The 55,272-nt window shown below is 68.6% G+C and carries 53 protein-coding genes, 2 tRNA genes, 2 pseudogenes and 1 riboswitch (2 of these 58 running past the window's edge); of the genes and pseudogenes, 30 read left to right on the forward strand and 27 right to left on the reverse strand.

Going from position 1 to position 55,272, the window contains the following annotated elements; translation table 11 throughout:
• Positions 1–1,592: the 3' portion of a hypothetical protein gene (locus QAA18_RS00275; RefSeq protein ID WP_279410114.1), read on the forward strand. 340 nt of this gene lie to the left of the window's left edge; 1,592 of the gene's 1,932 nt are visible here — the last part of the coding sequence; the start codon falls outside the window, past its left edge; its stop codon occupies positions 1,590–1,592.
• A 7-nt stretch (positions 1,593–1,599) separates the two neighbouring features.
• On the opposite strand, the gene QAA18_RS00280 is transcribed toward QAA18_RS00275, so the two are convergent.
• The 3 genes from QAA18_RS00280 to gcvP all read right to left on the reverse strand — a co-directional run bounded on the left by QAA18_RS00280 (position 1,600) and on the right by gcvP (position 7,911).
• A complete protein-coding gene (locus tag QAA18_RS00280; protein WP_279410116.1) occupies positions 1,600–1,935 on the reverse strand; it encodes a thioredoxin family protein in 336 nt (111 codons plus the stop codon).
• Positions 1,936–2,010: 75 nt separating this feature from the next.
• Positions 2,011–4,884, reverse strand: a complete 2,874-nt coding sequence (locus QAA18_RS00285; protein ID WP_279410118.1) for a TonB-dependent receptor — start codon at positions 4,882–4,884, stop codon at positions 2,011–2,013.
• A 75-nt stretch (positions 4,885–4,959) separates the two neighbouring features.
• Entirely contained in the window at positions 4,960–7,911 is a 2,952-nt protein-coding gene (gene gcvP, locus QAA18_RS00290) for an aminomethyl-transferring glycine dehydrogenase (RefSeq protein WP_279410120.1), read from the reverse strand.
• Positions 7,912–7,920: 9 nt separating this feature from the next.
• Positions 7,921–8,053, reverse strand: a riboswitch (glycine riboswitch).
• Positions 8,054–8,209: 156 nt separating this feature from the next.
• On the opposite strand from gcvP, the gene QAA18_RS00295 reads away from it, so the two are divergent.
• Positions 8,210–9,463 carry a multidrug effflux MFS transporter gene (locus tag QAA18_RS00295; protein WP_279410122.1) on the forward strand — a complete coding sequence of 418 codons (1,254 nt, stop codon included), beginning with the start codon at positions 8,210–8,212 and terminating at the stop codon, positions 9,461–9,463.
• On the opposite strand, the gene QAA18_RS00300 is transcribed toward QAA18_RS00295, so the two are convergent.
• Genes QAA18_RS00300 through QAA18_RS00330 form a run of 7 tightly spaced genes read right to left on the reverse strand, consistent with a single transcriptional unit; the run spans position 9,447 to position 15,572 of the window.
• Positions 9,447–10,484: an SRPBCC family protein gene (locus QAA18_RS00300; RefSeq protein ID WP_279410208.1), complete on the reverse strand. Its 1,038-nt coding sequence runs from the start codon at positions 10,482–10,484 to the stop codon at positions 9,447–9,449. The two genes, QAA18_RS00295 and QAA18_RS00300, sit on opposite strands and share 17 nt — an antisense overlap.
• A gap of 13 nt (positions 10,485–10,497) precedes the next feature.
• Entirely contained in the window at positions 10,498–12,510 is a 2,013-nt protein-coding gene (locus QAA18_RS00305; RefSeq protein WP_279410123.1) for a M2 family metallopeptidase, read from the reverse strand.
• A 50-nt stretch (positions 12,511–12,560) separates the two neighbouring features.
• Complete coding sequence (locus tag QAA18_RS00310) at positions 12,561–13,028, reverse strand: hypothetical protein (protein WP_279410124.1); 468 nt, start codon at positions 13,026–13,028, stop codon at positions 12,561–12,563.
• Positions 13,029–13,050: 22 nt separating this feature from the next.
• On the reverse strand, positions 13,051–13,314 hold the full coding sequence (gene minE, locus QAA18_RS00315) for a cell division topological specificity factor MinE (protein WP_279410125.1): 264 nt from the start codon (positions 13,312–13,314) through the stop codon (positions 13,051–13,053).
• 2 nt (positions 13,315–13,316) lie between these two features.
• A complete protein-coding gene (gene minD / locus QAA18_RS00320) occupies positions 13,317–14,126 on the reverse strand; it encodes a septum site-determining protein MinD (protein ID WP_279410126.1) in 810 nt (269 codons plus the stop codon).
• 38 nt (positions 14,127–14,164) lie between these two features.
• Entirely contained in the window at positions 14,165–14,962 is a 798-nt protein-coding gene (gene minC, locus QAA18_RS00325; protein WP_279410128.1) for a septum site-determining protein MinC, read from the reverse strand.
• Between the two features lies 1 nt (position 14,963).
• Positions 14,964–15,572 (reverse strand): GNAT family N-acetyltransferase, encoded by a 609-nt coding sequence (locus QAA18_RS00330; RefSeq protein ID WP_279410129.1) that lies wholly within the window; start codon positions 15,570–15,572, stop codon positions 14,964–14,966.
• A gap of 120 nt (positions 15,573–15,692) precedes the next feature.
• Between QAA18_RS00330 and QAA18_RS00335 the strand changes: the two genes are divergently transcribed.
• The 9 genes from QAA18_RS00335 to rlmB all read left to right on the forward strand — a co-directional run bounded on the left by QAA18_RS00335 (position 15,693) and on the right by rlmB (position 24,486).
• Complete coding sequence (locus QAA18_RS00335) at positions 15,693–16,904, forward strand: sensor histidine kinase (protein ID WP_279410131.1); 1,212 nt, start codon at positions 15,693–15,695, stop codon at positions 16,902–16,904.
• Positions 16,901–17,542, forward strand: a complete 642-nt coding sequence (locus tag QAA18_RS00340) for a response regulator transcription factor (protein ID WP_279410133.1) — start codon at positions 16,901–16,903, stop codon at positions 17,540–17,542. Before QAA18_RS00335 ends, QAA18_RS00340 begins: the two co-directional genes overlap by 4 nt.
• A 109-nt stretch (positions 17,543–17,651) precedes the next feature.
• Entirely contained in the window at positions 17,652–18,872 is a 1,221-nt protein-coding gene (locus QAA18_RS00345) for a polyketide cyclase (protein WP_279410134.1), read from the forward strand.
• Positions 18,873–18,887: 15 nt separating this feature from the next.
• The gene (locus QAA18_RS00350) at positions 18,888–19,562 is read left to right on the forward strand and encodes a DNA-3-methyladenine glycosylase 2 family protein (protein WP_279410136.1); all 675 of its coding nucleotides are present in this window, start codon (positions 18,888–18,890) and stop codon (positions 19,560–19,562) included.
• 49 nt (positions 19,563–19,611) lie between these two features.
• A tRNA-Leu gene (locus tag QAA18_RS00355) sits at positions 19,612–19,696 on the forward strand.
• A gap of 59 nt (positions 19,697–19,755) precedes the next feature.
• Positions 19,756–20,346 carry a DNA-3-methyladenine glycosylase gene (locus tag QAA18_RS00360; protein WP_279410138.1) on the forward strand — a complete coding sequence of 197 codons (591 nt, stop codon included), beginning with the start codon at positions 19,756–19,758 and terminating at the stop codon, positions 20,344–20,346.
• Between the two features lie 90 nt (positions 20,347–20,436).
• Positions 20,437–21,129 carry a hypothetical protein gene (locus QAA18_RS00365; protein WP_279410140.1) on the forward strand — a complete coding sequence of 231 codons (693 nt, stop codon included), beginning with the start codon at positions 20,437–20,439 and terminating at the stop codon, positions 21,127–21,129.
• A 31-nt stretch (positions 21,130–21,160) separates the two neighbouring features.
• Positions 21,161–23,575, forward strand: a complete 2,415-nt coding sequence (gene rnr, locus QAA18_RS00370) for a ribonuclease R (RefSeq protein ID WP_279410142.1) — start codon at positions 21,161–21,163, stop codon at positions 23,573–23,575.
• A gap of 167 nt (positions 23,576–23,742) precedes the next feature.
• Entirely contained in the window at positions 23,743–24,486 is a 744-nt protein-coding gene (gene rlmB / locus QAA18_RS00375; RefSeq protein ID WP_279410144.1) for a 23S rRNA (guanosine(2251)-2'-O)-methyltransferase RlmB, read from the forward strand.
• Positions 24,487–24,529: 43 nt separating this feature from the next.
• Here the strand turns inward: rlmB and rnt are convergent, their stop codons facing one another.
• From rnt to pstS (QAA18_RS00410), 7 genes and pseudogenes are all read right to left on the reverse strand, one after another.
• On the reverse strand, positions 24,530–25,168 hold the full coding sequence (gene rnt / locus QAA18_RS00380) for a ribonuclease T (protein ID WP_279410146.1): 639 nt from the start codon (positions 25,166–25,168) through the stop codon (positions 24,530–24,532).
• 32 nt (positions 25,169–25,200) lie between these two features.
• A complete protein-coding gene (gene phoU / locus QAA18_RS00385; protein WP_279410147.1) occupies positions 25,201–25,902 on the reverse strand; it encodes a phosphate signaling complex protein PhoU in 702 nt (233 codons plus the stop codon).
• Complete coding sequence (pstB, locus tag QAA18_RS00390; RefSeq protein ID WP_279410149.1) at positions 25,899–26,681, reverse strand: phosphate ABC transporter ATP-binding protein PstB; 783 nt, start codon at positions 26,679–26,681, stop codon at positions 25,899–25,901. The genes phoU and pstB overlap by 4 nt, the downstream gene beginning before the upstream one ends.
• The gene (gene pstA / locus QAA18_RS00395) at positions 26,674–27,537 is read right to left on the reverse strand and encodes a phosphate ABC transporter permease PstA (RefSeq protein ID WP_279410150.1); all 864 of its coding nucleotides are present in this window, start codon (positions 27,535–27,537) and stop codon (positions 26,674–26,676) included. The genes pstB and pstA overlap by 8 nt, the downstream gene beginning before the upstream one ends.
• A gap of 1 nt (position 27,538) precedes the next feature.
• Positions 27,539–28,474 carry a phosphate ABC transporter permease subunit PstC gene (gene pstC, locus QAA18_RS00400; RefSeq protein ID WP_279410151.1) on the reverse strand — a complete coding sequence of 312 codons (936 nt, stop codon included), beginning with the start codon at positions 28,472–28,474 and terminating at the stop codon, positions 27,539–27,541.
• Positions 28,471–29,580, reverse strand: coding sequence for a phosphate ABC transporter substrate-binding protein PstS (gene pstS, locus QAA18_RS00405; RefSeq protein ID WP_279410152.1), 1,110 nt, complete (start codon positions 29,578–29,580; stop codon positions 28,471–28,473). Before pstS (QAA18_RS00405) ends, pstC begins: the two co-directional genes overlap by 4 nt.
• A 145-nt stretch (positions 29,581–29,725) precedes the next feature.
• A pseudogene (pstS, locus tag QAA18_RS00410) lies at positions 29,726–30,721 on the reverse strand (phosphate ABC transporter substrate-binding protein PstS); the annotation flags it as partial.
• Between the two features lie 152 nt (positions 30,722–30,873).
• Here pstS (QAA18_RS00410) and QAA18_RS00415 point away from each other — a divergent pair.
• The gene (locus tag QAA18_RS00415; RefSeq protein ID WP_279410156.1) at positions 30,874–31,446 is read left to right on the forward strand and encodes an NAD(P)H-dependent oxidoreductase; all 573 of its coding nucleotides are present in this window, start codon (positions 30,874–30,876) and stop codon (positions 31,444–31,446) included.
• 4 nt (positions 31,447–31,450) lie between these two features.
• Here QAA18_RS00415 and QAA18_RS00420 read toward each other — a convergent pair whose 3' ends face one another.
• The 4 genes from QAA18_RS00420 to QAA18_RS00435 are packed head-to-tail and all read right to left on the reverse strand — an operon-like array spanning position 31,451 to position 34,467.
• A complete protein-coding gene (locus tag QAA18_RS00420; protein WP_279410157.1) occupies positions 31,451–32,602 on the reverse strand; it encodes an OprO/OprP family phosphate-selective porin in 1,152 nt (383 codons plus the stop codon).
• 51 nt (positions 32,603–32,653) lie between these two features.
• Entirely contained in the window at positions 32,654–33,304 is a 651-nt protein-coding gene (gene nth, locus QAA18_RS00425; protein ID WP_279410158.1) for an endonuclease III, read from the reverse strand.
• The gene (locus QAA18_RS00430) at positions 33,301–33,675 is read right to left on the reverse strand and encodes a hypothetical protein (protein WP_279410160.1); all 375 of its coding nucleotides are present in this window, start codon (positions 33,673–33,675) and stop codon (positions 33,301–33,303) included. The genes nth and QAA18_RS00430 overlap by 4 nt, the downstream gene beginning before the upstream one ends.
• 9 nt (positions 33,676–33,684) lie before the next feature.
• The gene (locus tag QAA18_RS00435) at positions 33,685–34,467 is read right to left on the reverse strand and encodes an enoyl-CoA hydratase-related protein (RefSeq protein ID WP_279410162.1); all 783 of its coding nucleotides are present in this window, start codon (positions 34,465–34,467) and stop codon (positions 33,685–33,687) included.
• A gap of 138 nt (positions 34,468–34,605) precedes the next feature.
• Between QAA18_RS00435 and QAA18_RS00440 the strand changes: the two genes are divergently transcribed.
• The 4 genes from QAA18_RS00440 to QAA18_RS00455 all read left to right on the forward strand — a co-directional run bounded on the left by QAA18_RS00440 (position 34,606) and on the right by QAA18_RS00455 (position 37,071).
• Positions 34,606–35,295 carry an FKBP-type peptidyl-prolyl cis-trans isomerase N-terminal domain-containing protein gene (locus QAA18_RS00440; protein WP_279410164.1) on the forward strand — a complete coding sequence of 230 codons (690 nt, stop codon included), beginning with the start codon at positions 34,606–34,608 and terminating at the stop codon, positions 35,293–35,295.
• Between the two features lie 101 nt (positions 35,296–35,396).
• Positions 35,397–35,588, forward strand: coding sequence for a DUF1289 domain-containing protein (locus QAA18_RS00445; protein ID WP_279410210.1), 192 nt, complete (start codon positions 35,397–35,399; stop codon positions 35,586–35,588).
• The gene (locus QAA18_RS00450) at positions 35,585–36,211 is read left to right on the forward strand and encodes a CoA pyrophosphatase (protein ID WP_279410166.1); all 627 of its coding nucleotides are present in this window, start codon (positions 35,585–35,587) and stop codon (positions 36,209–36,211) included. The genes QAA18_RS00445 and QAA18_RS00450 overlap by 4 nt, the downstream gene beginning before the upstream one ends.
• Positions 36,208–37,071 (forward strand): sulfurtransferase, encoded by an 864-nt coding sequence (locus QAA18_RS00455; protein ID WP_279410167.1) that lies wholly within the window; start codon positions 36,208–36,210, stop codon positions 37,069–37,071. The genes QAA18_RS00450 and QAA18_RS00455 overlap by 4 nt, the downstream gene beginning before the upstream one ends.
• On the opposite strand, the gene QAA18_RS00460 is transcribed toward QAA18_RS00455, so the two are convergent.
• Positions 37,055–37,822, reverse strand: coding sequence for an enoyl-CoA hydratase/isomerase family protein (locus QAA18_RS00460; protein ID WP_279410169.1), 768 nt, complete (start codon positions 37,820–37,822; stop codon positions 37,055–37,057). The two genes, QAA18_RS00455 and QAA18_RS00460, sit on opposite strands and share 17 nt — an antisense overlap.
• Before the next feature lie 43 nt (positions 37,823–37,865).
• Between QAA18_RS00460 and QAA18_RS00465 the strand changes: the two genes are divergently transcribed.
• On the forward strand, positions 37,866–38,300 hold the full coding sequence (locus tag QAA18_RS00465; RefSeq protein ID WP_279410171.1) for a copper chaperone PCu(A)C: 435 nt from the start codon (positions 37,866–37,868) through the stop codon (positions 38,298–38,300).
• Between the two features lie 18 nt (positions 38,301–38,318).
• Here the strand turns inward: QAA18_RS00465 and QAA18_RS00470 are convergent, their stop codons facing one another.
• Entirely contained in the window at positions 38,319–38,669 is a 351-nt protein-coding gene (locus QAA18_RS00470; RefSeq protein WP_343226727.1) for a thioesterase family protein, read from the reverse strand.
• A pseudogene (gene uvrA / locus QAA18_RS00475) lies at positions 38,573–41,602 on the reverse strand (excinuclease ABC subunit UvrA). The gene QAA18_RS00470 and the pseudogene uvrA overlap by 97 nt, the downstream one beginning before the upstream one ends.
• A 311-nt stretch (positions 41,603–41,913) precedes the next feature.
• Between uvrA and rplU the strand changes: the two are divergent.
• From rplU to obgE, 3 genes are all read left to right on the forward strand, one after another.
• On the forward strand, positions 41,914–42,240 hold the full coding sequence (rplU, locus tag QAA18_RS00480) for a 50S ribosomal protein L21 (protein ID WP_279410174.1): 327 nt from the start codon (positions 41,914–41,916) through the stop codon (positions 42,238–42,240).
• A 12-nt stretch (positions 42,241–42,252) separates the two neighbouring features.
• Positions 42,253–42,513: a 50S ribosomal protein L27 gene (rpmA, locus tag QAA18_RS00485; protein ID WP_279410176.1), complete on the forward strand. Its 261-nt coding sequence runs from the start codon at positions 42,253–42,255 to the stop codon at positions 42,511–42,513.
• 169 nt (positions 42,514–42,682) lie between these two features.
• Complete coding sequence (gene obgE, locus QAA18_RS00490) at positions 42,683–43,750, forward strand: GTPase ObgE (RefSeq protein ID WP_279410177.1); 1,068 nt, start codon at positions 42,683–42,685, stop codon at positions 43,748–43,750.
• Positions 43,751–43,821: 71 nt separating this feature from the next.
• Here obgE and rpsT read toward each other — a convergent pair whose 3' ends face one another.
• Positions 43,822–44,091, reverse strand: a complete 270-nt coding sequence (gene rpsT, locus QAA18_RS00495; RefSeq protein ID WP_279410178.1) for a 30S ribosomal protein S20 — start codon at positions 44,089–44,091, stop codon at positions 43,822–43,824.
• A gap of 116 nt (positions 44,092–44,207) precedes the next feature.
• On the opposite strand from rpsT, the gene murJ reads away from it, so the two are divergent.
• Genes murJ through ispH form a run of 5 tightly spaced genes read left to right on the forward strand, consistent with a single transcriptional unit; the run spans position 44,208 to position 51,180 of the window.
• Positions 44,208–45,827 (forward strand): murein biosynthesis integral membrane protein MurJ, encoded by a 1,620-nt coding sequence (gene murJ, locus QAA18_RS00500; RefSeq protein WP_279410180.1) that lies wholly within the window; start codon positions 44,208–44,210, stop codon positions 45,825–45,827.
• Between the two features lie 51 nt (positions 45,828–45,878).
• Positions 45,879–46,838, forward strand: coding sequence for a bifunctional riboflavin kinase/FAD synthetase (locus tag QAA18_RS00505; RefSeq protein WP_279410182.1), 960 nt, complete (start codon positions 45,879–45,881; stop codon positions 46,836–46,838).
• A gap of 59 nt (positions 46,839–46,897) precedes the next feature.
• Positions 46,898–49,720: an isoleucine--tRNA ligase gene (ileS, locus tag QAA18_RS00510; RefSeq protein WP_279410211.1), complete on the forward strand. Its 2,823-nt coding sequence runs from the start codon at positions 46,898–46,900 to the stop codon at positions 49,718–49,720.
• On the forward strand, positions 49,720–50,214 hold the full coding sequence (gene lspA / locus QAA18_RS00515; RefSeq protein ID WP_279410184.1) for a signal peptidase II: 495 nt from the start codon (positions 49,720–49,722) through the stop codon (positions 50,212–50,214). Before ileS ends, lspA begins: the two co-directional genes overlap by 1 nt.
• A gap of 15 nt (positions 50,215–50,229) precedes the next feature.
• A complete protein-coding gene (gene ispH / locus QAA18_RS00520) occupies positions 50,230–51,180 on the forward strand; it encodes a 4-hydroxy-3-methylbut-2-enyl diphosphate reductase (protein ID WP_279410185.1) in 951 nt (316 codons plus the stop codon).
• Between the two features lie 3 nt (positions 51,181–51,183).
• Here ispH and QAA18_RS00525 read toward each other — a convergent pair whose 3' ends face one another.
• Positions 51,184–51,417, reverse strand: a complete 234-nt coding sequence (locus tag QAA18_RS00525) for a hypothetical protein (protein ID WP_279410186.1) — start codon at positions 51,415–51,417, stop codon at positions 51,184–51,186.
• A 72-nt stretch (positions 51,418–51,489) separates the two neighbouring features.
• Between QAA18_RS00525 and QAA18_RS00530 the strand changes: the two genes are divergently transcribed.
• The 4 genes from QAA18_RS00530 (at position 51,490) to radA (ending at position 54,397) form a co-directional block, all read left to right on the forward strand.
• Positions 51,490–51,565: transfer RNA gene (locus QAA18_RS00530), tRNA-Thr, on the forward strand.
• Positions 51,566–51,701: 136 nt separating this feature from the next.
• The gene (locus tag QAA18_RS00535) at positions 51,702–52,052 is read left to right on the forward strand and encodes a PadR family transcriptional regulator (RefSeq protein ID WP_279410188.1); all 351 of its coding nucleotides are present in this window, start codon (positions 51,702–51,704) and stop codon (positions 52,050–52,052) included.
• Positions 52,049–52,990: a hypothetical protein gene (locus QAA18_RS00540; protein ID WP_279410189.1), complete on the forward strand. Its 942-nt coding sequence runs from the start codon at positions 52,049–52,051 to the stop codon at positions 52,988–52,990. The genes QAA18_RS00535 and QAA18_RS00540 overlap by 4 nt, the downstream gene beginning before the upstream one ends.
• 9 nt (positions 52,991–52,999) lie before the next feature.
• Positions 53,000–54,397 carry a DNA repair protein RadA gene (gene radA / locus QAA18_RS00545; RefSeq protein WP_279410191.1) on the forward strand — a complete coding sequence of 466 codons (1,398 nt, stop codon included), beginning with the start codon at positions 53,000–53,002 and terminating at the stop codon, positions 54,395–54,397.
• A 6-nt stretch (positions 54,398–54,403) separates the two neighbouring features.
• Here radA and ccsA read toward each other — a convergent pair whose 3' ends face one another.
• Positions 54,404–55,186 carry a cytochrome c biogenesis protein CcsA gene (gene ccsA, locus QAA18_RS00550; RefSeq protein ID WP_279410192.1) on the reverse strand — a complete coding sequence of 261 codons (783 nt, stop codon included), beginning with the start codon at positions 55,184–55,186 and terminating at the stop codon, positions 54,404–54,406.
• 78 nt (positions 55,187–55,264) lie between these two features.
• Here ccsA and ffh point away from each other — a divergent pair, with 78 nt between their 5' ends.
• Positions 55,265–55,272, forward strand: partial view of a signal recognition particle protein gene (gene ffh / locus QAA18_RS00555; protein ID WP_279410194.1) — the 5' portion only. Its footprint extends 1,354 nt past the window's final position; only the first 8 of its 1,362 coding nucleotides appear in the window; it begins with the start codon at positions 55,265–55,267; its stop codon lies beyond the right edge, outside the window.

Below are 55,272 nucleotides of genomic sequence, written 5' to 3' on the forward strand. Positions count from 1 at the left end.
CACGCCTGGAGGTTGCCGAATTCGCCCACATGCTCGCTTCCTTCGGCTGGGAGTTCCCCAATGCGAGGTCGCGAGGCGACGCGACGCAGCCGAACCCCGACATCGAGGACGGATACACGCAGGAACGACGTTCCGGACGGCAACGCGAGCGCATGCAGGCGCGCGAATCCGCGCGCAAGGCGGAGGAGGACGCGTACAAGGTCTGGCAGGCGTCGGTCACCGATGCGCCCAATGCACGCCATGATGCAGCACGCGCCCGGATCGATGCAGCCAACAAGGCGCTGCGCGCAGCATCCGGCGCCGACTCGAAAGCGGCTGCACGGGTGGAAGTCGAAGCGGCGCGGGTGGAACTGGCCGCAGCGCGGGACGCTGCAAGGGCCGCGCGGGAGACGCTGCGCGAGCGCCAGGAAGCCCGTGAACGGGAGCGCGATGCCGTGCGCGAGTCCCAGCGCATGGAGGATCTCTACGCACGCAAAATCGGTCCCGAATACGGCGCGGGCGAGGATTTCCAGGTGGCGCTCGAGCGTTGGGCACAGGCGGCGGCGAAAGACCCGGAGGCCGACGCCAGCTTCGTGCCGCTGTTCATCACCGGCATGGCGCGGCTGCAGGATCCGCCGGTCGATCTTGCCGATCCGCAGCGCCGCGCGCTGGGACGGTCGGGCTCGGACCTCCCGGTGAAGGGGGCCGGCCCTCGCTCCGGCCAGACCCGCCTGAGCCTGCTGGAAATGCAGTTGATCATCGCCGCATTCGATCGCAATGCCGGTACGGCGGCCGACAAGGCGCTGACGGCAGCTTTCCACGATGCCGTCGATGGCAAGGCGGAAGCGGTTTCTGCGGCGCTGGCGCAGGCCCACCGCGTCGTCACGATCGCATCGCTGCAACCGGCTGTTCCACTGGACCTGGACGTCGAACCGGTCAAGGTGCATCGGCCCGTCGGCGAGGAGTTGCGGGTCCGGTTCGCTGCCGACGCCGACGACAGCGTGCGTGGAAGCGCAAGCTTGCACTGGCGACTGCTTGCCGGCGCCCCGGCGCACGCCATCTGGTCGCTGGCCGACAACGACGGCTTCCGGCTCGAGGGCGGCAGCGGCCAATCCGCGGCGCCGGACAAAGGTTATGTCGTCGATGTCCGCCAGGAAGAAGCTCACCACGGCAGCCAGGCGCGCGGATACGTGACCGCGCGTACTGCTGCGGAAGACGAGGACGCCCCCTCGCTTGAACAGTGGAAGGAAGTCGCCCACCGCGGCTTCCAGCGCAGCGCCCAGGAGCTGATCGCGATGATGGACGCGCAGCCTCCGCCGCGCGGTTTCCAGCGGTCTCCCGAGGAACTGCTCGCCACTGCCGACGACCCGTCCCGCGGTTTCCAGCGTTCGGCCGAAGAGCTGGCGATCGAGGCCGGCTGGCTCAGGGAAATGTCGATGCCCAGGGCCTACGCCAGCATCGAGGTCGAATACCATTGCGCGAATCCGACCACGATCCATCTCTCTGTCACCGATCCGGTGGCGGACGGCCGCGGGGACGGAGGCGATGCCTGCACCTACACGTTCGAAACGCGCGAGGCCTTCGAGCAATGGCGGGAGGCGAACGCCTACTGAGGCGATGCTACGGGGCCGGTGGGTCGATACGCTCCAGCGCCGCGCGGATCGACCCTGTGCCCAGGGGGCGCACTACGCGCGCCAGTTCCTCGCCATCGCGAAGGAAGACCAGGGTGGGCCAGAACTTGACCCGGAACGAGCGGCCCAGCAGCCGTCCCTGGCCGTCCTCCACCTTGATGTGGCGCACGTCCGCATGCGCCCCGAGCGCCGATTCCACCAGCGGCCTCGCGGCTGCGCAGTGTCCGCACCAGTTGGTACCGAATTCCAGCAGCACCGGGCCGCGCATGGCCTCGATGGCGCTGCGTTCGGGCTGATCGGCGCTATAGGGATTGGGATCGCTCATGCACCCAGCTTCCACGCCCCCCCGTTCAGGGGGGCGTGAAGCCCGCGGGATCCGTTCAGGAAACCTGGTGCCGGATCAGAGGAAGTTGTATTCGAGCAGCAGCGTGTAGCTGCGCCCGCGCGGATCGGCGATGCGCGGTTCCCAGCCCGCACCCGCGGCGAAGTCGTTCATGTGCGCGGTGAACGGCGGATCCCTGTCGAGCAGGTTCTTGATGCCGAACCCGAGCTTGAGGCCGTCGATGCCGGTCCAGGTGATGCTGTAGTTGTACGTGGTGTACGCATCGACCTTGGGGTCCCACGCCGGCGGGATGTAGGTGCCGTTGGCGACGCTCACCGGCTCCTCGTCCAGGTAGCCATGGCGGTAGAGCTGCATCAGGCTGTGGGTGAAGTTGCCGCGGGTGTAGGTGAACCCCAGCGTGTGCTTCCAGCGGATGGGCAGGTTGAAGTAGCGCACGTAGGAGCCGACCAGGTTGTCGGTATACGGCAGGGTCTCCAGCGCCTTGGTCCTGAACAGGTTGGTGTAGCTGCCGTTGAGGTGCAGCAGCCAGCGCCCGCCGGCCAGTTCGCCGGACAGGTTGGAATCGACCTCGACGCCTCGGGTCAGGCTGCCGCCGGAGTTGATGTAGCGCCGGTCGATCGCGATCACCTGGTTGTTCGCGTCGCGGATCCAGTTCGCCTGGAACACGTCGTAGTACTCGATCAGCACTTCGCGCGGCGCGGGGCGGATGGTGTTCTCGCGCTCGATCTCCCACCAGTCCACGCTGATGTTGAAGTTGCCCATGGGCGCATACACGAAGCCGAAGCTCTTCTGCGTGGATTCCTCCGGCTTCAGGTCTTCCTTGCCGCCGAACAACTCGTCGGGGCGGATGCTCTCGCAACCGGGAGTCGTGGTGTCGGCGACGCCGCCGGGGCAGGTGGCCGGGTCGGCGAGGTCGAGGCCGGTGTACTGGACCTCGGACACGCCGTTGAACAGCTGGTTGAACGACGGCACCTTGAAGCCGGTGCTGTAGGCGCCGCGGAACAGCAGCGATTCGATCGGCTTGAACTTGAACGACACCTTCGGGTTGAAGGTGCTGCCGAAGCCGGTGTAGTCGTCGTAGCGGCCGGCCAGGGTGACGTCGAAACTGCGGGTCAGCGGCGCCAGCATCTCGACGTAGACCGCGCGGATGTCGCGGCTCACGTTCTCCAGTGCGTTCGCGTCGTCGAACGGTGCATTGAAGACCGGACGCCCGTTGACGCGGTTGTCGCCTTCGAACCGGAATTCCTCGCGACGCAGGTCGACGCCGGCGGCCATGGCCATCGTGCCGCCCGGCAGGTCCAGGCCGATGTCGCCCGACACGCTCGCGTCCAGCGCGGTGACGATCGATTCGCCGCCGTACATCCTCACCCCGCGCGCGGAAGCCGCCTCGAGCGCGGCCATCGCCTCCGGACTCTGCTCCTGGCCGGGCAACAGGAAGGGATTGAGCAGGCCGCTGCCCAGCACTTCCTGCAGGGCGTCGGTGTAATGGAAGCCGCTGCCGAGGACCGAATCCGACTTGCTGGAAGCCCGCGACAGGCCGACGTCGTAGCTCCAGTTGCCGATCAGGCCGCCGATGCCGACCAGGGCACGGTAGGCGGTGGTGGTGGTCTCGATCTGGCGGGGACCGCAGGCCATGCAGCGCCAGCGGTAGGCGATCCGTTCGCCGTAATTAAGCTGGCCGGCGCCGAAGTAGTCCGCCAGGGCGTCATAGACCATGTCGTAGGACTCGCCGGTGACCGGATACCAGGTATCCGGTCCGAAAGTGGAGCCGGGCGAGATCTGGTTGGGCTCGAAGGTCTTGGAGACCTCAACCCTGGAAGCGGACAGCTCGGCATAGGCTTCGTGCACCGAGCCGATCCGGAACGTCGCGCGGCCGACGAAATCGATGCTGTCCATGGGCTGCTGGATCACGGCCGCGGCCGGGTAGTCCCAGGCGCAGGCGTAGCGCGATGCCGGGACGTTCCAGATCTGGTATCCGTACGGCCCCATGTTGTCGCCGCCGCTCTCGCAACCTTCCGCACCGGGCAGGTTGAGGATGTTGATCGCGGTCATGGTGCCGTTGCCGGCCGGATCGGTCAGCCCGGCGCCGATCAGGTTGATGTCGGCCTGGGTGCCGGTGCGGTTGAACACCGTGGCGAACGGCGTGCCGCGGGTGTCGGGCGACAGGCCGCGGTCGGGCTGGAAGGCATTGGAGAAATCGCGGTCGTCGCCGCGCAGGATCGTGTTGCGCTTGACGCTCAGCGTGCCGAAGGCGTTCCAGCCGTCGCGGTCGAGGTCGCCGTGGCCGAACAGGATGCTGCCGCGATAGATGTTGCCGCCGCCGGCTTCGCTGACGTCGACGAAACCGGTCACCTGCGCGCCCTGGAAATCGCGCCGGGTGATGAAGTTGATTACGCCGCCGATGGCGTCGGTGCCGTAGACCGCCGAGGCGCCGTCGCGCAGCACCTCGACCCTGTCGATCGCCGCGAACGGGATCGCGTTGAGGTCGACCGCGCGGCCCTTCAGGCCATGGGTCGCGACGCGGCGGCCGTTGAGCAGCACCAGGGTGGCGTCGGCACCCTGGCCGCGCAGGTTGGCGCCGGAGACGCCGTTGTTGCCGCGCTGGTCCTCATGCACGATGCCGCTGTTGCTGGCCAGGTTGTCCGAGCCGTTGCCGGCGACGTTGAGCACCATCAGCAGCTGTTCGGCCGAGGTGATGCCCTGCTGGTCGATCTCCTCGCGCGTGACCGTGGTGATCGGCAGCGCCTGCTCGACCTCGATGCGGTTGATGCGCGAACCGGTGACCGTCAACCGGTCCAGGGTCTTGACCTGGTCGTCGGTCTCTTCGGTGTCGGAAGTGGTGCCGGCCTGCTGGGCCATCGCCGGCATCGCAAGGACGGCGGCAATGGCGAGACACAGGACCCGGGCCTTGCAGGGCTTGGACGCGGTCATCGGTTTCCTCCCCAGGAGACGGTAACGGGCCTAATCTAATCCAGATCGGGCCCGGGGAGGCAACCGCGGGCCTGATCAGGACACGGCGGGCTCGCTGAAGGCCTCGATCTCGCCCGCGAAGGCTTCGACCGGGACGCAGCTGCAGAACACGTTCTTGTCCCCGTAGACGTTGTCCACGCGGGCTACCGGGGGCCAGTACTTCTGCTGCTTCAGCGAGGGCAGGGGGAAGGCCGCCAGCTCGCGCGGGTAGGCGTGGACCCACTGGCTCGCGCTGACCTGCGCGGCGGTGTGCGGCGCGTGCTTGAGCGGGTTGTCGTCGCGGTCCATGCGACCTTCCTCGATCGCGCGGATCTCCTCCCGGATCTGGATCATCGCGTCGCAGAACCGGTCCAGCTCGTGCAGCGATTCGGACTCGGTCGGCTCGACCATCAGCGTGCCCGCGACCGGGAAGCTCAGGGTCGGGGCGTGGAAGCCGAAGTCGATGAGGCGCTTGGCCACGTCCTCCGCGCTGATGCCGGTGGCATCCTTGAGCGGCCGCAGGTCGAGGATGCACTCGTGCGCGACCAGGCCGTTGCGGCCGGTGTACAGCGTCTCGTAGTGCGGCGCCAGCTTGCGCGCGACGTAATTGGCGTTGAGCAGCGCGACCTGGGTGGCCTTCTTCAGGCCGGCCGCGCCCATCATCGCGATGTACATCCAGCTGATCGGCAGGATCGAGGCGCTGCCGAACGTTGCCGCCGACACCGGTGCGCCCTTGCCGACGCCGTCGGTGCGCACGTCGTTGCCCTGCGCGCCCGGCAGGAACGGCGCCAGGTGCGCCTTGACCGCGCACGGGCCCACGCCGGGGCCGCCGCCGCCGTGCGGGATGCAGAAGGTCTTGTGCAGGTTGAGGTGGGACACGTCCGAACCCCACTTGCCGGGCTTGGCGACGCCGACCAGCGCGTTCATGTTGGCGCCGTCGGTGTACACCTGGCCGCCGTGGCGGTGCACGATCTCGCAGATCTCGACCACGTCCTCCTCGAACACGCCGTGCGTGGACGGGTAGGTCATCATGATCGCGGCGAGGCGGTCGGCGTACTTCCCTGCCTTGGCGCGGATGTCCTCGACGTCGACGTTGCCGTTGGCGTCGCACTTGGTCACCACCACGCTCATGCCGCACAGCTGCGCGGAGGCGGGATTGGTGCCGTGGGCCGACTCCGGGATCAGGCACACGTCGCGCTGCGGTTCGCCGCGCGAGCGGTGGTAGGCGCGGATCGCGAGCAGGCCGGCGTACTCGCCCTGGGCGCCGGAATTGGGTTGCAGGCTGACCGCATCGTAGCCGGTGCACTCCACCAGCATGGCTTCCAGGCCGGCGATCAGCTCGCAGTAGCCCTGCGCCTGGTCGGCCGGTGCCAGCGGATGGATGTCGGCGAACTCGGGCCAGGTGATCGGGATCATCTCGGCCGTTGCGTTGAGCTTCATCGTGCACGAGCCCAGCGGGATCATGGTGCGATCCATCGCCAGGTCCTTGTCGGCGAGTGCGCGCATGTAGCGCAGCATCTCGTGCTCGCTGTGGTGGCTGTTGAAGACCGGGTGGGTCATGAACTTCGAAGCGCGGCGCAGCGCCTCGGGCACCAGCGCCGGCGCGGTGGCGTCGAGCGCGTCGATGTCGGGCAGCACGGCGGCGTCGCCGCCGAAGATGCGCCACAGCAGCTCGACGTCGGCGCGGGTGGTGGTTTCGTCCAGGGAGATGCACAGGAACCTGCCCCAGGCCTTGCGCAGGTTGACCCCCATGGACACCGCGCGCGCGGCGATGGCATCGGTGCGGTCGCCGGTCTCCAGCGCGATCGTGTCGAATGCGCCCTCGTGGCGGGAGGCGGTGAAGCCGAGCTGCAGCAGCCCGGCCTTCAGGATCGCGGCGAGCCGCGCGACGCGCGAGGCGATCCGGACCAGGCCTTCCGGCCCGTGGTAGACCGCGTACATCGAGGCCATCACCGCCAGCAGGACCTGCGCGGTGCAGATGTTGCTGGTGGCCTTCTCGCGGCGGATGTGCTGCTCGCGGGTCTGCAGCGTCAGCCGGTACGCCTGGTTGCCCTCGGCGTCGATGGAGACGCCGATCAGGCGGCCGGGCATCGAGCGCTTGAAGGCGTCGCGGCAGGCCATGAACGCCGCGTGCGGTCCGCCGAACCCGTAGGGAACGCCGAAGCGCTGGGTGTTGCCCACGACGATGTCGGCGCCCATCTCGCCGGGCGGCTTGAGCAGGGTGAGCGCCAGGAGGTCCGTGGCGAAGATCGCCAGCGCGCCCCTGGCGTGGACCTTGGCGACTTCGTCGCTCCAGTCGCGCACCCAACCGGTGCTGGCCGGGTACTGGAACAGCACCGCGAAATAATCGTCGGCGGCGATCGCGGCGTCCCACTCTTCCGCCGAGTTCGGCTGGCGGATCTCCAGGCCGAGCGGCTCGGCACGCGTGCGAAGGACCTCGATCGTCTGCGGATGGGTGTCGCCGAACACCACGATGGTGTTGCCCCTGGCCTTCGACGCGCGGCGGGCCAGGGTCATGGCCTCCGCCGCCGCCGTGGCTTCGTCCAGCAGCGAGGCGTTGGCGATCTCCATGCCGGTGAGCTCGGCGCACATGGTCTGGAAGTTGATCAGCGCTTCCATCCGCCCCTGCGAGATCTCCGCCTGGTACGGGGTGTAGGCGGTGTACCAGGCCGGGTTCTCGAGGATGTTGCGCAGGATGACGTTGGGCACGTGGGTGCCGTAGTAGCCCTGGCCGATGAAGCTGCGGAACACCTGGTTCTTCTTCGCCAGGGCGCGGATCTTCTCCAGCGCGTCGACCTCGGCCATGGAGGCAGGCAGGTCCAGCGGCGCCTGCGAGCGGATCGATGCGGGAACGATGGCGTCGGTCATCGACTCCAGCGATTCATGGCCGATGGCCGCGAGCATCGTCGCGATCTCGGCGTCGTTGGGGCCGATGTGGCGCTGGACGAAGGCGTCGTGGTGCTCGAGGTCGCGAAGCGGGGCGGGCTGCTGGGTCATGGCGGGCGTCATGTCGTGGAAGGGCGCCCCTCTGTCCTTTTGCCTGAGAGTTTGGAAGCGCCCGGCGGGTGGGGAGGGATCCCTGCCGGTCATGCTTCTTGCCCCTTCGGCGCCGGTTCTCCACGGGGGAGCCGGTCTCTCCAGAGTGTGTGCACGCGGCGGTTGTGGGGCCTGAGCGATTACGGGCGTTTGCGCCTTCGGCAGCGGCTTCCGGCCTGGGCCGGCGGGGCCGCTTCTCCCACCGCGTACTGCCCCTGAAGTATAGCTTGCGGGGGGTTGTGGGAGCGGCCGTAGCCCGGACAATAAGCCGATGCTCCCCCACCGGGTTCCCCACTATCGTCGCCTGGCCTTGCTGCTGGGCGGCCTGGCCATGTTCGGCCCGTTCTCGATCGACACCATCTTCCCGGCGTTCCCGGCGATCGGTGCCGACCTGGGCGCCGACAAGCTGGCGATGCAGCAGACGATCAGCGTGTACCTGGTGGCCTATGCGCTGATGAGCGTGGTCCACGGGCCGCTGTCGGACGCCATCGGGCGGCGGCGGGTGATCCTGGGCGGCCTGGGCGTATTCACCTTGGCCTCCGTGGGCTGCGCGCTGTCCACGGATTTCGTGGTGTTGCTCGCGTTCCGTGCATTGCAGGGCCTGTCGGCCGGCGTCGGCCTGATCGTCGGCCGCGCGGTGATCCGCGACGTGCTCCAGGGCGACGACGCGCAGCGGCTGATGAGCCACGTCTCGATGATCTTCGGCATCGCTCCTGCGATCGCCCCCATCGTCGGCGGCTGGATCCTGGGCTGGAGCCGCTGGCCGATGATCTTCTGGTTCCTGGTGGCGTTCTCGCTGCTGCTGATGCTGGCCACCTGGCGCGCGCTGCCGGAGACGCACCCGCCGGACATGCGCCTGGCCCCCGACGTGCGACGGTTGCTGCGCGACTACGTCGCGATCTTCGTCAACCCGCGCTTCCAGCGCCTGGCCGCGGCCGGCACCTTCAACTTCAGCGCGCTGTTCCTGTACATCGCATCGGCGCCGGCGTTCGTGCTCGACACGCTGCGCCTGGACGAACGCGGCTTCGGCTGGTTCTTCATCCCGATGATCAGCGGCATGATGCTCGGTGCCTTCATCTCCGGGCGCCTGGCCGGCAGGATCACCGGCGTCTTGCAGACCCGCCTGGGTTTCGCCTGCTGCGGAGCGGCGGCGCTGGCCAACATCGCTTATTTCGGGATGGTGGACGTGGTGTCGGTTCCCTGGGCGGTGCTGCCGATGATGTTCAATGCGTTCGGCATCGCGCTGGTGTTCCCGATCCTGACCCTGGCGATCCTCGACATGTACCCTCGCCAGCGCGGCAGCGCGTCGTCGCTGCAGGCGTTCACCGGGCTGGTCTGCAACGCGCTGGTGGCGGGGGTGCTGTCGCCGCTGCTGAGCGGGAATCCGCTGCACCTGGCGATCGGGGCGGGGATGTTCACCCTCGCGGGCTGGGCCTTCTGGCGCTGGGAACTGCATGCCGGTACGCGCATGCCCCCAGGCGACCCCGAATACGCGGCGGCGCTGGAACCTACCGAACGCCTGTAGCGGCCCGCCACAGTTCCTGGAAGTGGTGCACGCCGCTTTCGCGCAGCGGGTTCAGTCGGCCAGCAACGTAGGAGCCGGAGGCGAGGCCGCGCTGCACGTCCTCGCAGATGCGCAGGTCCTCGAGCTGCACTTCGTCGCTGAAGGCACGGTCGGCGTCGCGCCTGGCGCGCGCCTCGCCGGAGTCGTCGACGGGATAGTAGAAGTCGAACTCGACCCGGCAGCGATCCACGCCCAGCGGCAGCACCCGGTTGGTCTGCAGGCGCCCGGGCAGGATGTTGAGCATCGTGTTGGGCCACAACCAGTAGTACAGCGCGTCGCCATCGCCGTACAGGCCGGGGTCGCTCTCGAGGGGGCTCCACTGCAGGCTGTGCCATCGCGCCAGTTCGGTTCGGTAGCTGCGGTAGTCGAGCATCCGGTTGAGCGCCGGATGCACGTGGGGGACGTGGTAGCCCTCCAGGTAGTTGTCGACGTAGACCTTCCAGTTGCAGGCGATGTCGTAGGCCGCGTGCTGGTGGTGGCCGTAGCCGGCAAGGCCCCGCCCGTCGCCGATGCGCGCATCGATGCCCGCAACCAGCTCGTCGAAGGGCGTGGCGGCGGTCTCGTCGACACAGGCGAACACCATGCCTTGCCATTCGCGCACCGCCAGCGAAGGCAGGCGTACGTCGGCGACATCGAAGCCTTCGACGCCCTGCATTTCAGGCGCGGACTTCAGCTGTCCGTCCAGGCCGTAGGTCCAGCCGTGGTAGCGGCAGCGCAGGGATTTCGCCGCCAGGCCGTCGCATTGCGCGATGGGTCCGGCGCGGTGGCGGCAGACGTTGTGGAAGGCGCGGATCGGGCCAGGCCCGCCGTCCTCGTCGGCGCCCCGCACGGCGATGACCGGCAGGCCGGCGCAGTCGACCACGACGTGGTCGCCGGGGCCGCGCAGGCGCGACGCATGGGTGAGCAGATGCCAGCCCCGGTCGAAGACGGTGCCGCGCTCGAGCGTGACCGTCGCCGGGTCGCAATACCAGCGCGCCGGCAGTGCGTCCGTGGCGTCAGTCCTTGCCGTCGGCCGAGCCGGCGGCGGCGGGTGCGGCTGCGCTCGACCAGCCGCAGTCGCGGCCCTCGTTCTGCTGCTCCAGCCATTGCTGCAGCGGCGAGAAGTACTCGAGCACCGCGGAGGCGTCGAGCTGCTCGGTACCGGTCAGCGTCTTCAGCGTCTTCTGCCACGGTTGCGACTGGCCTTCGGCGAGCATCGCCTGGTACTTGCGGCCTGCGGCTTCGCTGCCGTAGAAGCTGCACTCGTACAGCGGGCCCTGGAAGCCGGCGGCGTCGCACAGCGCCTTGTAGAACTGGAACTGCAGCACGTGCGAGAGGAAGTAGCGGGTGTAAGGCGTGTTGCCCGGCACGTGGTACTTCGCGCCCGGGTCGAAGTAGTCCTCGCCGCGCGCCTGCACCGGGGCCACGCCCTGGTACTTGGCCTTCAGGTCCCACCAGGCCTGGTTGTAGCGGTCGGGCTTGATCGAGCCGTCGAACACGCCCCAGCGCCAGCGGTCGATCATCAGGCCGAAGGGCAGGAACGCGACCTTGGCCAGCGCCATGCGCATCTGCGCATTGATCAGCGCTTCGTGCGACTGCTGCTGCTCGTCGACCAGGCCGATCGAGGCGAGGTACTTCGGCGTCATCGCCAGGACGATGGTGTCGCCGATGGCTTCATGGAAGCCGTCGTTGGCGCCGCCCTGGAACAGCGGCGGCTGCTTGCCGTAGGCCAGGTAGTAATAGACATGGCCGAGCTCGTGGTAGATCGTGGTGAAGTCTTCCTCGGTCGGCTTGATGCACATCTTGGTGCGCACGTCCGGGCCGATCGCGGGATCCGCCGACGGATTGCCGCCCATGTTCATGTCCCAGGCGCTGGCGTGGCAGACCACGTCGCGGTCGCGCGGCTTGATGAACTGGGTCTTCTCCCAGTAGCTCGCCGGCAGCTTCGGCATGCCCAGCGACACGTAGAAGTCTTCCGCCCGGCGGGTCATGCGCAATGCGCTCTCCAGCTGCGCGCCGCGTTCGTAGCCTACGATCTCGGACGGCGTGGGCGTGCCTGCATGTTCCGCGAGCTGGGCGGTGTAGTCCTGGCGGTATGCCGCTTCCAGCGCACCGGTGATGTCGAGGCTGCCCGCATCCTGGTACGGCTGCAGCAGGTCCCACAGGTTGCTCCAGTCCTGCTGCCACATGTTGCCCATCAGGTGCGCCGGCAGCAGGCCGTTGCCGACCTGGCCGCGCTCGACGCCATAGGTCGCCGCAAGGCGCGTACGTGTGTAGCAGTGCAGCTGCTCGTACAACGGCTTGACCTGGCCCCACAGGCGGTCGGTTTCGGCCGCGATCTGCGCCGGCGGCATGTCGTAGCCGGCGCGCCACACTTCGCCGGCATCGGCGAAGCCCATTTCCTTGGCGCCCTGGTTGACCAGCTCGACGAAGCGCACGTAGTCCTTGCGCATCGGCTGCGAGATGGTGTGCCAGCCGCGCCATGCGTCGAGCTGCTCGTCGTAGTCGCGGCTGGTGCGCAGAACGTCCTCGAGTTCGCCGAGCTGGCGGCAGCTTTTCGCGTCGCCTTCGCCGGTGCAGTACTCGCCCGAGCCGTACATGCCTTCCATCTTGCTGGCGATGCGCGCCAGTTCGGCAAGCTTCTCCGGGTCGCGCGGCGCCGGCATCGCGGTCATCAGCTTGAGCAGCGACCGCGCGCGCGCGGTGGAGGGCGACGTCGCCTGTCCTTCGAAACGGCGCGCCTGTTCGATCCAGCCGTTGAGCGCGGTCAGCCAGCGCTCGTTGGCCTTGGCCGCGAGCAGTTCGCTGTCGCCGGTGATGTAGGTGGACGAAACCCACTGCGCCGCGCTGAGCTCTTCCAGGTGCGTGCGCATCTCGCGGTTGACCCTGGCGATGAAGGCATCGGCGTTCTCGTCGGCCGGAACCGTGCTGCTGCCGGTGTCGGCCTGCGGCGACGGCGAGCGGGTGCAGCCGGCAACGGCGAACAGGGAGGCGGCGATGGCGAGCGCAAGCAGTTTGCTGCGGGACATGGCAGGTATCCGTTTGTCTGGAGCGAGGTTGTGGAGCGAATGGGGGAAGGCTACAACAAGCGCTGGTCGGCCGACACCAGACCGGCGCGGCGCAGCCAGGCCCAGGCCTCGGCGGCATCGTGGCTGACGTAGGCCGCGGCCGAACCGAGGCGGAAGGTGTAGCCCCATTCGTCCATGTCGGCCAGGACGCGGGCCGCGCCGACGCCCGGCAGCGCGTCCCCGAGCAGCGACTGCAGCACGCACACCGCGTCCTCCTCCTCGACCGAGTCGGTGGCGTCGGTGTGGACCGCGGCACGGCGCCCGGGCGGGAGCACGATCAGGTGCGCGGCTTCATGCAGCAGCGAGTGCACGGGGGTGTCGCTGCGCGCGTACACGGTGCAGCCGACGAGCCCGGCTTCGGGCTCGCCCCAGTAGCTGCCGGGAATCGCGGCGCCGTCGGGCACGCGTTCCAGCTGCAGGCCGTAGCGCGCGAGCAGCGCGGCTAAGTGGTCCGCATCGATGTCGGCCAGGGTCAGCATCGCGGCTTCCGCCGCTCCAACCTCAGGCGGTCGCCGCGCGCCCGTCGGGGAGCGACACGGAGATGTCCAGCACGTCGTGCTCGCCGTCCTTCACCAGGTCGACCTTGACCGCATCGACGTCGACGTTGACGTACTTGCGGATCACCTCGAGCAGCTCGCGGCGCAGCAGCGGCAGGTAGTCCGGTCCGCCCAGGGTGCTGCGTTCCTGCGCGATGATGATGCGCAGGCGATCCTTGGCGATCGACGCGGTGTTCTTCCTGGCCCGGAGGAAATCGAACATGCCCATGCTCAACCCCCGAAGAGCTTGCTGAAGAAGCCCTTCTTGTCGGCCTGGGTGAAGCGCATCGGGCGATCTTCGCCCATCAGTCGCGCAACGGCATCGTCGTAGGCCTGGCCTGCAGGCGATTCCATGTCGAGGATCACGGGTTCTCCCTTGTTGGAGGCGTTGAGCACGTCGCCGGATTCCGGGATGACGCCGATGGTCTTGAGCCCGAGGACTTCCTCGACGTCGGCGATGGAGAGCATTTCCCCGGTTTCCACGCGCGCGGGGCTGTAGCGGGTGAGCAGCAGGTGTTCCTTCACCCGTTCGCCGTTCTCGGCGCGGCGGGTCTTGGAGGCCAGCAGGCCGAGGATGCGGTCGGAGTCGCGCACCGAGGACACTTCCGGGTTCACCACCACGATCGCCTGGTCGGCGAAGTACATGGCCAGGAACGCGCCCTTCTCGATGCCCGCGGGCGAGTCGCACACGATGTAGTCGAAGCCGTCGTCGGCCAGTTCCTTGAGCACCTTCTCGACGCCCTCGGTGGTCAGCGCATCCTTGTCGCGGGTCTGCGAGGCGGCCAGCACGAACAGGTTGTCGCTGCGCTTGTCCTTGATCAGGGCCTGGCGCAGGGACGCCTCGCCCTGGATCACGTTGACGAAGTCGTACACCACGCGACGCTCGCAGCCCATGATCAGGTCGAGGTTGCGCAGGCCCACGTCGAAGTCGATCACGGCGACCTTCTTGCCATGGCGGGCGAGGCCGCAGGCAAGGGAGGCGCTGGTGGTGGTCTTGCCCACGCCGCCCTTGCCGGAAGTGACTACGATGATTTCGGCCAAAACACTTCTCCCAGTGTGGTTGTGCCCAGTGCGCGTGCTCAGTCGAGCGCCGCGATCCTGAGTTCTTCGTTGTCCAGCCAGACCTGCACGGCCTTGCCGCGCAGTTCCTTCGGGATGTCTTCGAGCACCTTGTAGTTGCCGGCGATCGCGATCAGCTCGGCGTGGAACTCACGGCAGAAGATACGTGCCTTTTCGTTGCCTTGCGCGCCGGCGAGGGCGCGGCCGCGCAGCGGGCCGTAGATATGGACCGAGCCGTCGGCGATGACTTCGGCCCCGGCGCCCACCGCCGAGAGCACGGTGAGGTCGCGGTTGGCGGCGTAGACCTGCTGCCCGGAGCGGACCGGGGCGGCCTGGATCAGGCCCGGCTCGGTGTCCGGGGCCTTGGGGGCGATCGTGGGCGCGGCGGAAGCCGCGACCGGGGCTGGGGAGCGGGACGCCGGGGCTTTCGCGGCTTCCGCCGCTCCCACAGCCTCCGCTCCCGCCGCCGGTCCGGGCTCGTAGCTGGCGCGGAACTTGGCCAGCAGCGGCAGGCCGAGCTCCCGGGCCAGGGCGTCGTTGTCGCTGGTGCCATAGGCCAGTGCCACCGGCAGCACCCCCGCCTCGCGCAGGGCATCGACCAGGGCCTGTGCCGTGGCCCTGTCCGGCGTTCTGGGCAGGCCACCGAAATCGATCACCACGGCGGCGCGTTCGAACAGCTTGGGTGCGCGTGCGACGCGTTCGCGCATCTCTTCGGCCAGGCGCGCGGCGTCCAGGGTGCGCACCCGCAGGTTGGCGATGCCGACCTGGCCGATCTTCAGCTCCCCCGCGGGCTCGTAGTCCATTCGCGCGGCTGCCATCTCAGGTTCCCGTCGCCCGCGGCGGTTCGGCCTGCGCGGTGCGCGGTGCGGCGATCCACGGCACTTCGGGCAGCGACTCGCCATAGGTGTCCTGCACCCACTGGTAGCTGCACATGTCCTTGAGCAGCATGGCCGCGCGGTGCCCCGGCTTGCCGTCGACGCCCTCCATCACGCGCTGCCCGATCTCGCGGAAGCCGAAGCTGCCGTGGAACAGGAGCGCCGGATCGTTGCCGTCGTCGAGGAAGACCTCGCAGGCCAGGTGCGGATGGCGCAGTTCGGCATAGCTGGAAACGTCGGCATAGAACGCGCGGCCGACGCCGCCGCCACGCCGGCGACTGGCCACGACGATGCGGTCGATATAGAAGAAGTCCGGATAGCGCTCGCGGAACCAGGCGAAATTGCTGCTGTCGTGGGGCGTGCCGGCGCCGAACCCGACCAGGAACCCGGCCAGGTTGCCGTCGCGTTCGGCGATGCGGAAATAGTCGGCGTCGGCGTGGAAGCGGCGGAGCCGGGCGGCATCCAGCGGCAGGATCGAGGGTCCGGCGGCGTTGTTGAGGGCAAGGACGGAATCCAGGTCGTGCTCGCGCACGTCGCGGATGACGATCGACATTCCAGACTCCGGCTTCGAAAACGGTCGCAGCCCGGCGATCGGGCTGCCACGTGGATTATCGCATGGCCCGCATGACTTTCGATGGCTGCCCGGGGCGGCGCGATAAGCCTAAGATGCCGCATGTTCGCGCGACTCAACCACACCAGGCTGCTGCGCTATTCGGGGCTGTTCACCTGGGCCGTGGTGGGCCTGCCGCTGCTGTACTCGTGGCTGGTGCCGCCGGAACTGGCGGAGGAGCCGCTAGGCCTGCAACCCATGCGCCTGCTGGGTTGGGGCTCCTACCTGCTGTTCGGCGCCTGCTATCTCTGGCTGACCCGCAGCCTCGGCGTGCGCAAGGTCACCGGGGCCGATTTCATCCTCCTCGGCCTGCTCACCGCCAGCGCCATCGGGGTCAGCTACTACAGCATCAGCGGCCTGGGCAGCATCCTGCTGATGGTGACGGCCTGCGTACTGCCGTGGCTGCTGCCGCTGCCGGTGGCGGTGTTCTGGCTGGTGGCCAGCCAGTTCGCGGTGGTGCCCGTGTTCATGAGCGGATTCAGCTTCCCGCTGGTGGACGCGCTGCTCCAGTCCGGTTTGTACGTGGGCCTGTCGGCCTTCGTCTTCGTCACCAGCCTGGTGGCGCGGCAGCAGGCCCAGGCGCGCGAGGACCAGCGCCGGCTGAACGCGGAACTGCGCGCTACCCGCGCGCTGCTGGCCGAGAGCGCCCGGGTCAACGAGCGCACCCGTATTTCCCGCGAGCTGCATGACCTGCTGGGCCACCACCTGACCGCGTTGAGCCTGAACCTGGAGGTCGCCGGGCACCTGGTCCAGGGCAAGGCGCTGGAACACGTCAACCAGGCCCATACCCTGGCGCGGTTGCTGCTCAGCGACGTGCGCGAGGCCGTGAGCCGGTTGCGCGCGGACGACGCGATCGACATGTCCACGACCCTGCAGCCCCTGGTCGACACCGCGGCCGGGCTGCGCATTGCCCTGGAAATGCCGTCGCCGTTCCTGCTCGACGACCCCGAACGGGCGCACGTGCTGCTGCGCTGCACCCAGGAAATCATCACCAACGCGGTGCGCCATGCCCAGGCCACCGAACTGCGCCTGGAATACCGCTACGATGGCCGCGCCGTGCGCCTGCTGGCCCGCGACAATGGCCGCGGCGCCGAGGTGGTGGAACCGGGCAACGGGCTGCGCGGCATGCGCGAGCGGCTCGCGGCCTGCGGCGGCCAGGTCGAGGTCAGGACCGCGCCGGGCGAAGGTTTCGAACTCGAGCTGCGCCTGCCGCTGGACAATGGACCCTATTTCCCGGCGCCGCGCGCGCCTGCCGTAGCTGGAGTGACCCGATGATCCGCATCTGCCTCGTCGACGACCAGACCCTGGTCCGCCAGGGCATCCGTTCCCTGCTGGCGCTGGCCGAGGGCGTCGAGGTGGTCGCCGAGGCCGCCGACGGCAAGCAGGCCGTGGAGCTCATTCCGCAGGCGAGGCCGGACGTGGTGCTGATGGACATGCGCATGCCGGTGATGTCGGGGCTCGAGGCCCTCCAGGCGCTGGCCCGGATCAACGCGCTGCCGCCGACCATCATCCTCACCACCTTCGACGACGACCAGCTGGTGCTGGCCGGGCTCAAGGCCGGCGCCAAGGGCTACCTGCTCAAGGACGTGTCGCTGGAGCAACTGGTGGGCGCGATCCAGACCGTGGCCGCCGGCGGTTCCTTGGTGCAGCCAGCGGTGACCCAGCGCCTGCTGTCGGGGCTGGAGCACATGCGCAACGATTTCGTCAGCCTGGACCGCCCGGATCCGCTGACGGATCGCGAGACCGAGATCCTGCGCCTGATGGCCTCGGGCTTCTCCAACAAGGAGATCGCCAACTCGCTGGGCGTGGCCGAGGGCACGATCAAGAACCACGTTTCCAACATCCTGTCGAAGCTGGGCGTCCGCGACCGGACCCGCGCGGTGCTCAAGGCCTTCGAGCTGCAACTGGTGTGACGCCGGGCGCGAAACGGCACACGGTCGTTGGCAGCGGTACGGGCGGCACGCTACGATTGGAGGTCTGCGCCCCGGTCCCGGCTGCCGGGTACCTCCTGGAGAACCCTGAATGACCCGTCTGATCGAGATCCTGATTTCCCTTGCGATCGTGCTCGCCATGTTCCTGCTGGTGGCCCTGGTGCTGCCGTCGAGCCGCCATCTCGAGGAGAAGGTCGAGACCAACCGCAAGCTGACGATCGTGTACGACACGCTCAACAGCCTGCGCCGTTTCCCCGACTGGAACCCGCTGGTGCTGCGCGATCCGCAGATGGACCTCAAGCTCTCGGGCCCGGCTTCCGGCGTGGGCGCGCGCCTGGATTACAGCTCCGACAAGCCGAACCTCGGCGACGGCAGCTGGGAGATCATCGCCACCCAGCCGCGCGCCAGCGTGACCTACGCGCTCGTCAACCCGCAGCGCGGCCATGACAAGGTCACCACCTTCAGCCTGAAGCCGACCGGCCGCTCGGGCCGCAACGTCGAGATCACCCAGAGCTACGACGTCACCTACGGTTGGGACCTGCTGGGTCGCTACGCCGGCCTGTACGTCAGCCGCCACGTCGGCGACGACATCAAGCTCGGCCTGCAGCGCCTGAGCAACATGCTCGCCCAGGTGCCGAACATCGACTACGCCGTGCCGGGCAGCAAGCTGGCCGGGCTGTCGTTCGTGGACATGCCCGCCGAGGACCTGCTGGTGGTCCGCGCCGGTTCGATCGAGCGCAACAACGTCAAGATCATGCAATCGATGAAGTCCAACATGGAGTGGATCAAGCGCAGCATGGACGGCAGCGGCCTGGTCGCCGCCGGCCCGATGCGCATCGTCTCCACCGAGCTGGGCCGCGAAAACTACACCTTCGACGTGGTCGTGCCGGTGCGTCGCGCTTCGGACGCGAAGGCCGAGGCCGAATCGCAGGCCGCCGCCGACGCTGCGGCCGAAGAGGGCGCCGCCACCGACGAGGCGGTTGCAACGGAAGACGGCGAAGCCACCGCCGAGGGCACCGCTGCCCCGGCCGAGCCGGTGCGTGCCGAGATCATCCCGGCCAGCGGCGAGCCGCTCACCGACCTCAAGCTGCTGGGCCCGGTGATGTACGAGCGCACCGAGCCGCATCGCTCCGCCACCGCCACCTACGTCGGCTACATGGCCGAGCTGGAGAACGTGCGCAACGCGCTGCGCGCCTGGGCGCTGACCCAGGGCGAGGAAGCCGTCGGCCGTCCGTACGAGATTTACAAGAACGGCATCGACGCCGCGTTCACCGCCGAAGGCCAGTACGACGTGTACTGGGCCATCAAGTAACGCAACCGTAGAACCTTGCCCCGGTACGCGCGCGGTTTCGATACCGGGGCAGCCCATGCCCACCTGGCGAAGCGCGATCGCAAGCTCGCCGCGTGGATGAAGCGGATCGGGGTGATCGAGCCCGATCCGCGCTGGCGCAAGCGCTTCGACCCGGTAGACGCGCTGGCCCGCGCGATCCTGTACCAGCAACTCAGTGGCAAGGCCGCGGCCACGATCGTCGGCCGCGTCGAGGCCGCCATCGGCAGCGACCGCTTCCATTGCGACACGCTGGCGCGCTGCGACGACGCGACCATCCGCGCCTGCGGCGTGTCCGGCAACAAGCTGCTGGCGTTGCGCGACCTGGCGCGGCGCGAGGAGGCGGGCGAGATCCCCGACCTGCGGCGCATGTCGGTGATGGAGGACGATGCGATCGTCGAGGCGCTGGTGCCCATCCGCGGCATCGGGCGCTGGACCGTGGAAATGATGCTGATGTTCCGCCTCGGGCGCCCGGACGTGCTGCCCGTCGACGACCTGGGCATCCGCAAGGGCGCGCAGCTGGTGGACAAGGCCGGGGAGATGCCCACGCCCAGGGAACTGGCCGCAAGGGGCGAGCGCTGGGGGCCGTACCGCACCTATGCCGGGCTGTACCTGTGGCGGATCGCGGACTTCGCCAGCCAGGCCAAGGCGCCCACGCCGCGCTCGCAGGGCTGACACCATTGACAATGCGCGTGCCGGCCCCGAAAATGCGCGGCTCGCACCTGCCCAGGTGGCGGAATTGGTAGACGCACTAGTTTCAGGTACTAGCGGGTAAAACCGTGGAGGTTCGAGTCCTCTCCTGGGCACCAACGATGCAGACGACAAACCCCGCCGCAAGCGGGGTTTTTTGTTGCCTTATGCTTGCAGCATGAAATGGAAGCGGGTCCCCCGCCGGTTTTACCTGCGCCATCCGGCGGACGTCGCCCCGGAACTGCTCAACAAGCTGCTGGTGCGCGACGACGGCCGTGCGGGGCGTATCGTCGAGGTCGAGGCCTATGCGGGCTCCGATGACCCAGCCGCGCACTCGTTCCGCGGTCCGACGGCACGCAACGCGACGATGTTCGGCGAAGGCGGGCACATGTATGTCTACTTCAGCTACGGCATGCACTGGTGCGCCAACGCCGTGTGCGGCAAGGGCCAGGGCTGGGGCGTGCTGCTGCGCGCCATCGAGCCGGTCGCCGGCATCGAGCTGATGCGCGAGGCCCGCGGGTATCCGGCCAGGGAGCGCGACCTGGGATCGGGTCCGGGACGCCTGGGCCAGGCCATGGGCATCACCCGTGCCTTCGACGGCGCGGACCTGGTCGAGGGCGACTGCGGCATCCGCATCCTGTCCGACGGCATGCCGCCTCCCGCCGATCCGGTGGCAGGCCCCCGGGTGGGGATCAGCCGTGCCGCCGAACGGCCCTGGCGCTGGCACGTGCCCGCCCACGCGCACGTGTCACGCGCGCGGAAGGCTTGATTTCGCCCCGGCACCAATCCCGCAAGCCGCAAGCGTTTCCAGCGCAACGGGCCCGCGATTTGCTGCTAGTCTCGGTGGGTCATGGGGATGATGCGTGCCGAGATCGACCGCCAGCTGTCGCGGATAGCCGCGGAAGCACGCGAAACCCTGCGCGAACACCAGGACGATGCGGCCGTATCGCAACTGGTCGTCGCACGCACCCGCGAGTTGTTGCGCACCGCCGATCTCGACGACCACCTGCACATCTGCGACACCGCGCAGCACCTGCTGCTCACGCTGGGCCTGGACGATGACGACGACGAGGCGCGCGACACCGACGGCGCCCCGACGCCGGAGAACATGCCGCCACCCAGCGTGTTCGACGATCCCGACCTGATCCGGGCGGTGCAGCTCGTCGACGGGCCGCCCCCATCTGACGTCGGGCTGCGGCTGCTGGACGATCCGTTCGACGTCGATGCCTTTCTCCCGGAGGAGGGCGCCGCAGCGGACGGGCAGGGGGTGGAAGCGTCCGTGGCGTCGTCCTGCACGCCGGTTCCGGTGGAATCCGACCGCCGCACCGAATCCAGCCCTGCGGATGAAGCGGCGCTTCGCCGCGGCCTCACCCACCGGCAGCTGGCGACGCTGGACACGATGTCCCAGTTCGGATGGACTCTGCGCTTCGTCCGCCGCCCGATGTTCCTGCCGCCCATTCCCGTGGCTTTCGACCGCAACCGCCAGCGCTACGTCGTGATCGAGCCCGACGGCAGCGTCGACGAGGATCCGGGCCTCACTATCCGCCACTGAACGTCGACACCGGGGGTGTACCATCCCGGCGATGACGAAGAAGACCAGTTCGCGCGGTGGCAAGGCGCCCCCGAAGAAGCCCGGGGCGAAGCCCGGAAAGAAGGCCGCAACCAGGGCCGGGCAGAAGCCCGGAAGAAGGAAGTCCGCCCTGCCGGGCTGGATGCCCGAACCCCCGCCGAAGCGGGCGCCGACGCAGCCGCCGCGTGAAGACCCGCAGGCCGAGCGTGAAGCGCAGCGTTACGCGCAGCCGATCGCCAGCCGAGAGATGATCCTCCAGGTCCTGGCTGCGCACGACGGCCCGATGGACGCGCAGGCCCTGGCCGAAAAGCTGGCGCTGACCGAACCCGAGCGCTTCGAAGCGCTGGGCAAGCGCTTGTCGGCGATGCTGCGCGACGGCCAGCTGTTGCAGAACCGGCGCGGCGGATTCGTGCCGGCCGAGCGCGCCAACCTGATCGCCGGCACCGTGATCGCCAATCCGGACGGTTTCGGCTTCCTGCGCCCGGAAAGCGGCGAGGGCGACGACCTGTTCCTGCCGCCGTACGAAATGCGCAAGGCGCTGCATGGCGACCGCGTGCTCGGCAGCGTCACCGGCATGGACCGGCGCGGCCGGCGCGAGGGCGTCATCGTCGAAGTGCTCGAACGCCGTCTCAACCGGCTGATCGGCCGCTTCATCGTCGAGGCCGGCATCAGCTACGTCGAACCCGACGACCGCCGCATCCAGCGCAACGTGCTGATACCGCCCGATGCCGGACTGGATGCAAAGCCCGGCCAGTTGGTGGTTGCCGAGATCGTGCAGGCGCCGGACACGCGGCGACCGCCCATCGGCAAGGTGCTGGCGGTGCTCGGCGACAAGCTCACCGCGTCGCTTGCAGTCGAAGCTGCGATCCACGGCCACGAGATCCCGCACGAGTTCCCGCCTGAGGCGCTGGCCCAGGCCACCGCGGTGCCGCTCGAAGTGCAGGCGGCCGAGATCGACGGCCGGGTCGACCTGCGCCAGGTGCCGCTGCTCACCATCGACGGCGAGGACGCCAAGGACTTCGACGACGCGGTCTGGTGCGAACCCAACCGCGACGGCTTCCGGTTGATCGTGGCCATCGCCGATGTTTCCCATTACGTGCGTCCGGGAACCCCACTGGACGACGAAGCGCAGAAGCGCGCGACCTCGGTCTATTTCCCCGGCTTCGTCGTGCCGATGCTGCCCGAGACGCTGTCCAACGGCATCTGCTCGCTGAACCCGGACGTCGACCGGCTGTGCTTCTGCTGCGACATGCAGGTCGGGCGCGACGGCATCGTCACCCGCGCGAAGTTCTACGAAGCGGTGATGCGTTCGCACGTGCGCCTGACCTACACCCAGGTCTGGAACGCGGTCGGCGACGGCGTCCCCGACGATGACCGCGACGCTGCACTGGCGAAGATCGGCGCGCAGCTGCCGCAGGTGCAACGCCTGCACCAGCTTTACCGGATCCTGGACAAGGCGCGCGCCAGGCGCGGCGCGATCGAGTTCGAGACCAGCGAGGTGCGCTTCGTGCTCGGCCCGCAGGGCGAGGTCACCCAGGCCGGCATGATCCAGCGCAACGACGCGCACAAGCTGATCGAGGAATGCATGATCGCGGCCAACGTGCAGGCCGCCGAATTCCTGCTGCAGGCGCAGGTGCCTGCGCCGTACCGCGACCACGACAAGCCGCCGGAAGCCAAGTACGCGGACCTGGAAGAGTTCCTGAAGGAGTTCAAGCTGCGCCTGCCGCCGTGGGGCAAGTTGCAGCCCAAGGACTTCCGCAACCTGCTGGAGAAGATCCGCGAGCGTCCCGATGCGGCGCTGCTGGAATCGGTGATCCTGCGCAGCCAGTCGCTGGCGGTGTACGCGCCGGAGAACATCGGCCACTTCGGCCTGGCGCTGGCCGCGTACGCGCACTTCACCTCGCCGATCCGGCGCTACCCGGACCTGTTGGTGCACCGCGCGATCAAGCACGCGCTGTCCGGCAAGCGACCGGACCAGTACACGTACTCGCCGCACGAGATGTCGACGCTATCGCTGCAGTGCTCGGAGCGCTCGCGCCGCGCCGACGAGGCCCAGCGCGAGGTCGACGAGCGCTATCGCGCGGCGTGGATGGAGGAGCACGTCGGCGGCGAGTTCGACGGCACCATCAGCGGCGTCACCAGCTTCGGCCTGTTCGTCGAGCTGGACGAGTCCAAGGTCAACGGCCTGGTCCACGTGACCCAGCTGCCGAGCGACTATTACCAGTTCGATCCGATCCGCAAGACCCTCACCGGCGACCGCCGCGGCCACCAGTACCGCCTCGGCGACCGCGTCCGCATCGTGGTCCTGCGCGCCAGCCTCGAGGAACGCAAGATCGACTTCCGCCTGGTCGAAGCCAAGTCCCGGCCCGAGCCACCCCCGCCACCCCAGCGTGGCCAGCCCGCCAAACGCAAGAAGCAGAAGTATTAGCCGCGGATCAACGCGGATAAAGAGCCTGATTCACGCGGATCAAGCAAGATGGGGTGGGCGCATCACTACGGTCCGCGACTGACCATTTCTGCTGTATCCGTGTTTATCCGGCTTTTGATCCGCGTTGATCCGCGTCAGAATATTCCCCCCAGTCGCGAGAGTTCCCGATGAGCAAGGACAGTCAGTGGATCGCGGGGATCAATGCGGTGGCTTCGGCCATCGAGCATGACGGGGACAACGTGCGCGAGGTGCTGCTCGAGGCGGGGGCGCGGAATCCGCGCATCGTCGAGATCGAGGGCAATGCGCGGCGCCTGGGCATCGAAGTGCGCCGCGTCGCGCAGCAGGCGCTGGACGGGGTCGCAGGGGGCTTGCGCCACCAGGGCGCAGTGGCGCGCTATGCCGCGGCCCGCACCTGGGACGAACACGAGCTGGCGGGGCTGGTTGCGGCCGCCGAGGGCCGCGCGCTGGTGCTGGTGCTCGACGGTGTGCAGGACCCGCACAACCTCGGTGCGTGCCTGCGCAGCGCGGCGGCTGCCGGGGCCACGGCGGTGGTGTTCCCGAAGGACAAGGCGGTGCAGGTCAATGCCACCGTGCGCAAGACCTCGTCGGGCGCCGCGGACACGCTGCCGATCTTCAGCGTCACCAACCTGTCGCGGACGCTGCGCGACCTGCAGAAGGCCGGGGTCTGGATCTATGGCTTCGCCGGCGATGCGGACGCTTCCCTGTACTCGCTGGACCTCAAGGGCAACGTGGCCCTGGTGATGGGCAGCGAGGGCGACGGCCTGCGCCGCCTCACCCGCGAGAACTGCGACCAGCTGGTGAAGATCCCGATGCCGGGCAGGTTCGAGAGCCTCAACGTGTCGGTTGCGACCGGCATCGCGCTGTTCGAGGCCGTGCGCCAGCGGTTGTAGGAGCGGCGGAAGCCGCGATGCCGGATCGCGGCTTCCGCCGCTCCTACGGCTGCTGCCAGGCGTTGGCGATCTTGCAGAACACCTCGGCGGTGCGCTCGGCGTCGTAGACGGCCGAATGCGCATCCTCGCTGCGCCACTCGAAGCCGGCCGCCTGCACCGCGCGCGCCAGCACGGTCTGCCCATAGGCCACGCCGGCCAGGGTGACGGTGTCGAACACGCTGAAGGGGTGGAACGGGTTGCGCTTGTGCTGCACCCGGGCCACCGCGGCGTTGAGGAAGTTGAGGTCGAAGTGGGCGTTGTGGCCGACCAGGATCGCGCGCTGGCATTCGTGCCGCTTCACCGCCGCGCGCACCGCCGCGAACACGTGGTCAAGCGCTTCGCGCTCGGGCTTGGCCATGCGGAACGGATGGTCGAGGACGATGCCGGTGACCTCGAGCGACTTGGGGTCGATCTCGGTGCCCGGCGCCGGTTCGAAATGCGCGCAGGCGACTTCGCCCGGGACCAGCTTGCCGTCCTCGTCGATCTCGATCGGGATCGCGGCCAGTTCCAGCAGCGCGTGCCGGTTCCAGTCGAAACCGCCGGTCTCCACGTCGACGACGACCGGGAGGTAACCGCGGAAGCGATCGGCCATGCGCCGGAACGGGCGAGCCTGCGGCTCGGGGCTGGGGGAGGCCTCGGTCATGCGCCAAGGGTAACTTACGCTGCCCCGGGCTCCTACAGGCTCGCCGTGCCGTCGCGCTTGTCGCGCGGGGGCAGCCCGTCGCCGCCGTGCACCAGGAACCAGACGTTCTCGGCGATGTTGGTGGCGTGGTCGCCGATGCGCTCGATGTTCTTGGCCATGAACAGCAGGTGGGTGCACGAGGTGATGTTGCGCGGGTCCTCCATCATGTAGGTCAGCAGCTCGCGGAACAGGCTGGTGTACTGGGCGTCGAGTTCGGCATCGGCTTCGTGAACGCGCTGCGCGGCCTCGGCATCCCCGTCGCGATAGGCGGCCAGGACGTCGTCGAGCTGGCGCAGGGCCAGCACGCCGAGCGCGCGCAGGCCGCGGGTGTGCGGGACGGGCGGGGCGGCATTGAGCGCGATCGAGCGCTTGGCCACGTTGGCGGCGTAGTCGCCGATGCGCTCGATGTCGGAAGCGATGCGCAGGGCTGCCAGGATCTGGCGCAGGTCGCGCGCCAAGGGGCCGCGCAGGGTCAGCTTGATCACATCCTGGCTGGTCTCGTGTTCCAGCGCATCGATGGCCTCGTCGTTGTCCACCACCCGGCGCGCGGCGTTGTCGTCGCGGCGCTCGACCACGTCGAGCGCGGCCTCCAGCTGGGCGGCGGCCATCGCGCCCATGCGCAGCAGTTCCCCGACGAGGCGCTGCTGCTCCTCGTCGTAGCTCCTGACGATATGTTCGTGCGGCTGGTTGTTCATCCGAATCGTCCCGTGATGTAGTCCTCGGTCTGCTGCTTCGAGGGGTTGGAGAAGATGGCCTCGGTGCGCCCGTGCTCGACCAGGTCGCCCAGGTACATGAAGGCGGTGTAGTCGGATACGCGCGCGGCCTGTTGCATGTTGTGGGTGACGACCAGGATCGTGTACCGGCGCTTGAGCTCCTCGATCAGCTGCTCGATGCGGCTGGTGGAGATCGGGTCCAGCGCCGATGTCGGCTCGTCGAGGAGCAGCACTTCCGGTTTCAGTGCCACCGCGCGGGCGATGCACAGGCGCTGTTGCTGGCCGCCCGACAACCCCAGCGCGTTCTTCCCGAGCTTGTCCTTGACCTCGTCCCAGAGCGCGGCCTGGCGCAGCGCGGACTCCACGCGCTCGGCCATCTCCGCCTTCGACAGCCGCTCGTGGTGGCGGATGCCGTAGGCGACGTTCTCGAAGATCGTCATCGGGAACGGCACCGGTTTCTGGAACACCATGCCGACCTTGCTGCGCAGCCGGTTCATGGAGTACTTCGCGTCGAGGATGTCCTCTCCGTCCAGCAGCACCCTGCCGCTCGCCCGTTGGCCCGGATACAGCGCGTAGATGCGGTTGAACACACGCAGCAGCGTGGACTTGCCGCAGCCCGACGGCCCGATCAACGCGGTGACGTGCCGTTCCGGGATGTCCAGGCGGATGTTCCTGACCGCGTGGAAGTCCCCGTAGTGGAAGTCCAGGCCGCGGGCCGAGAGCTTGGCAGGGGCGGTCGTGGTTGCGAGCGGGTCAGTCATGTCCAACACGGTTCCTCGAAACGATGGCGCGGGCCACCAGGCTGGTCAGCAGCACGAACAGGGTGAGGATGAAGGCGCCCGCCCAGGCCAGCGAATGCCAGCCCTCGTACGGGCTCATCGCGTACTGGAAGATCACCACCGGCACGTTGGCCATCGGTGCCAGGATGTCGGTGGTCCAGTACTGGTTGTTGAGCGCGGTGAACAACAGTGGCGCGGTTTCACCGCAGATGCGGGCCAGGGCCAGCAGGATGCCGGTGACGATGCCCGGCATGGCCGAGCGGTACAGCACCTGCACCGTCACCTTCCATTGCGGCACGCCCAGCGACAGTGCGGCCTCGCGCATCTGCGCGGGCACCAGTTGCAGCATCTCGTCGGTCGTTCGCACGACGACGGGCAGGACGATGAAGGCCAGCGCGATCGCACCGGCCAGCGCCGAGAAGTGCCCCATCTGCGCGACGACCAGGGTGTAGACGAACAGGCCGAGCACGATCGACGGGGCCGACAGCAGGATGTCGTTGACGAAGCGCACGGTCTCGCCCAGCGGCCTGGCCCACGACCTGTTGGCGTATTCGGACAGGAAGGTGCCGGCAAGCACGCCTACGGGCGCGCCGATGGCGATGCCGAGCAGGCTCATGATCGCGCTGCCGACAAAGGCGTTGAGCAGGCCGCCTTCGCTTCCCGGCGGTGGGGTCATCCGTGTGAACAGGTCGAGGTTGAGCGATGCGATGCCATTGCTGAGCGTGGTCCACATGATCCAGACCAGCCAGAACAGGCCGAACACCGTGGCCAGGACCGCCAATGCCTGGGCCGCCAGGTTCTTCGCGCGTCGCAACGTGTAGAGCGAGGGTGCGACCACGTCAGCGACCCTCCTTCTTCGCCAGGTGGCGCAGCATCAGGCGCGCAACCGTCAGCACCACGAAGGTGACCAGGAACAGGACGAAGCCCAGCGCGATCAGCGAGGAGCGGTACATCTCCGAGTCGGCCTCGGCGAATTCGTTGGCGATGGTCGCGGCAATGGAATTGCCCGGCATCAGCAGGGATGCGACCAGGGTGTGCGCATTTCCGAGCACGAAGGTCACCGCCATGGTTTCGCCCAGCGCGCGGCCCAGGCCGAGGAACACGCCGCCGATCACCGCGGAACGCGTGTAGGGGAGCACGCCGTCCCACACCACGTCCCATCGGGTCGATCCCAGTGCGTACGCCGACTCCTTCAGTCGGTTGGGGACCGTCAGGAATACCTCGCGCATCACCGAGGCGACGAACGGGATCACCATGATCGCCAGCACCAGGCCGGCGGTGAGCATGCCCAGTCCCAGCGGCGGGGCGGACAACAGCGCGCCGACCAGCGGCAGCTGGCCGAGGTTCGCATCGACCCACGGGTACACATGCTCGGCCAGCACCGGTACCAGCACGAACAGGCCCCACATGCCGTAGATGATCGAAGGGATGCCGGCGAGCAGTTCGATCGCGGCGCCGACGGTGCCGCGCATCCACTTGGGCGCGATCTCGGTGAGGAACATGGCGATGCCGAAGCTCACCGGCACCGCGATCAGCATTGCGATCGACGCCGTGACCACGGTGCCGTAGATCGGCACCAGCGCGCCGAACTGCTGGCCGACCGGATCCCAGGAATCCGACCAGAGGAACCCGAAGCCGAACTTCGCGAACGCGTCGCGTCCGCCATGCGCCATCGACAGCATGGCCGCGGCGAGCGCGGCCAGCACCAGGAGGCCGGCGCCGGTGACCAGCCAGCGGAAGCCGCGGTCTGCAATGGCGTCGGCGCGCTGGTTCATTCCTGCGCTTCGCCGGCCTGCACTTCGCCGGCCTGCACTTCAGCGGCCTGCACTTCAGCGGCCCAGTACGCCTCGACCTGCTCGACCAGCGCCGGCGGCAGCGGCACGTAGTCCAGCGCCCGTGCCTGCGGCTGGCCGTTCCCGAGCGCCCACCTGAAGAATTCGAGCGTCGCGGCCGAACGCTGCGGGTCCTTCGGCTGCCGGTACATCAGCATGAAGTTGGTGGCCGCGATCGGCCAGGCATCGGCGCCTGGCGCATTGGTGATCACCAGGCTGAAGTCCTTCGCCGACGCCCAGTCGGCGGTGGCCGCCGCGGCCTGGAAGCTGGCCGCATCCGGTTGCACCCAGCTGCCGGCGGCGTTCTGCATCTGCACGAACGACATGCCGTTCTGCGAGGCGTAGGCGAGCTCGACGTAGCCGATCGAACCCTTGATCTGCTTCACGTAGGCGGCCACGCCTTCGTTGCCCTTGCCGCCGATGCCACCCGGCCATTCGACCGAAGTTCCTTCCCCGACTGTGTCCTTCCACTGCGGGCTGACCTTGGACAGATAGTTGACGAAGTTGTAGGTGGTGCCAGAACCGTCGGATCGGTGCACGACGTTGATCTTCGACGCGGGCAGCGCGACGCCGGGGTTGAGGCCGGCAATCGCCGGGTCGCTCCAGGTGTCGATCGCGCCCAGGTAGATGTCGGCGATGACAGGCCCGGTCAGGCGCAACTGGCCGCTGCCGATGCCGTCGATGTTGACCACTGGCACGACGCCGCCGATGGCCGACGGGAACTGGATCAGGCCGGATTCGGCGAGTTCTTCGCTGGACAGTGGCTTGTCCGTGGACCCGAAATCGACGGTCCCGGCCTTGATCTGGGCGATGCCACCGCCCGAGCCGATCGACTGGTAGTTGATCTTGTGGCCGGTGGCCTTGTTGTAGTCGTCCGACCACTTCGAGACCAGCGGATAGATGAACGTGGCGCCGGCGCCGGTGATCTCGGCAGCGATGCGGTCGCCTGCGACCACGGCTGCGTCCCGGCTGGGATCTGCGGGCTTGCAGGCCGCGAGGGCGATCGCGGCGGCAAGGGCGGAAATGGCAACGCGCAAGGAGGTTTTCATGCCGCCATGAGATGATTTTTATGTGACAGCCCGATGACAAAGGCAGAACGGGGGCCAAACGGAACATAAAAAAAGAGCGCGGGCCTGGGCCCGCGCAAACATGGTCCCCGGGGGTGGGGACCTAGTAGGGAAGGTTGCCGGCCCAATGCGCCTCGATCTGCCGCACCAGCACGTCGGGCAGCGGCACGTAGTCCAGCGCGGTCGCCTGGGCGTCGCCGTTGGCATACACCCATGCGAAGAATTCGCGCGCCTGCTTCGCAGCGGCGGCGTCGCGGGGCTGTTGCCGCATCAGGATGAAGTTGGTGGCCGTGATCGGCCAGGCATCGGCGCCCGGCGCATTGGTCATGACCAGGTAGAAGCCCTTGGCGCTGGCCCAGTCGGCGCTGGCCGCGGCGGCCGAAAAGCTCTCGGCCGAGGGCAGCACGAAGTTTCCGGCGGCGTTCTTCAGCCGGGCATACGGCATCTTGCTGCCCAGCGCGTACGACAGTTCGACGTAGCCGATGCCGCCGTTGATCTGCTTGACGTACGCGGCGACGCCTTCGTTGCCCTTGCCGCCGATGCCGGTCGGCCACTTCACCGAGGTGCCTTCGCCGACCTTTTCCTTCCACTCCGGGCTGACCTTGGACAGGTAGTTGACGAAGTTGAAGGTGGTGCCGGAACCGTCGGAACGGTGGACCACGGTGATCTTCCGCGCCGGCAGCTCGAGGCCGGCATTGAGCGCGGCAATGCGCGGATCGTTCCACTGCTTGACCTTGCCCAGGAATATGTCGGCGAGCAGCGCACCGTCGAGCTTCAGCGCGCCCGGCGCGATGCCCGGCACGTTCATGACCGGCACCACACCGCCGATCACCGACGGGAACTGGACCAGCCCGGCTTCGGCCAGGGCCTCCGGCTTGAGCGGTGCATCGGAGGAACCGAAGTCGACCGTGGCCGCCTTGATCTGGGCGATGCCGCCGCCGGAGCCGATCGACTGGTAGTTGACCTTGTTGCCGGTGGCGGTGGCGTAGTCGGCCGACCATTTGGTCATGACCGGATAGATGAAGGACGCGCCGGCGCCGGTGACGTCGGCGGCGCGGGCGTTGCCGGCGAATCCGGTGGCGAAGGCGAGTGCCGCGGCGAGGGTGAAGGTGAACCTGGTCATGCGTGCTCCGGGGCTGGAAGTTGGGATCCATTCCAGCGCGCCCGCATGACACTGCAGTGTCCGGCACGTTTCAGCGGCATGACGCGATGCGTTCACCGGGGCCTAACGAGCGCCGGACCCATCATGAAGGCCCTTCAGATCGGGCCCAACCCATGGAAACGTTCAAGGTCGGTTATCTCGTCGGCAGCCTTGCGAAAGAGTCGATCAACCGCAAGCTGGCCGGAGCGCTGGTGAAGCTGGCACCGCCGGGCATGGAGATGACGGAGATTCCGATCCGGGACCTGCCGTTGTACAGCTACGACTACGACGCCGACTACCCGCAGGTGGCCCGCGACTTCAAGCAGGCCATCGCCGATGTCGACGCCGTGTTGTTCGTGACCCCGGAATACAACCGCTCGATCCCCGGCGCGCTGAAGAACGCGATCGACTGGGCCAGCCGTCCCTGGGGGCAGAATTCGTTCGCGCGCAAGCCGTCCGGCGTGATCGGCGCGTCGCCGGGTTCCATCGGCACCGCGGTGGCGCAGCAGCAGCTGCGCGGTGTGCTGTGCTTCTGCAACTCGCCACTGATGAACACCATCGAGGCCTACATCCACTACAAGCCGGGGCTCGTGGACGAGGAAGGCAACGTCAGCGACGCGTCGACGGCGGAGTTCCTCGGCAACTACATGAAGGAACTGCGCCTGTTCATCCAGCGCGTGCTGACGGTGCTGCCGCGGGAGGGCTGAAGCCTTACCAGTGGAACTGCGCTCGCGCCTCGATGATAGACGGGTCGTCGTTGTTGCCGTTGCGGTCGCTGCCGACCTTGACGTAGTTGAGCATGAACTTGAAGTTGGAGCGCACGTACCAGTTCACCCCGGCGGTGATCGCGTCCATGGTGCCGCCGGGCACTCCGGTGTCGTCCAGATCGATGGTGTCGTAGCGCAGGCCGAGCTGCCACATGCCCGAACCGGGGTTGTCGGGCAGGCCGGTAGTCGGCACGCCGTTCTTGTAGCCCCAGGTCTCCCCCGTCAGGTTCCACAGTGCGCTGACGTAGCCGCTGCTGCCGGTGAAATCGCTGGAGCCGGGACGGTACCGGCTGACGTCCGAGCGCATGTACTCGCCCTGGAGCTTGACCGGGCCGTTGATCCATAGCGCTTCCAGTCCGGTGGTGGCGATGCGGTCGGTGTCGGTCATGTTGCCCGTGTCGATGAGGCGGTTGGCCATGTCGGCGCCCGGGCGCACGCGCAGGCGCAGGGTGTCGGCGTCGGTGTCGTAGTCGGCGTGCGACAGGCCCAGGTGCATCACGCGGCCCTTGTCGTTTACCGGCGCCCAGTAGCCGCGCGCCGCATAGCCGCTGCCATGCGCACGGTTGCGGGTCAGTTCGCGGCCGAACACGCTGGCGGTGAGGCCCCAGTCGGCTTCGGCAATGCCGGCGCCGATGCCCAGACGGCGGGAAATCGCGAAGGTGTTGGTCACCATCGCCTTGGCGATGAAGTCGTTGTTCTTGGAGGAGGACAGTTCCTCCATGCTGCCGGGTTGCTTGAACTGGCCGATCTGGAGATAGCGTCCGGAGTTGCCGCCGAGCTTGTATTTCGCGAACACGTCGAGGAACTTGCCGTCGCCCGACGCGTCGTAGCCGGCGGCCCATTCGAAGTTGCCCGGGCCCTTGCCCTTGAAGGCGATCTCGGCGCGACGCAGCCCGAAATCGTGATCCAGCCCGTCACCGGCATCGGCATCGAGGTCGAGCACGTCGCTGTCGTACCAGTAGCCGTCGGCCTGGAGCAGGCCTTCGAACGCGATGTCGGAGCCGGCGACAACGTCGATCGGGATTTCGGCGTATGCGGCGGGACTGGCCAGCAGGGCCAGCAGGGAAAGAGCGAGGAGATTGGGGCGGGTGTTCATGGGCGCCTGCGATTGTGGAGACGCAGGGCAGGGTATGGCGTGAATGTTGCGCTAAGGTGACGACTGCGGCGGGGGTGTCTTGTACGGCCAGCGGCACAGGTCGCGGATCGGGCAGCGCCAGCATTCGGGCTTGCGCGCCTTGCACGTGTAGCGCCCGTGCAGGATCAGCCAGTGGTGGGCGCCGTGCAGGTATTCGTACGGCACCGCCTTCAGCAGCCGGTCTTCCACCTGGCGCACGGTCTTGCCGGGCGCCAGGCCGGTGCGGTTGGACACGCGGAAGATGTGCGTGTCCACCGCGATCGTCGGCTCTCCGAACGCGGTGTTGAGGATCACGTTCGCGGTCTTGCGGCCGACGCCGGGCAGGGCTTCCAGCGCTTCGCGCGTGCGCGGCACCTCGCCGCCATGCAGTTCCAGCACCTGCCGGCACATGGCGATGACGTTCGCCGCCTTGGCGTTGTACAGCCCGATGCTGGAGATGTAGCGCTTCAGGCCTTCCTCGCCGAGGGTGAGGATGGCGGCGGGCGTGTTGGCCACCGGGAACAGCCGTCGGGTGGCCTTGTTGACGCCCACGTCCGTCGCCTGCGCCGACAGGATGACGGCGACGAGCAACTCGAATGGAGTCGAGTACTCCAGTTCGGTCTTCGGGTCGGGGTCGAGTTCGGCCAGCCGCGAAAACAGCTCGCGCACGTCCCTGGGCTTCACGATCCGCCGCGTCCCGCGGCGCGCGCCCGTGCCCGCGCCAGTGCGGCCGCCGCAGCCGGCGGCAGGGAGGAGGTTTTCGATGCGGTGGCGGCAGGCTTGCGTCGCTCGGCGCGTTCCCGCTGGCGCCGTTCAAGGCGTTCCGTACGCGCCCGGAAGCGATTGCGGGCGGCCAGCGCGCGTTGCCGCTCGGCGCGCGCGGCACGGAGCAGGGCACGGCAGGCTTCGCTGCATGCCGCGCACGCAATGGCTTCGTCCAGCAGGCCAAGCGTGAGCGCCTGGTCGATATCGCCGGCTTGCAGCGCGGCGACCAGCGCGTGCGCGCGATCGCCTTCGTTGCCGATCGCCGTGCAGCCGCAGGCAGGGCAGGACATCGTCGCGGCTCAGCGCCCGGTGAAGGCGGGCTTGCGCCGCGCGAGGAAGGCGCTGGTGCCTTCGCGCATGTCTTCGGTGGCGAACATCAGGCCGAACTGCGCGGCCTCGTAGGCCAGGCCTTCCTCGATCCCGCATTCGCCGCCGTGGTTGATGCAGTCGAGCACGCCACGCAGCGCCAGCGGCGCCGACGCGGCGAGCTGCTCGGCCAAGGCCATGGTCTGGGCCTCGAGCTCGGCCGCCGGGACGACGCGATTGACGATGCCCAGCTGCAGCGCCCGCGCCGCGTCGATGGGTGCGCCGGTGAGGCACAGCTCGAGCGTAGCGGCGCGGCCGGCCAGGCGCAGCAGGCGCTGGCTGCCGCCGAAGCCCGGGATCAGGCCCAGGTTCACCTCGGGCTGGCCGACCTTGGCGGTATCGGCGGCGACGCGCAGGTGGCAGCACATGGCCAGTTCCAGGCCGCCGCCGAGGGCGAAGCCGTTGACCATGGCGATCACCGGCTTGGGCATGGTTTCCACGAAGCGCATCATCCGCTGGCCGCGAAGGGCGAAATCACGGCCCTGTACGGGGCTCAGGGTGTTCATCTGGGCGATGTCGGCGCCGGCCACGAAGGCCTTGGGCCCGGCGCCGGTCAGCACCACCACCCGGACCCCCTCGTCGCCGGCAGCGGCAGTGAAGGCGGTCTGGAGCGCGTCCAGGGTGGCCGCATCCAGCGCGTTCAGCTTGTCGGGGCGATTGATGGTGAGGATGCGGACCGCGCCGCGGTCGCTGCTCAGGAGGACGGTTTCGCTCATGGGATCGTGAATCTCGGCTATGTGAAGGCCCCGCGCGCGGAACTTGCAGCCGCGGCGCTGGTCGCATGGGGTGCGGTTCGCTATCCTATCGCGCCCTCGTGGTGTTGGCCCGGGGCCCATAACCGGAGAAATCCCCGAATGAAGTTGCGTCTGTTCGCTGTCGCCACCCTGGCGGCCCTGACCCTCTTGCCCGTCGTCGCCATGGCCCAGGACACCGCGTCCGCCAAGGGCAAGCTCAGCTACGCGCTGGGTTACCAGCTCGGCCGCGAGGCGATCGAGAGTGGCGAGGCGCTGGACCTCAACACCATCACCAAGGCCCTGCAGGACGGTTACGCCAAGAAGGATCCGGCCGTTTCCATCGAGGACATGCGCGCCGCCTACGGCGAAATGCAGCAGCGCCTGCAGGCCAAGGCCAAGGCCGCCTTCGACAAGGCTGCCGCCGAGAACAAGACCCGCAGCACCTCCTTCCTGGCCGAGAACAAGGCCAAGTCGGGCGTGAAGTCGCTGGCCGACGGCGTGCAGTACCGCGTCATCGAGGCCGGCAACGGCGCCAGGCCGACCCCGGCCAGCACGGTCGAACTGGAAGTGGCCGGCCCGTATCCGTGGGGCCAGCGCCCGAACCCGGCGCAGCCGGCGCAGAAGATGCCGGCGACCAAGGTCAGCGAAATCGAGATGCCGGCCATCCGCGAAGTCCTGGCGATGATGCCGCAGGGCTCGAAGTGGGAAATCACGCTGCCGCCGGAGAAGGCGTTCGGCAACGACCCGCGCAGCCCGTTCCCGCCGAACGTGGCCGTCGTGTTCGAGGTCAAGGTCCTCAGCGTCAAGTAGGGCGTATCCGGCAGGAGCCGCGCCTTGCGCGCGATAGCCCCGCTTGCCTGACTCCCCAACGCCGGCCCAGTGCCGGCGTTGTTATATTCGAAACCGTGCCGATGCCCGCCAACCACTATTACGCCGCGATCCTGAGCCCCTGCGTGGGCGTCTGCAGCCTCGATGCCGGCGGCCTGTGCACCGGGTGCCGGCGCACCGCCGCCGAGATCGCGGCGTGGAGCACCATGGACGACGCGGCGCGGCTGCGGGTGATGGACGCCCTGGATGCGCGCGGCGCCGACGCCGGATCGTGACCCGGCTGCCGCCTGCCCTGCAGGGCCTGGGCGCGGCCCTGCATCCGTTGCCCGCGATTCCCGCCGGGCCGGCCTGGAACCTGGACGAGGTCGCCGACCTGTTGCCGTCGGGCGCCTCAGTGCCTGCGGCGGTGCTGGTGGGCCTGATCGCGCGCGACACCGGCGTGCAGGTACTGCTGACGCGACGCAACGATGGCCTGCGCCACCACCCCGGGCAGGTCGCGTTCCCCGGCGGCCGGGTCGAACCGGATGACGCCGACGCCTGCGCTGCGGCGCTGCGCGAGGCGAACGAGGAAATCGGCATCACCCGCGACGAACTCCTGCCGATCGGCTGGCTGGATCCGCTGGCAACGGTCACGGGATTCACGGTACTGCCGCTGGTCGCCGCGATCGGCGTCGACTTCCGCCCCCGGCCGGATCCGGGCGAAGTCGCCGAGGTATTCGAGGTGCCGCTGGATTTCCTGATGGACACCCCCAATCTGCTGATCAAGGAGCTGGAGTGGCGCGGGCGTCGCCGCAGCGTGCTGGAGTTCGCCGACCACGGCGTGCCTGCGCAGCGGATCTGGGGCGCGACCGCCTCGATCCTGTTCAACCTGCGGCAACGACTGGAGGGAAGGGCATGACGATTTGGACAACCCTGGCGCAGGCCGAGGAACTGGCCGCGGCGCTGCGCGACGGATCCGTGGCGCAAGGTGGCCCGGTGATCGTGGATTGCCGGTTTTCCCTCGCCGATCCCGAAGCCGGCGAACGCGACTACAGGCAAGCGCACATCCCGGGCGCGGTCTACGCGCACCTGGATCGAGACCTGTCCGACCACCGCAAGCGCGGGCAAGGGCAGGGCAGGCATCCCTGGCCCGACGCGTCCGATTTCGCCGCGCGCCTGGGCGCATGGGGCATCGGGCCGCGGACCCAGGTAGTCGCCTACGACGATCTCGACGGCTCGCATGCGGCGCGTTTCTGGTTCCTGCTGCGCGCACTGGGCCATGAGCGGGTCGCGGTGCTCGACGGCGGTATCGCGCGCTGGAGGGCGCTCGACCTGCCGCTCGACGAGGAGGTGCCGTCGCCGCGCCCGGTGCGTTACGAGGCGTCCTTCGACGACGCACGCCTGCTCGATGCCGGACAGGTGCAGGCGCGGCTGGATGCGGGCGACGTGTTGCTCGATGCGCGGGGCGCGCCGCGTTTCCGCGGCGAAGTCGAACCGATCGATCGCGTGGCGGGACACGTGCCCGGCGCGCGCAACCGGCCGTTCCCGGACAATCTCTCAGGCGGGCGTTTCAAGCCCGCAGCGCAGCTGGCCGAGGAGTTCCGCGAGGTCCTGGCGGGCCGCGAGCCGGCACGCACCATCGCCATGTGCGGCAGCGGCGTCACCGCCTGCCACCTGATCCTGGCGATGGAGCATGCGGGTATGCCCGGTGCGAAGCTGTTCACCGGCTCGTGGAGCGGATGGATCGAGGATCCGTCGCGGCCTATTTCCCGAGCTTGAGCATCAGGGCGCGCAGCGCCGATTGCGTGTCGTCGGAATACCAGGCGTCGATGAAGCGATCGAGTTCGATGCGCTCGGGCTCCAGCGCAGCGACGAGGTCGGCGCGGGCGATGCGGCGGGTCTCCAGCATGGGTTGCCGGGGCAGGGCGAGCAGCTGTTCCAGCCAGACGCGGGCGCGGGTGGCGACGCTGTCGATGTCCACCAGTTCGTCGACCAGGCCCATCGCCAGCGCGGCATCGGCCTGTACCAGCTCGCCGGCGATCAGCAGGCGTTCGGCGCGATAGGGGCCGACCACGCGCCGCATCAGGTGCTGGATGCCTTCCGGCGCGACCAGCCCGACCTGGGTTTCGTTCAAGCCGATCGCATACGGGCCGCTGGCCATCACCCGGTAGTCGCAGCACAGCGCCAGCACGCAACCGCCCGCGGGCGCGTGGCCGGCAAGCGCGGCGACCACCGGCACGGATGCCTGCGCGATCGCGCGCGCGGCCAGGAAGAACGCTTCCCAGGCCGCCCGCAGCGCGCCGCGGTCGGCGCCCAGCGAGACGAGGTAGGGCACGTCCAGGCCGGCGGAAAATACCTTGGGACCACCGGAAAGCACCAGGCCTGCGACCCCGGAGCCGGGCGCGGAGGCCGCGGCGACGGCCGCCGCGAGTTCGCCGCTCAGCGCGGGATCGAGCGCATTGACCGGTGGCCGCGCGAGGCGCAGTTCGCGGATCGGGCCGTGGTCGATGGTTTCGACGAGCTTGGGCATGGCGGGCCGGACCTGGATTTCCGTGGGGTTTACAATTATGCGCATGAACCGCCTTGTCCTGCTCCTGCTCCTGATGGCAGCCGCCCTGCCGGCGGTCGCTTCGGAAGCGTGCATGCCCGTCGCCAGCGACGGCTGGATCCGCAAGCCGCCGGCGAACCTGCCGGTCATGGCCGGCTACGCGACGCTGGAGAATCCCTGCGATACGGCGGTCACGATCGTCGCGGCAAGCACCGACGCCTTCGCCGACACCAGCATCCACGTGACCAGGATCGAGGACGGCGTCAGCCGCATGCGCGTCACGCCGGCACTGGAATTGCCCGCGGGCGCGACGGTCGGCATGGAGCCCGGCGGCCTGCACCTGATGCTGGTGAATCCGAAAGCGCCCTTGCAACTGGGCGACAAGGTGTCGATCGCGTTCGCGCTGGAGGACGGACGCACGCTGACGGGCGAATTCGAGTTGCGTTCGACTGCGCCCTGACGGCGCCGACGACGGTCCTCAGCCGGATGCGACTTCCCGCACCGCTTCGGGCAACGGGACCGGCTTGCCGCTGGCCCGGTCGATCCAGACCATCACCACGTGGCCGTCGGCATGCAGCACCTTGTCGTCGGCCGACACCACGCGGTGGCCGATGGTCACGCTCGTATTGCCCACGCGCTCGGCGAACAGTTCGACCACGATTTCCGACGGATACGGGATCGGCGCCTTGTAGTTGATCTGCACTGCCGCCAGCAATGGCGCGATCGCGTCGGTCACCCACGGCTTGTCCAGTCCCATGAACCAGCGGATGCGTGCTTCCTCGAGGTAGGTGAGGAAGTTGGAATTGTTGACGTGGTCGAACGCGTCCAGGTCGCGCCAGCGCGGCGTGACCGGGTGGCGGTAGAGCACGGGAACCGGGTCGTTCATGCGGCGGATTTCCTTTTCTTCTTGCCCGTTTCCACGCCCAGCGTGCGGGCGAGGAACTGGCCGGTGTAGGACTGCTCCATCTTCGCCAGCTGCTCGGGCGTGCCTTCGGCGATGATCATGCCGCCGCGATGGCCGCCTTCCGGGCCGAGGTCGACGATCCAGTCGGCGGTCTTGATCACGTCCAGGTTGTGTTCGATCACCACGATGGTGTTGCCGTCGTCGCGGAGCTTGTGCAGGACCGCCAGCAGGTGCTCGATGTCGTGGAAGTGGAGGCCCGTGGTCGGCTCGTCGAGGATGTACAGCGTGCGCCCGGTGTCGCGGCGCGACAGCTCCTTCGACAGCTTGACGCGCTGCGCCTCGCCGCCGGACAGCGTGGTTGCGCTCTGCCCGAGCTTGACGTAGCTCAGCCCGACGTCGACCAGCGTTTCGAGCTTGCGCGCGATCGACGGCACCGGTTCGAACAGCTTGAGCGCATCCTCGATCGTCATCTCCAGCACATCGTGGATGCTGTGGCCCTTGTACAGGATCTCCAGCGTCTCGCGGTTGTAGCGCTTGCCCTGGCAGACGTCGCAGGGCACGTACACGTCCGGCAGGAAGTGCATCTCGACCTTGATCAGGCCGTCGCCCTGGCAGGCTTCGCAGCGGCCGCCGCGTACGTTGAAGCTGAAGCGGCCGGGCGCGTAGCCGCGCGCACGCGCCTCTGGCACCTGGGCGAACAGCTCGCGCAGCGGCGTGAACAGCCCGGTGTAGGTGGCCGGGTTGCTGCGCGGCGTACGCCCGATCGGCGACTGGTCGATGTCCACGACCTTGTCGAACAGGTCGAGGCCTTCCACCGAGCGGTACGGTGCGGGCTTGTGCGAGGCGCCGTTGATCTCGTTGGCGGCCAGCGCGTAGAGCGTGTCGTTGATCAGGGTCGACTTGCCCGAACCGGACACGCCGGTGATCGCGGTGAACAGCCCGGCCGGGATCGACAGGTCGACGCTCTTGAGGTTGTTGCCGCTGGCGCCTTCGATCCGCAGCATGAACTTCGGGTCGGCGCGATGGCGGCGGGCGGGCACCTCGATCCTGCGCTTGCCGGACAGGAACTGGCCGGTCACCGAACGCGGCGACTTGAGCACCTGTTCGTAGCTGCCCTGGGCGACCACCTCGCCGCCGTGCACGCCCGCGCCCGGGCCGATGTCGACGATGTGGTCGGCCAGGCGGATCGCGTCCTCGTCGTGCTCGACCACGATCACCGTGTTGCCGAGGTCGCGCAGGCGGGTGAGGGTGCCGAGCAGGCGTTCGTTGTCGCGCTGGTGCAGGCCGATGGACGGCTCGTCGAGCACGTACATCACCCCGACCAGGCCGGCACCGATCTGCGAGGCCAGGCGGATGCGCTGGGCTTCGCCGCCCGACAGGGTGTCGGCCTTGCGCTCCAGGGTCAGGTAATCCAGGCCGACATCGACCAGGAAGGTGAGCCGCTCGCGGATCTCCTTGACGATCTTGGCCGCGACCTCGCCGCGCCAGCCGGGCAGCTCGAGCTTGCCGAAGAACGCCAGCGCCTCGTCGATCGGCAGCACCACCACCGAATGCAGCGGGGTCTCGCCGACGAACACGTTACGAGCGCTGCGGTTCAGGCGTGCGCCGCCGCACTCGGTGCACGGCTGTTCGCTGATGTACTTGGACAGTTCCTCGCGCACCGCTGCCGATTCGGTCTCGCGGTAGCGGCGCTCGAGGTTGGGAATGATGCCCTCGAACTTGTGCCGGCGCTGGCTGCGCCCGCCGCCGTCGGTGAGGTAGGTGAAGTTGATCAGCTCGCCCTTGCTGCCGTAGAGGATCGCCTCCTGCACGTACTCGTCCAGGTCCTGCCAGGGCAGGTCGACGCTGAAGGCGTAGTGCCTGGCCAGCGAGGCGATGAGCTGGAAGTAGTAGGCGTTGCGGCGGTCCCAGCCGCGCACGGCGCCGGCGGCCAGCGACAGCTCCGGGTGCACGACCACGCGCGACGGATCGAAGAACTCCGATACGCCCAGGCCGTCGCAGGACGGGCAGGCGCCCATCGGCGCGTTGAAGGAGAACAGGCGCGGCTCGAGTTCCGGCAGCGAGTAGTCGCACACCGGGCAGCTGTACTTGGACGAGAACAGCATCGGCGGCGCCGCGGCGTCGTCGAGCGACTGCACGATGGCCATGCCGTCGCCCAGCTTGAGCGCGGTCTCGAAGCTTTCGCTCAGGCGCTGCTGCAGGTCCTCGCGCACCTTGAAGCGGTCGATCACCGCCTCGATCGTGTGCTTCTGGCGCAGGGCCAGCGGCGGCACCGCGTCGATCTCGTGCGGCTCGCCGTCCACGCGCACGCGCACGAAGCCCTGGGCGCGCAGCTGCTCGAACACCTGCACGTGCTCGCCCTTGCGCTCGCGGATCACCGGTGCCAGCAGCATCCAGCGCTGCTCGGCCTTCGCCGGGTCCTTGTGCATCGCCAGCACCTGGTCGACCATCTGGCTGACCGTCTGCGCCTCCAGCGGGTAGCCGTGGTCCGGGCAGCGCGGGATGCCGACCCGCGCGTACAGCAGGCGCAGGTAGTCGTAGATCTCGGTGATCGTGCCCACCGTCGATCGCGGGTTGTGCGAGGTCGACTTCTGCTCGATGGAGATCGCCGGCGACAGGCCCTCGATGTGGTCGACGTCAGGCTTCTCCATCACGCTCAGGAACTGCCGGGCGTAGGACGAGAGCGATTCGACGTAGCGGCGCTGGCCCTCGGCATAGATGGTGTCGAAGGCTAGCGAGGACTTGCCCGACCCGGACAGCCCCGTGATCACGATCAGCTTGTCGCGCGGCAACTCGAGATCGATGTTCTTGAGGTTGTGCGTCCGTGCGCCGCGGATGCGGATGGTGTCCATCGCCATGGGGGAACTGGCCTCGGGCTGCGGGTGGGGGTGGGCGCCGGCGGGACCGGAAGCCAACAAGGGAGCGTAACGAGCCTCCGATCTGGGGGCAAACCGGGGTGTCCTCCAGTGTGCCCCGGGGCCGTCGCAGACCCTGCGACGGGCACGATTCATGTAGGGCCGGCCTCCCTGGGCCCGGGTAGGGGGGGCAGTTGACCGTAACCGCCTGAAACCCCTACAATTCCGCTTCTGTCCGGCCTCGATGCCGCGGCAGCAAAGAAGAACTACAGAAGATCCATGGCCCGACGGGCCCGAAATCAGGAAACGCAATCATGTACGCAGTACTGGTCACCGGCGGTAAGCAATACCGCGTGATGGAAGGCGAGACGCTCCGCGTCGAGCTGCTCGGCGAGCACGAGGCCGGCAAGGAGATCACGTTCGACAACGTGCTCATGCTCGGCGACAGCGACGGCATCAAGGTCGGCGACGCGCTCAAGGGCGCCAGCGTCACCGCCAAGGTCGTCGGCCACGGCCGCGCCGACAAGGTCCGCATCGTCAAGTTCCGCCGCCGCAAGCACCATCGCAAGCAGATGGGCCACCGGCAGCATTACACCGAAATCCAGATCACCGGGATCTCCGGATCCGGTTCGAAGAAGTAAGGAGAAGCAGCCATGGCACATAAAAAGGGCGTAGGTTCCTCGCGCAACGGCCGCGACTCCAACCCGAAGTACCTCGGCGTGAAGATGTACGGCGGCCAGGCCATCGAGGCCGGCAACATCATCGTTCGCCAGCGCGGCACCCAGTTCCACCCGGGTCCGGGCGTCGGCCTCGGCCGCGACCACACCCTGTTCGCGCTGGTCGACGGCACCGTCGACTTCTCGATCAAGGGTGCGAAGAAGCGCCGCACCGTGAGCGTCGTGCCTGCCGCCTGATGGTGGTGGCCACTGCGCCGTGAGGAGCCCCGCTTCGGCGGGGTTTCTTGTTTGTGAAGCCGGGAATGAGGGGAGTAAAGGGAATGAAGGGAATGGTTGATCCCTTGTGTCCGCACGCTCCCTTACACTGCCCATTCCCCTCATTCCCCATTCCCCTCATTCCCGCCCTATGAAGTTGGTCGACGAAGCTGAAATCACCGTCACTGCCGGCAACGGCGGCAACGGCTGCGTGGGCTTCCGGCGCGAGAAGTTCATCCCGCTGGGCGGGCCGGACGGCGGCGACGGCGGCAAGGGCGGGGACGTCTGGCTGCTGGCCGACGAGAACCTCAACACCCTGGTCGACTTCCGCCACCAGCGCCAGTTCAAGGCTCAGCGCGGCGAAAACGGCATGGGCAGCCAGATGTACGGCAAGGGCGGCGAGGACAAGGTCATCACCGTTCCGGTGGGCACGGTGGTGGTCAACGTCGACACCGACGAGGTGATCGGCGACCTGACCCGCCACGGCGAGCGCCTGCTGGTGGCGCGCGGCGGCAAGGGCGGGCTGGGCAACATGCACTTCAAGAGCTCGACCAACCGTTCGCCGCGGCAGTCGACGCCGGGCGAGGAAGGCGAGCAGCGCGTGCTCAAGCTCGAGCTGAAGCTGCTGGCCGACGTCGGCCTGCTCGGCTTCCCCAACGCCGGCAAGAGCACCTTCATCCGCGCGGTCTCGGCGGCGACGCCGAAGGTCGCGGACTATCCGTTCACCACCCTGTACCCGAACCTGGGCGTGGTCAGCGTCGAGCCCCACCGCAGCTTCGTCATCGCCGACATCCCCGGCCTGATCGAGGGCGCGGCCGAAGGCGCCGGCCTGGGCGCGCAATTCCTGCGCCACCTCCAGCGCACCCGGCTGCTGCTGCACCTGGTGGACATCGCGCCGATGGAAGGCGGGGTGGAAGGGGTGACCGCGGTCGAGCAGGTGCGTGCGATCGAGCGCGAGCTCGGCCGCCACGATCCGGAGCTGCTGGAAAAGCCGCGCTGGCTGGTCCTCAACAAGGCCGACCTGATGTTCGAGGACGAGGCGCGCGCCGCCGCCGGGGCGGTGGTCGCCGAGCTCGGCTGGACCGGGCCCTGGTACCTGGTATCGGCGATCTCGCGCGAAGGCACCTGGCCCATCATGCTCGACGTGCAGGCGTTCTTCGACCGGCTGCGCGAAGAGCAGGCCGAAGCCGCGCAAGACGACGCGTGGCGGCCGGCGTGACAGGCAACAAAAAACCCGGCCTGTGCCGGGTTTTTCGCGTGCGGCGCGTGCCTGGTTGCCCAGGCGGCTGCTTACGCGGCCTGCAGCGCCTTGATGCGCGCGGTCAGGCGGCTCTTGTGGCGGGCGGCCTTGTTGCGGTGGATCAGGCCACGCGCGCTGAAGCGGTCGAGGATCGGCTGGGCGACGTCGAACGCGGCCTTGGCGCCGGCGGCGTCGTTGGCGTCGATCGCCTTGAGCACCTTCTTGACGGCGGTGCGCAGCATCGAACGCTGGGCGGCGTTGCGGGCATTGCGCACGACGGCCTGCTTGGCGCGCTTCTTGGACGACTTGATGTTGGCCACTGGGAATCCTGGAAACTTGGTGTGTTGAAGGGTGTTGGGGTCTGGGCGGCCACGGGTTTCGGCCCGGGCAGACAGGAAAGTATGGGCGATTCATGGACTTGCGTCAAGATATGAGCATGGATCGCAAGCCAGGCCTGTTGCGCTCGACCGCAGTGTTCAGCTCGGTCACCTTCCTGTCCCGGATCACCGGCCTGGTCCGGGACCAGGTCTATGCGGCCGTGTTCGGGGCCAGCCCGGCCATGGACGCCTTCGTGGTCGCCTTCCGGATCCCGAATTTCATGCGCCGGCTCTCGGCCGAAGGCTCGTTCTCGATGGCCTTCGTCCCGGTCCTGGCCGAATACAAGGCCCGCGGCGACCACGCCGCGGTCAAGGCCCTGGTCGACCGGGTCGCCGGCACGCTGCTGGCGGCGCTGATGGTGGTCACCGGGCTGGCGGTGCTGGCCGCGCCCTGGATCATGCCCCTGTTCGCCCCGGGATTCGGGGCCGGCACGCCGCAGGGCGACCTCGCCGCGACCATGTTGCGGATCACCTTCCCGTACGCGCTGTTCATTTCGCTGGCGGCGCTGGCCGGCGGCATCCTGAACACCTGGGGCCGGTTCGCCGTGCCCGCGCTCAGCCCGGTGCTGATGAACCTGGCGATGATCGCCGCCGCGCTGGCGCTGGCGCCGTTCATGGACGAGCCGGTGATGGCCCTGGCCTGGGGCGTGCTGGCTGCCGGCGTGCTGCAGCTGGCGGTGCAATTGCCGTCGCTGGCCAGGCTCGGGTTGCTGCCGCGCCCACGCCCGGGATTCGCCGACCCCGGCGTGCGCAGGATCATGAAGCTCATGGTGCCGACCCTGTTCGGCGCCTCGGTCACCCAGGTGAACCTGCTGCTCAACACCATCGTCGCTTCGTTCCTGATCGGCGGCAGCGTGACCTGGCTGTACTACTCGGACCGGTTGCTGGAATTCCCGCTGGGGATGTTCGGCGTCGCGGTGGGCACCGTGATCCTGCCGCACCTGTCGGGACGCCACGCCTCGACCGATCCGGACGGCTTTTCGAGGGCGCTCGACTGGGGTTTCCGGCTGTGCCTGCTGATCGGCATCCCCGCCGCACTGGGCCTGATCCTGTGCGCCGAGCCGCTGGTCGCGGCGCTGTTCCAGCATGGCGCCTTCGTCGCCAGCGACACCGCCATGACCCGGCTGAGCCTCGTCGCCCAGGCCACCGCGGTGCCCGCGTTCCTGCTGGTGAAGGTGCTGGCGCCGGCGTTCTACTCGCGCCAGGACACGCGCACGCCGGTAAAGGCCGCCCTTGTGGCGGTGATCGGCAACCTGCTGTTCACGGTGCTGCTGATGTCGGCACTGCTGCTGTTCACCGATGCGGGCCAGGCGGCGATGGCCGCCACCGATGGCGACATGCTCGAGGCGCTGGGCCGCGTGCCCGGCGCGCACGCCTGCCTGGCGCTCGCTATCGGCCTGGCCGGATGGCTCAACGCGCTGCAGCTGTGGTGGTACCTGCGGCGCGCGGCGGTGTACACGGTGCAGCCCGGGTGGGGACGCTTCCTGCGCCAGCTGCTGGTCGCCACGGCGGCCATGGGCGCGGTGGTCGTCGCGATGCTCGGGCTGTGGCAGGACTGGACGACGTGGCCCTGGTGGGAACGGTTGTGGCGGCTGCTGGTGGTCGTGGGAGCGGGCGCGGCGGCCTATGCGTCGCTATTGTGGATCCAGGGCATTCGCCTGCGTGACCTGCGCCATTGAGCCGGCATTGAGCGCGGGCCGGCGCAGCGCGCCGCTATACTTCAGGCATCCATGAACCGCCTGTTCCGCGACTTCCAAGGCGGGCCGACGTGCCCGCAGGGCAGCGTGGCCTGCATCGGTGCCTTCGATGGCCTGCACCTGGGCCACCAGGCGCTGCTGCGCCACGCCGCCGCGCGCGCCCGCGCGCTGGGCGTGCCGATGACCGCGCTGAGCTTCGAGCCGCTGCCGCGCGAGTTCTTTGCCAGGCCGGTACCGCCGCGCTTGCTGCTGCCGCGTGCCCGCGTGCTCGGGCTGTGGGAACTGGGTGCCGACGTGGTCGGCCTGCTGCGCTTCAACGCGCGCATGGCGGCGACGAGCGCGGAAAGTTTCGTCCACGACCTGCTGGTCGAACGCCTGCGCGTGCGCGAGGTCTGGGTCGGCCCGGGATTCCGTTTCGGCCGCCAGCGCGGCGGCGACCTGGTGACGCTGCAGCGGCAGGGCAGGCAGCACGGATTCGAGGCGGGCGAGATCGAGCCGGTCCTGCTCGACGGCGAGCGCGTTTCCAGCACGCGCATCCGCGCGGCGCTGCGCGACGGCGACTTCGCCACCGCCACGCGCCTGCTCGGGCGCCCGTATGCGATCGGCGGACACGTCGTGCGCGGCGCGCAGCTCGGGCGCAGCCTCGGCTTCCCCACCGCGAACCTGCGTTTCGGCGGCAAGGTGCCCGCGCTGTCCGGCGTGTTCGCCACGCGCGTGCATGGCGTCGGCCCGGAGCCGTGGCCGTCGGTGTCGAGCTTCGGCACCCGGCCGACGGTGCAGGGCAGCAACGAACCGCTGCTCGAAGCGCACCTGTTCGACTTCGAGGGCGACCTGTACGGGCGCCGCATCGAAGTCGAGTTCGTCGCGCGCCTGCGCGATGAACTGAAGTTCGACGACCTGCCGGCCCTGGTCGCGCAGATGCACCTCGACGCGCGCCAGGCGCGCGACATCCTCCGCAACGATACCGCTACAAGGACAAGGGCCTACGCGTGAGCGAACAGGACACCAACCGCTACAAGGCCACGATCCACCTGCCGGCCACCGATTTCCCGATGCGCGGCGACCTGCCGAAGCGCGAACCGCTGGCGCTCGCGCGCTGGGAATCGGAAGGGCTGTACGCACGGATCCGCGAGCAGGCGAAGGGTCGCCCGCAGTGGGTCTTCCACGACGGCCCGCCGTACGCCAACGGCGCGATCCACCTGGGCCATGCGGTCAACAAGGTGCTCAAGGACGCGGTGGTCAAGTCGCGGCTGATGGCCGGCTACGACGCACCGTTCGTACCGGGCTGGGATTGCCACGGCCTGCCGATCGAGCTCGTCGTGGAGAAGAAGTTCGGCAAGGTCGGCGACAAACTCGATGCCGCGCAGTTCCGGGCCAAGTGCCGCGAATACGCCACGGAACAGATCGACCTGCAGCGCAAGGATTTCAAGCGGCTGGGCGTGGTCGCCGACTGGGAGAATCCCTATCGCACGATGGACCTGGCCTACGAGGCAGACATCCTGCGCTCGCTGGCGCGCATCGTCGAGCGCGGCCATCTCGCACGCGGGGTGAAGCCGGTGTACTGGTGCTTCGACTGCGGCTCGGCGCTGGCCGAAGCGGAGATCGAATACCACGACAAGCAGTCGCCGGCGATCGACGTGGCCTACGCGGCGCGCGACGCGAAGGCGCTGGCGGCGCGGTTCGGCGTCGGGATCGATGACGACACCGTGGTCGCCGCGCCGATCTGGACCACCACGCCGTGGACGCTGCCGGCAAGCCTGGCGATCAGCATCGGACCCGAGCTCGCGTACGTGCTGGTGGAAGGTCCGCGCACCGCCGACGGCCGGCGTCGCCTGCTGGTGTTGGCCGAGGCCTTGGCCGCGCGTGCGCTGCAACGCTATGGCGTCGACACCACCACCGTGCTCGGCCAGCCGGTGCAGGGCGCCGCGCTGGAAGGCGCGGTGCTCGCCCATCCGTTCTATGCGTCGCGCGATATCCCGCTGATACTGGGCGACCATGTGTCGGCCGAGGACGGCACCGGCCTGGTGCACACCGCGCCCGGTCACGGCCAAGACGACTTCGCGGTCGGACAGAAGTACGGGCTGGTGGAGAAGTACGGCGCCGCCGAACTCAATCCCGTGGACGGCCGCGGCGTGTACCTGCCGTCGACGCCGCCGGCGGGCGACGTGGTGCTCGCCGGCAACCACATCTGGAAGGCGAACGCGATCCTCGTCGAGCTGCTGCGCGGCAACGGTGCGCTGCTGGCGCACGAGGACATCCGCCACAGCTATCCGCATTGCTGGCGCCACCGCACGCCGGTCGCGTTCCGCGCCACGCCGCAATGGTTCATCGCCATGGACCAGGCGGGCCTTCGCCGTGACGCGCTGGCCGCGATCGACGGCGTGCAGTGGGTGCCGGAGTGGGGCAAGGCGCGCATCGCCAACATGGTCGAAGGCCGGCCGGACTGGACCATCAGCCGCCAGCGCACCTGGGGCGTGCCGATCGCGCTGTTGTACGACCGCGAAACCGGCGAGCCGCACCCGGACACCCCGGCGCTGATGCGCAAGGTCGCCGACCTGATCGAGCGCGAAGGCGTCGATGCCTGGTACTCGCTCGACCCCGCCACCCTGATCGGCGACGACGCGTCGCGCTACGAGAAGGTCACCGACATCCTCGACGTCTGGTTCGACTCCGGCACCAGCCACGCCTGCGTGCTTGAGCGTCGGCCGCAGGACGCGCTGCACAAGCCGGCGGACCTGTACCTGGAAGGTTCGGACCAGCATCGCGGCTGGTTCCAGTCCTCGCTGCTCACCGGCGTGGCCATGGACGGCGCGGCACCGTATCGCGCCTGCCTGACCCACGGCTTTACCGTGGACGCGCAGGGCCGCAAGATGTCGAAGTCGCTGGGCAACGGCATCGAGCCGCAGGAGATCATCAAGACCCTGGGCGCGGACATCCTGCGCCTGTGGATCCTGTCCACCGATTTCCGCAACGAGATGTCGCTGTCGCAGGAGATCCTGAAGCGCACGGCCGACAACTACCGCCGCATCCGCAACACCGCGCGCTTCCTGCTCGGCAACCTGCACGGCTTCGATCCCTCGAAGCATGCGGTGGCGCCGCAGGACATGGTCGCGCTGGACCGCTGGATCGTGCACCGTGCGCATGAACTGCAGGAAGCGGTCAAGGCCGACTACGAGGCCTACGACTTCGCTTCGATCGTGCAGGCGCTGGCCAATTTCTGCAGCGTCGACCTCGGTTCGCTGTACCTGGACGTGACCAAGGACCGCCTGTACACGATGCAGGAGGATTCGCAGGGCCGGCGCAGCGCGCAGACCGCGATGTACCACGTCGCCGAGGCGATGGTGCGCTGGATCGCGCCGATCCTGTCGTTCACCGCCGACGAGATGTGGGGCTACCTGCCCGCGCAGGCCGGCGGGTCGCGCGAAGGCAACGTATTGTTCTCGACCTGGTACGACGGGCTGGCGCCGCTGCCGGCCGATGCGCCGCTGTCGGCGGCCGGTTTCGAGCGCCTGCTCGACCTGCGCGAGGACGTGGCCAAGGTGCTCGAGCCGATGCGCGCGGCCGGCGAGATCGGCGCTGCCCTGGATGCGGAGATCACGCTGGCCTGCAACGCGGACGACCGCAAGTGGCTGGCGCCGTTCGTGGACGAGTTGCGGTTCCTGCTGATCAGCGGTGACGTGGTCGTGGTCGATGCCGATGCCGATGCCGATGCAGGCAGGGGGATCGCGGCTTCCGCCGCTCCTACCGCCAAGCCGAAGTGCGTGCGCTGCTGGCAACGGCGTGCGGACGTGGGGGCGGACGCGGCGCATCCGGAGATCTGCTCGCGCTGCGTGTCGAACGTCGAAGGTCCGGGCGAAACCCGGAGGTGGTTCTGATGGCCGCGGTGAAGCCCAACGCACTGCCCTGGCTCGGCCTGTCGGCCGTGGTGCTGGTGCTTGACCAGCTGAGTAAGCTGTGGGTATTGCGCAGCCTGCCGGAATTCCAGGCGATCCCGGTCATCGACGGGTTCTGGAACTGGTATCGCACCTACAACACCGGCGCGGCATTCAGCTTCCTGAGCGACGCAGGCGGTTGGCAGCAATTCCTGTTCGCCGGGCTGGCGGTGGTGATCTGTTCGGTGCTGGGGTGGTGGCTGTCGCGCACCCCGCGCGGCGACTGGCGCACGGCGCTGCCGTTCGCGCTGGTGATCGGTGGGGCCGTCGGCAATGTCATCGATCGGCTGCAGCACGGCCACGTCGTGGACTTCATCCAGTGGCACTGGCGCGACCATTACTGGCCGGCCTTCAACATCGCCGACGCGGCGATCGTCGGCGGCGCCATCGGCATCGTCCTGTTCGGCCTGCTGGAGCGCAAGCCGAAGCCTGCCTAGGGCTACAATGCCCCCATGGACATCGTCCTCGCCAACCCCCGCGGTTTCTGCGCCGGTGTCGACCGCGCGATCGAGATCGTCAAGCGCGCCCTCGACAGCCTCGGCGCGCCGATCTACGTGCGCCACGAAGTGGTCCACAACCGCTACGTGGTCGACGAGCTCAAGCACCGTGGCGCGGTGTTCGTCGAGGAACTGCATGAAGTGCCCGACGGCGCCACCGTGATCTTCAGCGCGCACGGCGTGTCGCAGGCGGTGCGCGCCGAAGCCGACCGCCGCGGCCTGAAAGTGTTCGACGCCACCTGCCCGCTGGTGACCAAGGTCCACCTCGAGGTCGCGCGCCAATGCCGCGCCGGCCGCGACATGGTCCTGGTCGGCCACGCCGGCCATCCGGAGGTCGAGGGCACGATGGGGCAGTGGCGCCGCGAGCCCGGGGCGGGCGAGATCTACCTGGTCGAGAACCTGGAGGACGTCGCCGCGCTGCGGGTCGCGCAGCCCGACAACCTCGGCTACACCACCCAGACCACGCTCTCGGTCGACGACACCCGCGGCATCATCCAGGCGCTGAAGGAGCGGTTCCCGCAGATCCAGGGGCCGCGCAACGACGACATCTGCTACGCCACCCAGAACCGCCAGGACGCCGTGCGCGAGCTGTCGCGGCAATGCGACCTGGTGCTGGTGGTCGGTTCGCCCAACAGCTCCAACTCCAACCGCCTGCGCGAACTGGCCCAGCGCGAGGGCGTCGAGGCCTACCTGATCGACGGCGCGGTCGAGATCGACCCGCGCTGGATCGCCGGCCGCCAGCACATCGGCGTCACCGCCGGCGCCTCGGCGCCGGAGGTGCTGGTGCGCGGCGTGATCGAGCGCCTGCAGCAGCTCGGGGCCGTCTCGGTGCGCGAACTCGACGGCGAGCCCGAGGACATGGTGTTCGCGCTGCCGCGGGAGTTGCGGCTGCAACTGGTCGACTGAGCCTCAATCCGTATCGTTCTTGCGCGCGCCGCGCAGGTTCATGGCGAACAGGCCCGCCTGCAGGGCGATCAGTGCCCAAGCCTGGTCGTGCCAGCCCCAGCCCACCCAGAGGATGTTGCTGGCGACGAACCACCAGAAGCCCAGTTCCCGGCGCCGCTTCTGTTTCGAGCCCACCAGCCACGCGGCGAACAGGGTCACGGTCATGGCCGGCCATTGCAGCAGATCGATCCAGTCCATGGCCGGGAGGCTAGATGAACCGGTGTGCGCGTCTGGTGGACCAGCCCGCAAGCCGCTAGAATTGGCCGCTTCGCCGGAATAGCTCAGTTGGTAGAGCGGCGCATTCGTAATGCGTAGGTCGTAGGTTCGATTCCTATTTCCGGCACCAGGTTCCGTTCTGGAATATCGCGCCCCGTGCAGCCTTGCACGGGGCGTTTTTTTTGATCTGGTCCTTATCTGGCTACTGTGCTTGACATGGTATGCGGCGCTATGTACTGTTTGCGAAACAGTAGCCGGAGAGGGGCATGGCAACCAGCCACGGACCCAGCAAAAACAGTGATATAGGGCAGGTCGAGCTGCGCCGCGGGGTGCTGGTGCTGGCCGTGCTCAGCCAGCTGCGCCACCGCCAGTACGGCTATTCGTTGCGCCAGGCCCTGGCCGACGGCGGCATGCCGGTGGAGGAGGGAACCCTGTATCCGCTGCTGCGCCGGCTGGAGGCGCAGGGCCTGCTGGCCAGCGAGTGGGACACCGGCACGGCGCCGCCGCGCCGCTATTACCGCCTCAACGCCGAGGGCAAGCGCGCCCTGGCCGAACTTGCCGATGCCTGGCGCGCCCAGGTCGAAGCCGTCGAAGGATTCCTGGGGGACGAACGATGAACGCGAACGATGTGATCGAATCCTATGTGCGCGATGTCGCGCGCTACCTGCCGCGCGACAAGCGCAACGACGTCGCGATGGAGCTGCGTGCGCTGCTGCATGAGGAGCTCGGGGCGAGGGCAGCGGCGGCCGGCAGGCCGGCCGACCGCGCGCTGGCGATGGAACTGCTCGCCGATTTCGGGCGGCCGGTACAGGTCGCTACCCGTTACCACCCGCGCAATCCGCTAATCGAGCCGGAGGACAACCACAACTTCGCGATCTGGACCGTGGTCGGCATCCTGGCGCTAGCGGTGCACAACGACGGGCAGGCGGAAATGCAGTGGCTGGAAGCCATGCACTGGATCGGCATCATGTTCGTGGTGTTCGCGATGATCGGCTGGGCCCGGCGGCGCCAGCCTGCAGGCAAGTTCGGCTGGCGCCCGCGCACGCAGGACAAGCCTGCCCACGGCGGTCGCTGGCCCGCGCTGCTCGCCGCCGCCGGAACGGTGGTGTTCCCGCTCGCGTTGTACCTGTCGCCGCAGGCGTACTGGGACGCGGCGACGTTCGGCAGGGGCGTCGCCGGAGGCCTGCTGCAGACGCCGGAGTTCCTCGACAGCTGGCAGCGCACGGCCACCATCGGCTGGTTCGTACTGGTCGTCGCCAACTACCTGGTGGTCGGGGTGCAGGACGGATGGAAGCGCTGGAACCGCCAGCTCAGCCTGGTCGCCCATGTCGGCCTCGGCCTGATGTTGCTCGCCCACGCCGCGCCGCTGGTGACGCTGCTCGACCGCGAGCCGTTCGCGATCTTCGTGGCCGCTGGCGCGGACGAGGTCGCGCGCCCCTGGTTCGGCGTCGCTGCCGCCATCACCCTGCTGAGCACGCTGTACGAGATGTACCGGGAGTGGGTGCGGGTCGAGCCGGCGCCCGCCGTCTCCCCGGATGCGACGGCCGCGCGATAAAGTGTGGCGATGAAGACAGCGGGCAAGGCGGTCAAGGCGAAGGTTGCGTACGTCTGCGGCGAGTGCGGCGGCGAACACAACAAGTGGCAGGGCCAATGCGCCGAATGCGGCGCCTGGAACACGCTGTCGGAGATCGTGCTGGAGTCGGCGGCCGCACAGAAGTCGCCGGCTTCGCGCCGCGCGAGCTGGGCCGGCAAGGTCGATGCGCCGAAGGTGACGCCGCTGGGTGAGGTGCGGCATCAGGAAGACGCGCGCGTATCCACCGGCATCGGCGAGTTCGACCGGGTGCTGGGCGGCGGCCTGGTCGAGGGCGCAGTGGTGCTGGTCGGCGGCGATCCTGGCATCGGCAAGTCGACCCTGCTGCTGCAGGCGGTGGCCAAGATGGCGGCGACCTTGCCCGGCCTGTACGTGACCGGCGAGGAATCGCTGGCACAGGTCGCCGGGCGCGCGTCGCGCCTGGGACTGCCTGTCGACGGCGTGCATGCGCTGGCCGAAACCGGCATCGAGCGCATCCTCGAGCACGCCGCGGCGATGCGCCCGCGCATGATCGTCGCCGACTCGGTGCAGACGCTGTGGACCGAGTCGCTGACCGCGGCACCCGGCTCGGTGAGCCAGGTGCGCGAGTCGGCCGCGCGCCTGGTGCGTTATGCCAAGGAGACCGGGACCGCGGTTTTCCTGGTCGGCCACGTCACCAAGGAAGGCGGCATCGCCGGCCCGCGCGTGCTCGAGCACATGGTCGATGCGGTGCTGTATTTCGAGGGCGAATCGGGCTCGCGCTTCCGCGTGCTGCGCGCGTTCAAGAACCGTTTCGGCGCGGTCAACGAACTGGGCGTGTTCGCCATGGGCGAGCAGGGCCTGAAGGAAGTGCCCAATCCGTCGGCGATCTTCCTCTCCGGCGGCAGCCTGCGGCAGCCCGGCAGTTGCGTGATGGTCACGCGCGAAGGCACCCGCCCCCTGCTGGTCGAGGTGCAGGCCCTCGTCGACGCGTCGCCGCTGTCGAACCCGCGCCGCGTCGCAGTCGGCCTGGAGCAGAACCGGCTGGCCATGCTGCTGGCGGTGCTGCACCGACACGGGGGCATCGGCGTGTCCGACCAGGACGTGTTCGTCAACGTGGTCGGCGGCATCCGACTGCAGGAGACGGCGGCCGACCTGCCGGTGCTGCTGGCCGTGCTGTCGTCGCTGCGCGACCGGCCGCTGCCGGACAAGACCATTGCGTTCGGCGAGGTCGGGCTGTCAGGCGAGATCCGTCCGGTGCCCAATGGCGAGGAACGCCTGAAGGAAGCCGCGACCCACGGCTTCAAGCGCGCGATCGTGCCACGCGCCAACGTGCCCAAGGGCGGCAGCTTCAAGGGGCTGGAGATCGTCGCGGCAGAGAAGCTCGCCGACGCGATCGACGCGATCGTCTAGCGTCTCCTAGCGGTGCAGGACCAGCTCCAGGACGAACTTGCTGCCGAAGAAGGCCAGCACCAGCAGGGCCATGGCCACCAAGGTCCAGCCGGCGGCGGTGCGCCCGCGCCAGCCGCGCAGCCAGCGCCCCAGCAGTAGGCCTCCGAACACCAGCCAGGACAGCACGCTGAGCACCGTCTTGTGGACCAGGTGCTGGGCCAGCAGGTCTTCGACGAACAGCACGCCGGTCAGCAGCGTCGCGGTGAGCAGGGCGAAACCCACGGCGACGGTGCGGAACAGCAGCGATTCCAGTTCGGTCAGCGGGGGCAGGGCGAAGCGCCAGCGGCCGAACTGGTGGCGGCGCAACGCGCGATCCTGCAACCACAGCATTACCGCCAGCAGCGCGGCGACGGCCAGGGTGGCGTAAGCCAGCAACGCGCACCACGCATGCAGCTGCAGGCGCCAGTCGAGCACTTCGACCACGTGGTGGCCATACCCGGCGTAGCCAGCCAGCGTCGCCGCGGCGACCGGATATCCGACCACGCCCAGGGCAGCCATGCGCCCGCCCGCACCGACCACGCTGGTGAGCGCGGCCATGCCCAGGCCGACGAGGGACAGCGCTGCGAAGAAATGCATGTCGGCGCCGCCGCTGTTGCGCCAGGCCAGCAGGTGCACGCCGGCATGCAGCAACACGGCAACGCCGGCGACGGCGAGCCAGGTCCATCCTTCGCGCGAGTCGCGCCGCAGGTCCACCACCAGCAGCACGGTTGCGACGAGATAGGCCGCCTGGGCGATGAGAACCATTGTCATCGGCAAAGTGTCGCATGAAGCGGGGCCGGTGGAAGCGGCCGGCTATAATCGACGGCCGTTTTCTCCTGTCGGACCCCCATGTTCGA

It is taken from the genome of Luteimonas sp. 8-5 (genome assembly GCF_029763755.1).
Classification (GTDB): Bacteria; Pseudomonadota; Gammaproteobacteria; order Xanthomonadales; family Xanthomonadaceae; genus Cognatiluteimonas.

What these genes read in the sequence shown, in the direction of transcription:
- QAA18_RS00280 (WP_279410116.1), bottom strand. Translation starts at nt 1,935, where the DNA reads ATGAGCGATCCCAATCCCTATAGCGCCGATCAGCCCGAACGCAGCGCC.
- QAA18_RS00285 (WP_279410118.1), bottom strand. Translation starts at nt 4,884, where the DNA reads ATGACCGCGTCCAAGCCCTGCAAGGCCCGGGTCCTGTGTCTCGCCATT.
- gcvP (WP_279410120.1), bottom strand. Translation starts at nt 7,911, where the DNA reads ATGACGCCCGCCATGACCCAGCAGCCCGCCCCGCTTCGCGACCTCGAG.
- QAA18_RS00295 (WP_279410122.1), top strand. Translation starts at nt 8,210, where the DNA reads ATGCTCCCCCACCGGGTTCCCCACTATCGTCGCCTGGCCTTGCTGCTG.
- QAA18_RS00305 (WP_279410123.1), bottom strand. Translation starts at nt 12,510, where the DNA reads ATGTCCCGCAGCAAACTGCTTGCGCTCGCCATCGCCGCCTCCCTGTTC.
- QAA18_RS00310 (WP_279410124.1), bottom strand. Translation starts at nt 13,028, where the DNA reads ATGCTGACCCTGGCCGACATCGATGCGGACCACTTAGCCGCGCTGCTC.
- minE (WP_279410125.1), bottom strand. Translation starts at nt 13,314, where the DNA reads ATGGGCATGTTCGATTTCCTCCGGGCCAGGAAGAACACCGCGTCGATC.
- minC (WP_279410128.1), bottom strand. Translation starts at nt 14,962, where the DNA reads ATGGCAGCCGCGCGAATGGACTACGAGCCCGCGGGGGAGCTGAAGATC.
- QAA18_RS00330 (WP_279410129.1), bottom strand. Translation starts at nt 15,572, where the DNA reads ATGTCGATCGTCATCCGCGACGTGCGCGAGCACGACCTGGATTCCGTC.
- QAA18_RS00335 (WP_279410131.1), top strand. Translation starts at nt 15,693, where the DNA reads ATGTTCGCGCGACTCAACCACACCAGGCTGCTGCGCTATTCGGGGCTG.
- QAA18_RS00340 (WP_279410133.1), top strand. Translation starts at nt 16,901, where the DNA reads ATGATCCGCATCTGCCTCGTCGACGACCAGACCCTGGTCCGCCAGGGC.
- QAA18_RS00345 (WP_279410134.1), top strand. Translation starts at nt 17,652, where the DNA reads ATGACCCGTCTGATCGAGATCCTGATTTCCCTTGCGATCGTGCTCGCC.
- QAA18_RS00360 (WP_279410138.1), top strand. Translation starts at nt 19,756, where the DNA reads ATGAAATGGAAGCGGGTCCCCCGCCGGTTTTACCTGCGCCATCCGGCG.
- QAA18_RS00365 (WP_279410140.1), top strand. Translation starts at nt 20,437, where the DNA reads ATGCGTGCCGAGATCGACCGCCAGCTGTCGCGGATAGCCGCGGAAGCA.
- rnr (WP_279410142.1), top strand. Translation starts at nt 21,161, where the DNA reads ATGACGAAGAAGACCAGTTCGCGCGGTGGCAAGGCGCCCCCGAAGAAG.
- rlmB (WP_279410144.1), top strand. Translation starts at nt 23,743, where the DNA reads ATGAGCAAGGACAGTCAGTGGATCGCGGGGATCAATGCGGTGGCTTCG.
- rnt (WP_279410146.1), bottom strand. Translation starts at nt 25,168, where the DNA reads ATGACCGAGGCCTCCCCCAGCCCCGAGCCGCAGGCTCGCCCGTTCCGG.
- phoU (WP_279410147.1), bottom strand. Translation starts at nt 25,902, where the DNA reads ATGAACAACCAGCCGCACGAACATATCGTCAGGAGCTACGACGAGGAG.
- pstB (WP_279410149.1), bottom strand. Translation starts at nt 26,681, where the DNA reads ATGACTGACCCGCTCGCAACCACGACCGCCCCTGCCAAGCTCTCGGCC.
- pstC (WP_279410151.1), bottom strand. Translation starts at nt 28,474, where the DNA reads ATGAACCAGCGCGCCGACGCCATTGCAGACCGCGGCTTCCGCTGGCTG.
- pstS (WP_279410152.1), bottom strand. Translation starts at nt 29,580, where the DNA reads ATGAAAACCTCCTTGCGCGTTGCCATTTCCGCCCTTGCCGCCGCGATC.
- QAA18_RS00415 (WP_279410156.1), top strand. Translation starts at nt 30,874, where the DNA reads ATGGAAACGTTCAAGGTCGGTTATCTCGTCGGCAGCCTTGCGAAAGAG.
- QAA18_RS00420 (WP_279410157.1), bottom strand. Translation starts at nt 32,602, where the DNA reads ATGAACACCCGCCCCAATCTCCTCGCTCTTTCCCTGCTGGCCCTGCTG.
- QAA18_RS00430 (WP_279410160.1), bottom strand. Translation starts at nt 33,675, where the DNA reads ATGTCCTGCCCTGCCTGCGGCTGCACGGCGATCGGCAACGAAGGCGAT.
- QAA18_RS00435 (WP_279410162.1), bottom strand. Translation starts at nt 34,467, where the DNA reads ATGAGCGAAACCGTCCTCCTGAGCAGCGACCGCGGCGCGGTCCGCATC.
- QAA18_RS00440 (WP_279410164.1), top strand. Translation starts at nt 34,606, where the DNA reads ATGAAGTTGCGTCTGTTCGCTGTCGCCACCCTGGCGGCCCTGACCCTC.
- QAA18_RS00445 (WP_279410210.1), top strand. Translation starts at nt 35,397, where the DNA reads ATGCCCGCCAACCACTATTACGCCGCGATCCTGAGCCCCTGCGTGGGC.
- QAA18_RS00455 (WP_279410167.1), top strand. Translation starts at nt 36,208, where the DNA reads ATGACGATTTGGACAACCCTGGCGCAGGCCGAGGAACTGGCCGCGGCG.
- QAA18_RS00460 (WP_279410169.1), bottom strand. Translation starts at nt 37,822, where the DNA reads ATGCCCAAGCTCGTCGAAACCATCGACCACGGCCCGATCCGCGAACTG.
- QAA18_RS00465 (WP_279410171.1), top strand. Translation starts at nt 37,866, where the DNA reads ATGAACCGCCTTGTCCTGCTCCTGCTCCTGATGGCAGCCGCCCTGCCG.
- rplU (WP_279410174.1), top strand. Translation starts at nt 41,914, where the DNA reads ATGTACGCAGTACTGGTCACCGGCGGTAAGCAATACCGCGTGATGGAA.
- rpmA (WP_279410176.1), top strand. Translation starts at nt 42,253, where the DNA reads ATGGCACATAAAAAGGGCGTAGGTTCCTCGCGCAACGGCCGCGACTCC.
- obgE (WP_279410177.1), top strand. Translation starts at nt 42,683, where the DNA reads ATGAAGTTGGTCGACGAAGCTGAAATCACCGTCACTGCCGGCAACGGC.
- murJ (WP_279410180.1), top strand. Translation starts at nt 44,208, where the DNA reads ATGGATCGCAAGCCAGGCCTGTTGCGCTCGACCGCAGTGTTCAGCTCG.
- QAA18_RS00505 (WP_279410182.1), top strand. Translation starts at nt 45,879, where the DNA reads ATGAACCGCCTGTTCCGCGACTTCCAAGGCGGGCCGACGTGCCCGCAG.
- ileS (WP_279410211.1), top strand. Translation starts at nt 46,898, where the DNA reads ATGCGCGGCGACCTGCCGAAGCGCGAACCGCTGGCGCTCGCGCGCTGG.
- lspA (WP_279410184.1), top strand. Translation starts at nt 49,720, where the DNA reads ATGGCCGCGGTGAAGCCCAACGCACTGCCCTGGCTCGGCCTGTCGGCC.
- ispH (WP_279410185.1), top strand. Translation starts at nt 50,230, where the DNA reads ATGGACATCGTCCTCGCCAACCCCCGCGGTTTCTGCGCCGGTGTCGAC.
- QAA18_RS00525 (WP_279410186.1), bottom strand. Translation starts at nt 51,417, where the DNA reads ATGGACTGGATCGATCTGCTGCAATGGCCGGCCATGACCGTGACCCTG.
- QAA18_RS00535 (WP_279410188.1), top strand. Translation starts at nt 51,702, where the DNA reads ATGGCAACCAGCCACGGACCCAGCAAAAACAGTGATATAGGGCAGGTC.
- QAA18_RS00540 (WP_279410189.1), top strand. Translation starts at nt 52,049, where the DNA reads ATGAACGCGAACGATGTGATCGAATCCTATGTGCGCGATGTCGCGCGC.
- radA (WP_279410191.1), top strand. Translation starts at nt 53,000, where the DNA reads ATGAAGACAGCGGGCAAGGCGGTCAAGGCGAAGGTTGCGTACGTCTGC.
- ccsA (WP_279410192.1), bottom strand. Translation starts at nt 55,186, where the DNA reads ATGACAATGGTTCTCATCGCCCAGGCGGCCTATCTCGTCGCAACCGTG.